The organism is Macrococcus capreoli (genome assembly GCF_025628935.1).
Taxonomy (GTDB): Bacteria; Bacillota; Bacilli; order Staphylococcales; family Staphylococcaceae; genus Macrococcoides; species Macrococcoides capreoli.
Genome location: NZ_JAOTIS010000002.1, coordinates 115344 through 173014, shown reverse-complemented (window position 1 = coordinate 173014; position 57671 = coordinate 115344). Strand labels below are relative to the sequence as shown.

The following is a 57671-nucleotide window of genomic DNA, read 5'->3' as shown; positions in this document are numbered from 1 at the left end:
GATTTAGATGAAGAAGATCCAAAAGAAATCGAAGCTTCAAAATATGATTTATCCTATATTGCATTAGATGGTAATATCGGATGCATGGTCAACGGTGCTGGTCTTGCAATGGCAACAATGGATACAATTAACCATTTCGGCGGCAATCCGGCGAACTTCCTTGATGTAGGGGGCGGCGCTACGAAAGAGAAAGTAACTGAAGCATTCAAAATCATCTTAGGTGATGAAAAAGTTGAAGGTATTTTCGTCAATATTTTCGGTGGTATTATGAAGTGTGACGTTATCGCTGAAGGTGTTGTAGCAGCAGCGAAAGAATTAGCATTAACAATTCCATTAGTTGTACGTTTAGAAGGTACAAACGTAGACCAAGGTAAAGCAATATTAAACAATTCAGGATTAGCTATTACGCCAGCAAGTACAATGGCTGAAGGTGCACAAAAAATCGTTGAATTAGTAAAAGAAGCTAAATAGGAAGCGGGGATAATCGTGGGAGTATTTATTGATAAAGATACGAAAGTAATCGTACAAGGTATTACAGGATCAACAGCATTATTTCATACAAAACAAATGATTGAATATGGTACAAAAATCGTTGCTGGGGTTACCCCTGGTAAAGGTGGTATGGAAGTTGAAGGCGTACCAGTATTCAATACAGTAGAAGAAGCTGTAAAAGCAACTGGTGCGACAGTTTCAGTCATTTACGTACCAGCACCATTCGCAGCGGATGCCATCGTTGAATGTGTAGATGCGGAGTTAGATTTAGCAATTTGTATTACTGAACATATTCCAGTATTAGATATGGTGAAAGTGAAGCGTTATATGGAAGGTAAGAAAACACGCTTAGTTGGACCAAACTGTCCTGGTGTGATTACAGCTGACGAATGTAAAATCGGTATCATGCCTGGATACATTCACAAAAAAGGTCACGTTGGTGTTGTGAGCCGTTCTGGTACATTAACTTACGAAGCAGTACATCAATTAACACAAGCGGGTATCGGTCAAACGACAGCAGTTGGTATTGGTGGAGACCCGGTTAACGGAACAAACTTTATCGATGCGCTTGAAGCATTTAATAACGACCCTGAAACTTTAGCAGTTGTTATGATTGGTGAAATTGGCGGAACAGCTGAAGAAGAAGCAGCAGAATGGGTTAAAGCAAACATGACGAAACCTGTTGTAGGATTCATCGGTGGTCAAACAGCACCTCCAGGAAAACGTATGGGACATGCGGGTGCAATCATTTCTGGTGGTAAAGGTACAGCAGCAGAAAAGATTAAAACGATGAATGCTTGTGGTATTAAAACTGCAGCAACACCATCAGAAATTGGTTCAACTTTAATTGCACGTATTAAAGAAGAAGATGGTTTATATGAAAAGTGTTTAACAGTTAAGTAATAATGATGAAATGCCGGGACACAAATTGTGTCTCGGTTTTATTATTAAATTTTATGTTGCGCAACGTTCGACGCATCCATTTACCAATTTTTATGAAGGCTTCGCTTGAATAAATTTATCCACTCAAAAAATCACACAAATCTCAACAATTTCACGAATTAAATTTACATTCACTTAACATCCATCCCCTATGTTATTCACAGAGGTGATCAAAATGAAATATTCACACGACGAGCAACTCATCTTAAGGCTTGTTGCATCTGGCTTTACTACACAGCAACTACATAAAATAAAACAACATTATAATACATTGGACATTCCGTATTCACGTATGTATTCAGTGTTAAAAAATTTACTTAATAGGGATAATAAATTAGATTTAAAAATACAACACTTCCAAACACTTGATATAAATGCTGTACATTCAGCATTAGATATGCGACAAATATCGCCTGTATTTTCTCATTCAGACGAATATCCTTTTTTATTGAAACAAATTTATGATTTTCCTTTTGTGTTATTCTGTAAAGGTGATGTTTCCATATTATCACACCAATATTTTTTGGCAATTGTCGGGAGTAGAAATCGAACAGGTTACACTTCAGAAGTAATCGAACAATTTATGCCACACTTTGTGGCAAATCAAATTGCGATTGTAAGTGGTCTAGCGAAAGGTGCTGATAGCGATGCGCATCTCGCTGCCAATTATCATGGAGGCAAGACGATTGGCGTACTTGGATTTGGACATGATTACTATTATCCTGAAGAAGTAACGATACTGCGTCGCAATATGGAACGACATCATTTAGTTGTCAGTGAGTATTATCCGACAACTCAAATTGCGAAATTTCAGTTTCCGGAGCGCAATCGGATTATCAGTGGACTATCCCAAGGGGTTCTCATTACTGAAGCAAAGCTTAGGAGTGGTAGTTTAATAACGTGTGACCAGGCATTAGATCAGGGTCGCAATGTATATTGTATGCCTGGTCACATTACATCGCCATATTCACAAGGTTGTAATCAAAAGATTGCAGAAGGCGCAAAAATTGTTGTACGTGTTGAAGATATATTAGAAGATTACTGATTGAATAACATCGATAGAAGTTTATTGACGATGTTTCTTCTATAATAATAGGTTCAATCGTGATGAAATATTCAATGAATGTTTATTGAATTTGTCTGGATTTACAAATAACGTTTGACAATGTTGATTTGAAACGTATATCATTTATCATTGAAAAGCAAAACTGTTTTCATTAAAAGGGGGATATCAAAATGGCAGAGAATCTCGTCATAGTAGAATCGCCTGCAAAAGCAAAAACCATTGAGAAATATTTAGGAAAGAAATTTAAAGTGGTCGCATCTATGGGACATGTTAGGGATTTACCTAGAAGTCAAATGGGTGTAGATGCAGATAATAATTTTGAACCAAGATATATCACGATACGCGGAAAAGGGCCGGTTGTACAAGACTTAAAGAAGCATGCGAAAAAAGCGAAAAACGTTTATCTCGCAAGTGACCCGGACCGCGAAGGTGAAGCGATTGCCTGGCACTTAGCACATATATTAGATATTGATCAAACAGCGAAATCTCGTGTTGTATTTAATGAAATTACGAAAGATGCTGTAAAAGAAAGCTTTAAACATCCTCGTGAGATTAAACACGAACTGGTTGATGCGCAACAAGCGCGTCGTGTACTAGACCGTTTAGTGGGCTACAATATTTCTCCTGTATTATGGAAGAAAGTTAAGAAGGGCCTATCTGCTGGTCGTGTTCAATCTGTTGCTTTAAAATTGATTATTGATCGTGAAGAAGAAATTAATGCATTTAAGCCTGAAGAATACTGGACAATCGATGGCTTGTTCTCATATAACAATAAAACATTTAAAGCGAAATTTTTACACGAATCAAATAAACCGAAAAAATTAAAGAATGATAAAGATGTAAAAGCAATCGTAGGGCAATTGAAATCTGATTTATTTGATGTTACTGACGTTACAAAGAAAGAAAAATTAAGAAATCCTGCCTTACCGTTTACGACGAGTTCTTTACAACAAGAGGCTGCACGTAAATTGAATTTCAAAGCGCGTAAAACGATGATGCTTGCACAACAATTATATGAGGGTATCGATTTAAAGAAACAAGGGACTGTTGGACTAATTACTTATATGCGTACTGATTCAACACGTATTTCTGACACAGCTAAAGCAGAAGCTGCTGGCTATATCGAAGAAAATTTTGGTAAAGCCTATCTTTCTAAACGTAAAGTTGCAGCGAAAGGTGGTGCTCAGGATGCCCATGAAGCAGTACGTCCAACATCGGCATTACGTACACCGACAGAAATGAAAGCATATTTAACGCGTGATCAATTGCGATTGTATAAATTGATCTGGGAACGATTTTTGGCAAGTCAAATGGCACCGGCTGTTATCGATACGGTGAGTGTCGATTTAGTACAGGAACAAATTAAATTCCGTGCAAATGGTCAAACGGTTAAATTTAAAGGCTTTATGAGTGTATACGTTGAAGGTAATGACGAAGAAACAGAAGAAGGTGAGAATCGCTTACCTGAACTGAATGTCGGTGATAAAGTGAAAGCCGTTAATATTGAAGAGAACCAGCACTTTACCCAACCACCGCCACGTTATACAGAAGCGCGCTTAGTGAAGACACTTGAAGAAAAAGGGATTGGCCGTCCATCTACTTATGCGCCAACGATTGATACGATTCAAAAACGTAACTACGTAAAGGTCGATCAGAAGAAATTTTATCCGACTGAATTAGGCCAAATTGTTCATGAATCGGTTAAAGAATATTTCCCTGAGATTATCGATATCGATTTTACGGTGAATATGGAGACGTTATTAGATAAAGTTGCAAATGGCGAAATGGACTGGAAGAAAGTTATTTCTACTTTTTATGGTGATTTTAAAACACACGTTGAACGTGCTGAACAGGAAATGGAAAAAATCGAAATTAAAGATGAGCCAGCTGGTGAAGATTGCGAAAAATGTGGTTCCCCAATGGTTTATAAGATGGGTCGCTATGGCAAATTTATGGCATGTTCAAACTTCCCGGATTGTAGAAACACGAAAGCGATTGTGAAGACAATTGGTGTGCCGTGTCCAAAATGTAGTAATGGAGAAGTTGTTGAACGTAAATCTAAGAAAAATCGAATTTTCTATGGTTGTAACAATTTCCCGGAATGTGATTATTTATCATGGGATAAACCAATTGCACGTAAGTGTCCGAAATGTGACACACAACTTGTTGAACGCAAAAAAGGAAAACAAACGCAAGTCGTTTGTACAAATTGTGACTACGACGAAAAACCACAATAAAGAAAAAATGTACACATCCAATAAACAGATGTGTACATTTTTTTATCTTTGTAAACTTTTTATTAAGAATTGTCATCATTTATAATAAATTCAGATAAATCTCTTTTTAAATAACGCAAAATGTATTACAATCGGATAGGACTTAGAGGAGGAATATTATGACGACAGTAAATATTATAGGTGCAGGATTAGCTGGATCAGAAGCAGCATATCAGTTAGCGAAGCGCGATGTAAAAGTTAAATTATTCGAAATGAGACCGGTGAAACAAACACCTGCTCATCATACAGATAAATTTGCAGAACTTGTTTGTTCAAATTCATTACGAGGCAATGCGTTAACAAATGCTGTTGGAGTATTGAAAGAAGAAATGAGAAGATTAGATTCCTTAATTATTCAGGCAGCAGATAAAGCTTCTGTACCTGCTGGTGGAGCACTGGCTGTGGATCGCCATGAATTTAGCGGCTACGTGACAGATACTTTAAGAAATCATTTAAATATCGAAGTCATTAATGAGGAGATTACAAGCATTCCGGATGGTCCGACAATTATTGCGACGGGTCCATTAACGACAGAAAGTTTAAGTAAAGATATTCAACGTTTAACCGGCCAGGATCATCTCTATTTTTATGATGCGGCAGCGCCAATCATTGAAAAAGACTCAATTGATATGAACAAAGTGTATTTAAAATCACGTTATGATAAAGGTGAAGCGGCTTATTTAAACTGCCCTATGACTGAAGAAGAATTCAATCGTTTTTATGATGCGATTCTTGCAGCTGAAGTGGTGCCGTTAAAAGAATTCGAGAAGGAAATATACTTTGAAGGATGTATGCCGTTTGAAGAAATGGCGAAACGAGGTCGCAAAACATTATTATTTGGACCGATGAAACCTGTTGGACTTGAAGATCCTAAAACTGGTAAACGACCATACGCCGTGGTTCAGTTACGTCAAGACGATGCAGCGGGCACACTTTATAATATTGTTGGGTTCCAAACCCACTTAAAATGGGGTGCGCAAAAAGAAATTCTACAGTTAATTCCTGGTTTGGAAAATGTGGAAATTGTAAGGTATGGTGTGATGCACAGAAATACATTTATTAATTCACCTACAAATTTACAACAGACGTATCAATTTAAAGGGAACAACGATTTATTTTTAGCGGGACAAATGACTGGTGTTGAAGGTTATGTAGAATCAGCTGCTAGTGGATTAGTAGCCGGTATTAATATGGCGAAACATGTCACTGGACAATCACCAGTGTTATTCCCTGAAAAGACAGTTATCGGATCTATGGCGTATTATATTACGCATACAAACAGTAAAAACTTCCAGCCAATGAATGCGAATTTCGGCTTGTTACCGAATTTAGAAACACGTATTAAAGATAAGAAGGAACGCTATGAAGCGTTGGCAAATCGTGCATTAACAACTTTAGAACATTTTAAAGTGACACTTTAATAAAGCGATGGATTTCATTGTAATTTCAAAATAAATTGTGTTACAATTCAGATAAATAGGGGTGAAAGTATGATGAATACTGAAATGAAAGCTTTTCTTAAATATATAGCACAGGAAAGAAATTTTTCAGAACATACGATTACTGCCTATGAAAAAGATTTAAAAGATTTTTATTTGTTTTTACAAAAAGAAAATTTAACGATAACCATTTTTGAATATCGAGATGCGAGAAATTATTTAGTCGGTATGTATGACAAAGGATTGAAACGAACGACGGTGTCGAGACATATTTCGACTTTACGTTCATTTTATAAATTTTTATATCAGGATACGGATAAAACGAATCCATTTCATCAGCTCGTACATCCGAAGCAGGATAAATATTTACCACAATTCTTTTATGAAGAAGAAATGTCTCAATTATTTGAAGCCGTCGATACATCTAAACCATTGTATTCAAGAGACCGACTTATTCTGGAACTTTTATATGCGACAGGGATACGCGCCTCTGAATTAACGCACTTAAAATTAAGTGATATTGATCAGTCGATGATGATGTTAAAAGTACTGGGTAAAGGTAATAAAGTACGAATCGTACCATACGGTGCATTCGCACAGTCTGCTTTGGAAGACTATCTGGAATTTCGAGCATCACGTAAGATTGACCATGACTTTTTATTAGTAAATTATAGAAATGCCCCATTATCTGAACGGGGCGTTCGTTATGTTTTAGACCAAATCGTTAATAACGCAACGATTTCAACTAATATTCACCCCCATAAATTGCGCCATACTTTTGCAACGCATTTGTTGAATAATGGTGCTGATTTAAGAACAGTGCAAGATTTATTAGGGCATGTCAATTTATCTACAACTGGTAAATACACGCATGTCACGAAAGCGCATTTAAGACAATCGTATTTAAATGCACATCCTAGAGCTTAAGGAGTTGATATTTTGAATAATCAAATACATGCAACAACGATTTTTGCGATTCGTCACAATAATCAATGTGCGATGAGTGGAGATGGACAGGTAACACTGGGTCAACAAGTGATTATGAAACAAACAGCACGTAAAGTTCGACGACTGTTTAACGATGAAGTTGTTGCTGGCTTTGCAGGGAGTGTTGCAGATGCCTTTACTTTGTTTGAGAAGTTTGAGATGAAGTTACATGAATATAACGGGAATTTATCACGTGCTGCGGTAGAACTTGCTAAAGAGTGGCGTGGCGACAAAATGTTACGTCAACTTGAGGCGATGCTCATCGTCATGAATAAAAGTGAACTGCTCGTTGTGAGTGGAACGGGCGAAGTCATTCAACCGGACGATGATATAATTGCAATTGGCTCCGGTGGCAATTATGCGTTGAGTGCAGGTCGTGCTTTAAAAAAACACGCGAGCCATTTAACTGCAAAAGAAATTGCACTTGCTTCTCTGGAAACAGCAGCTGATATTTGTGTGTTTACCAATCATAATATCATTGTTGAAGAATTATAGTTGGAGGGTTTGAATTGGACAAAAATAATTTAACACCGAAGGCCATTGTGGCAAGTCTTGATGAACATATCATTGGACAAGCAGATGCAAAGCGTAAAGTGGCAATCAGCTTACGAAACCGTTATCGCAGAATGGCACTCGATGATGCTATGCAAAAAGAGATCATCCCTAAAAATATATTAATGATCGGACCAACGGGTGTCGGTAAAACAGAAATTGCACGTCGAATGGCATCATTAGTTGGGGCACCCTTTGTAAAAGTAGAAGCGACAAAATATACAGAAGTCGGTTATGTTGGTCGCGACGTTGAAAGTATGATTCGTGACTTAGCGGAAAATGGAGTGCGACTCATTAAACAACGTATGAAACAAGAAGTACGTGCAGAAGCAGAAAAAAATGCGACTGAAAGATTAATTAAATTATTAGCGCCAGCGATGAAGAAAAAAGAAAAACAAAGCAACAATCCATTTGAAATGTTCTTCACACAAACGATGCAACAAGATGACGATATAGAAGATGCACCTGATGAAAACGTCAAGTTAAAACGTAAAGATATACGAGAGAAATTGATCGCAGGACATCTTGAAAATGAAAATGTTAAGTTGAAAGTTGAACAGGAATTTAAAGGGCTCGGTATGTTAGGCATGAATGGAATGCAGGATAATATGCAGGATATGTTCAGTCAAATGATGCCGAAGAAAAAAGTTGAACGCACATTAACAGTGGCGCGTGCAAGAGAAATATTAATTGATGAAGAAGCGGCAAAGTTAATCGATGATGAGTCTGTCAATGATGAAGCGATTCAACTCGTTGAATCGATGGGCATTGTCTTCATTGATGAAATTGATAAAATAGCGGGCGGTAATCAAGGCGCAGATGTTTCACGTCAAGGTGTGCAACGTGATATTTTACCGATCGTTGAAGGAAGCGTCGTACAAACAAAATACGGAGCAGTCAATACTGAACATATATTGTTTATTGGTGCGGGTGCATTCCACGTATCCAAACCAAGCGATTTAATTCCTGAATTACAAGGTCGTTTTCCGATTCGTGTTGAACTTGATAAGTTATCGGTGGATGATTTCATCAAAATATTAACTGAACCGAAAACGTCATTGTTAAAACAATATGAACAATTATTAGCGACAGAACAAGTTACAATTAACTTTACAGATGAAGCGATTGAAAAATTAGCGCAAATTGCGTATGACGTCAATCAGGAAACTGATAATATTGGCGCAAGACGTTTGCATACAATATTAGAAAAAATGCTCGAAGATTTATCATATGAAGCACCGGATATGCCAAATGCACATGTTGAAATTACTGCACAATATGTTGAATCGAAACTTGGAACGATTGCAAAAAATAAAGATTTAAGTGAATTTATATTATAAATTATAAGGAGAGTTATCATGTCATTATTAAAACGTACACGAGAAATTAATCAGTTATTACAAGAACATACAGGTTTGGCCGTAGACTTTAAAGAAATGGCTGACCAATTAGGTTCAACGATGCAATCAAATGTATTTATTTTATCACGTCGTGGGAAATTATTAGGTTTCGGTGTTAACGAATTATTGAAAAATGAACGCATTATTAAAATGCTCGAAGAACGTCAATTTCCGAAAGAATATGTAGAATTATTACTTGAAGTGGAAGAAACAAAAAGCAATATTCCGTTAGAAAACAAATTAACGGTATTCCCACACGAAAGTGCAGACTTATTTAGTAAATCGAATACGGTTATTATTCCGATTAAAGGGAATGGTTCACGTTTAGGTACGTTAGTATTAGGTCGTGTGGACAAAGATTATGACGACAATGATTTAGTATTAGGTGAATATGCAGCAACAGTTGTTGGTATGGAAATATTGCGTGAGAAACACGCGGATATCGAAAAAATTGCACGTGATAAAGCTGCGATTAATATGGCCATCAGCTCATTATCTTATTCTGAAAAAGAAGCGATTGAACATATCTTTGAAGAATTAGGTGCGAACGAAGGTTTACTAGTTGCCTCTAAAGTAGCTGATCGAGTTGGTATTACACGTTCTGTAATTGTTAACGCATTACGAAAATTAGAGTCAGCAGGTGTCATTGAATCGCGTTCATTAGGTATGAAAGGTACATTCATTAAGATTAAGAAAGAAAAGTTTTTAGAAGAATTAGCAAATGCACATTAATGTTTGTAATGATTAATTGAAAATAAAAGGGCGTTGATCACTCATTTTATAATAAAAATGGTGTTGATTAGCGCCTTTGTTTATGGTATATTAGTTTATGGCTTAAAAAAGCCAAATTCACACACTATAGATGAATATTTTGGAGGGTGCAACGTCAGTTGTTTCCGAAATTGCCTGTAGTGGCGGAATATAACCAATTAGGAGGAAAATAAAATGGCAGTAATCTCAATGAAACAATTGTTAGAAGCTGGTGTTCACTTCGGTCACCAAACACGTCGCTGGAACCCAAAAATGAAGAAATACATCTTCACAGAAAGAAACGGTATTTACATTATCGATTTACAAAAAACAGTTAAGAAAGTTGAAGAAGCATACAACTTCATGAAATCTGTTTCTGAAGAAGGCGGTACTGTATTATTCGTTGGTACTAAAAAACAAGCACAAGATGCAATTAAAGATGAAGCAATCCGTTCAGGTCAATTCTTCATTAATGAACGTTGGTTAGGTGGAACTTTAACAAACTACAAAACAATCAACAAACGTGTTAAACGTATTTCTGAAATCGAAAAAATGGAAGAAGACGGTACATTCGACGTACTTCCTAAAAAAGAAGTTGTAGAACTTAAAAAAGAATATGATCGTTTAATCAAATTCTTAGGCGGAATTCGTGAAATGAAATCTATGCCATCAGCATTATTCGTTGTTGATCCTCGTAAAGAGCGTAACGCGATTGCTGAAGCGAAAAAATTACACATTCCAATCGTTGGTATCGTTGATACGAACTGTGATCCAGACGAAATCGATTATGTTATCCCAGCAAATGATGACGCAATCCGTGCCGTTAAATTATTAACTGGTAAAATGGCAGACGCTATCTTAGAAGGACGTCAAGGCGTTTCTAACGAAGAAGTGGCAGCTGAACAAAATATCGATTTAACTGAAACGACTGAAGATGTTGCTCCAGAAGCAACTGAAACTACAGAAGCGTAAGTTTTAAATGAAAGGTGATAAGTGTATAACATTTATCACTTTTTTTAAAAATGATTTATACTTTACTTTAGCGTTTTTCGTTATTGTTTAGTATTATTAATATTGTAAACACACAAATTCTTTGGAGGTATTATATAATGGCTATTACAGCACAATTAGTAAAACAATTACGTGAAAGAACTGGCGCAGGAATGATGGACTGCAAAAAAGCATTAACTGAAACAAACGGAGATATCGACGCAGCAGTTGATTACTTACGTGAAAAAGGTATTGCTAAAGCAGCTAAGAAAGCTGACCGTATCGCTGCTGAAGGAACAACTTATGTTGCTTCAAAAGGAAACGATGCAGTATTATTAGAATTAAACTCAGAAACAGACTTCGTTGCACGTAATGAAGGCTTCCAAGCTTTAGTTAAGGAAATCGCAGAACATATTTTAGCTTCTAAACCAGCTGATTTAGACGCTTTAATGGCATCTGAAATCGAAGCAGGTAAAACTGTTGAAGTTAAAATGAATGAAGCAATTTCTACAATCGGTGAAAAATTAACGTTACGTCGTTTCGTATTAGTAACAAAAACAGATGCAGATACTTTCGGTGAGTACTTACATATGGGTGGACGTATTGGTGTATTAGCATTAGTTGAAAACTCAACTGACGCTGAAGGTGCTAAAGACGTAGCAATGCATATTGCTGCATTAAATCCTAAATTCGTTTCTCGTGAGCAAGTTTCTGCTGAAGAATTAGAACACGAAAAAAATGTATTAAAACAACAAGCTTTAAATGAAGGTAAACCTGAAAATATCGTCGAAAAAATGGTTGAAGGCCGTTTACGTAAATATTTAGAAGAAATTTGTGCAGTTGACCAACCATTCGTTAAGAATCCAGATCAAACTGTAGCTGAATTCTTAAAATCAAAAGGTGGCACTTTAAAATCATTCGTTCGTTACGAAGTTGGAGAAGGTATCGAGAAACGTCAAGATAACTTTGCTGATGAAGTAATGGGTCAAATGGGTAAATAATATTGATTAAAGACACTTCGGTGTCTTTTTTTTACATAAAGAATAAATGTGAGGTTTATTCTATTATTCATTTCATTCATCAATATTTATTGTTATAATACTTATAGTTTTGTGTATCAGACGAAATATTTGTGTATAATAAAGATTAAGTGTGTATGCTTTAATATATGAACAAGCATTTGAAATAGTGTTTTAAACTAATGAAGGGCGGAATCAATTAATGAAAGATGTATCGAAATATAAACGTGTTGTATTAAAGTTAAGTGGAGAAGCTTTAGCTGGAGAAACGGGTTTTGGCATTAATCCATTTGTCATTAAAAGTATTGCTGAGCAAGTGGCAGAAGTGGCTAAGATGGACTGTGAAGTAGCTGTCATTGTGGGCGGAGGAAACATTTGGCGCGGTAAAACAGGTAGTGACTTAGGGATGGACCGTGGTACTGCCGATTATATGGGTATGTTAGCGACAGTTATGAATTCTTTAGCACTACAAGATTCTTTAGAGCAATTAGATTGTGATACACGCGTGTTAACATCGATTGAAATGAAACAAGTTGCAGAACCTTATATTCGTCGTCGAGCGATTCGTCACTTAGAAAAAGGGCGTGTTGTCATTTTTGCAGCGGGTATCGGAAACCCTTACTTCTCAACAGATACTACTGCAGCATTACGAGCTGCTGAAATGGAAGCAGACGTTATTTTAATGGGTAAAAATAATGTGGATGGCGTTTATTCAGCAGATCCAAAAGTTGATCCGAATGCTGTGAAATATGAAAAATTAACATATATTCAAATGCTACAAGAGGGATTACAAGTTATGGATTCTACAGCGAGCTCATTCTGTATGGATAACGATATTCCTTTAGTTGTCTTCTCAATTATGGAAGATGGTAATATTAAACGCGCAATTATGGGCGAAGAAATTGGTACAACAATTACAAAATAATTTGCTATAATAGTACTATATAATTAAGAATTTAAAGGAGATTTATCATGACGATTGAAATTTTAAATGATTTAAAAACAAAAATGCAAAAAAGTATTGAAAGCTTACAACGTGATTTCGCAGCGATTCGTGCTGGACATGCGAATGCAAATCTTTTAGAACGCGTATCTGTAAATTACTATGGAGCGGATACACCTGTACAACAACTTGCAGGAATTTCTGTACCTGAACCAAGAATGTTACTTGTAACACCATATGATAAATCATCAATTGATGATATTTTAAAAGCAATAAATATGGCTAACTTAGGCGTAAACCCAACTTCAGATGGTAATGTGATTCGTATTACTGTACCTGCTTTAACTGAAGAACGACGTAAAGAATTAGTGAAAGAAGCAAAGAAAGAAGCTGAGAATGCTAAAGTTGCAATTCGTAACATTCGTCGTGATGCTAACGATGCATTGAAGAAAGCAGAGAAAAACGGTGAATTAACAGAAGATGATTTAAAATCATTTACTGAAGATGTTCAAAAAGAAACAGATAATCACATCAAAAAAATTGATACATTAACGACTGAAAAAGAAAACAGCATCTTAGAAGTTTAAAATGATGTAAGACTGAGGTATACATTTATATCTCAGTCTTTTTTTGTGCTTTTTTCTGTATATCCATGCTACACGGTACTTTTTGTGATAGAATATATAAATAATGTTTTGAGTATTGGAGGATATCATGTTTCCTTTTTTAAAAAAGAAAAAAAATAGTAATGCGCTACTGACGAACGACACGCAAGTGCCGGAACATATTGCGATAATAATGGACGGAAATGGACGTTGGGCGAAACAACGTAAAATGCCGAGAATAAAAGGACATTACGAAGCCATGCAGACAGTAAAAGCTATTACACGTCATGCTAGTGATATCGGTGTAAAATATTTAACTTTGTATGCATTTTCAACTGAAAACTGGTCAAGACCTAAAGATGAAGTGAATTATTTGATGAAGTTACCAGGTGACTTTTTATCAACATTTTTGCCAGAGTTAATTGAGAAAAATGTTAAAGTGCAGACAATTGGCTTTATCGATCAGTTGCCCGAGCATACCCGACTGGCAGTATTAGAAGCGATTGAACAAACAAAGCATAATACAGGATTAACGTTAGTATTTGCACTCAATTATGGTGGAAGAAAAGAAATTGTTTCAGCAGTACAAATGATTGCTGCGCAATATAAAGAAAATGCGATTGATTTAAGTGAAATCAATGAAGAGAACTTTTCTCAATATTTGTTTACAAAAGATATTCCGGATCCTGAGCTGTTAATACGAACATCAGGCGAAGAAAGATTGAGTAACTTTTTAATTTGGCAATCTTCATATAGTGAGTTTGTGTTTGTAGATACATTATGGCCGGATTTTGATGCGCATGCGCTAGATGAATGTATAGAAATTTACCATAACCGACATAGACGATTCGGTGGATTATAAGGAGTAAATCATGAAAACAAGAACAATCACAGCGATAATCGCAATGGCAGTCTTTTTACCAGTTGTTATATATGGCCAGTTGCCCTTGCTCGTTATGGCGTATTTATTAGCAATTGTTGCTTTAAAAGAAGTATTAAATATGAAGAACATTAAATTGTATTCATTACCTGGTATCTTTAGTGTAATAGCATTATGTTTGATTATGTCACCACAAAAGAGTGAGTTGGTGTCACTGGATTATCAAGTACCATTTTTAATATTGATGAGTTTAATCATGTTGAGCTACACTGTGATGTCAAAAAATAAATTTAATTTCGTAGATGCATCATTTTGTATGCTCGCTGTTGCTTATGTGGGTATTGGATTTATGTATTTTTATGAAACGCGTGCAGCACAGAACGGATTAGTATTTATTTTATTTGCATTACTTGTCGTTTGGGTAACTGACACAGGAGCCTATATATTTGGACGTTTATTTGGTAAAAATAAATTATGGCCAGAAATTAGTCCGAATAAGACGATTGAAGGGTTTGTAGGCGGGATTGCGTGTAGTACGATTATCGCAATTATCTTTAGCATTAACTATAATATGCCATTGTCAATTATTCCTTTAATCCTTGTTACGTGGCTGTTTAGTATGTTTGGACAGTTAGGTGATTTAGTCGAATCAGCTTTGAAGCGTCATTTCGATGTGAAAGATTCGGGGAATCTATTGCCTGGCCATGGTGGGATTTTAGATAGATTTGATTCATTTATTTTTGTATTACCATTGATGAATATTTTTCTTATTAATTTTCAGTAAGAGGCTGTCGACAAAGCGTTTAGTCGCTGAAAAACTGGAGAAAACCCATCAGAAATTGCGCTTTAATTTCAGATGGGTTTTTGAAGTTTTCGAGTCGACTGCTTTGGAGACGCCGTTTTAATGAAAGGCTGACGACAAAGGTTTAGGTCCGAACAAATTGAAGGCTATAGCAGATTTATTTGCTATAGCCTTCTTTTTTATGTTCTAAAGTAGGAGTTAAAAATAATTTATGATAAAATTAAAATAATACATTTTAGAATAGGTGAAGTTATGAAACATATTGGAATATTAGGTGCAAGTGGCTCTGTTGGAATGCAAGGTTTAGATATTATTCGTGAGCATGCAGAAAGTTTTAAGCTTGTGAGTTTCGCGGTAGGTCAATCAGTCGATGTTGCGCAGGCAATTATCGATGAGTTTAATCCTGAAATTTGCTGTGTTCAAAATGAAGCGGATATAGCTAATTTAAATTTAGATGGTAAACAAACAAAAGTTGTGTTTGGTGATAAGGGATTATTAGAAGTGGCAGGCTATGAGAAAAATGATATTTTACTTAATTCAATATTAGGTAGTGTTGGGTTACGTCCAACATTACATGCAATTGATCAGGGAATCGATATTGCTTTAGCGAATAAAGAAACGCTTGTTGTTGCTGGTGAAATTGTTATGCAACGCGCAAAAGAGAAAGGCGTAAACATATTGCCGGTTGACTCTGAACATTCAGCGATTTTCCAATGTTTAAACGGTGAGGATAGCAAAAATATTGAAAAGCTTATCATTACAGCGAGTGGCGGATCATTTAGAGATTTATCGCGAGAGCAGTTAAAGGATGTTACGCTTGAAGATGCATTAAATCATCCGAACTGGTCAATGGGTAAGAAAATTACGATTGATAGTGCGACAATGATGAATAAAGGTTTAGAAGTAATTGAAGCAAAATGGTTATTTGATTTACCGATTGAACGCATCGAAACGATATTACATAAACAAAGTATCATTCATTCGATGGTGGAATTTAATGATACGAGTGTTATTGCGCAACTTGGTACACCGGACATGCGAATGCCGATTCTTTATGCGTTTAGTTATCCAGATCGTATGCCAAGAAACGCTGAACGTTTAAATTTAGCAGACGTTGCAACATTAGACTTTAAAGCAATGGATTTAGAGCGCTATAAATGTTTAGCGCTTGCTTATAGAGCGATTGAAGTTGGTGGGACATTACCTGTTGTGATGAATGCGGTTAATGAAGTAGCAGTCGACATGTTTCTAAATGGCAAAATAAGCTTCTTAGATATAGAGACATTAATTGAACGTGAAATGGATGCACATGATGTGATTCAAGACCCTGACTTAGATACAATATTGGCAGTTGATGCAGACTATAAATCAAGGAATTACGAGGTGTAACATGGGAATTATCGCTTTTATCATTATCTTTGGTCTTTTAGTAACCGTTCATGAATATGGACATTTATTATTTGCGAAACGTGCAGGGATTATGTGTCCGGAATTTGCAATCGGTATGGGACCGAAAATCTTCTCATATAAGAAAGATGAAACGTTATATACGATACGATTATTGCCGGTTGGTGGTTATGTGATGATGGCTGGAAGTGGTATGGAACAAAATCCTATCACTGAAGGAATGACAGTGAGTATTAAACGTAACGAAACTGGTGAAGTAACGCATGTATTATTAGACGATCAACATCAGTTTCAGCAAATTGAGCAAATTGAAGTATCGGCTTCTGATTTTGAGGATGAATTATTTATTGAAGGAATCAATCAGTATACTAATGAATCTGTACGTTATCCAATTGCCCATGAAGCTTATTTTGTACGTGAAGGTGATTTAATACAAATCGCACCACGTGATCGTCAGTTTAAAAATAAGAAACCATGGCCGAAATTTTTATCATTATTCGCTGGACCGTTGTTTAACTTTATATTAGCTTTCGTGTTGTTTATCGGGTTAGCATTTATGGTTGGTGCGCCAACAACTACGATAAAAGATGTTGCTAAAGATAGTCCAGCGCAGGAAATTGGACTCAAAAATGGAGACGTTATTAAAAAACTAAATAATGAAGAAGTAAAAAACTTTAAACAAATTCGCAGCTTTTTAAATGAAAATGGCGGAGAGACAGTTAAAATTACGGTAGAAAGAAATGGTTCAGAAAAAGTATTTAATTTAAAACCAAAATTAACGGAACAAAAATTAAGTAATGGAAAAACAAACAAACTATATACGATTGGATTTTATCCACAATCGGGTGGCAGTATCATTGATAAGACGATGTATGGTATTACATTAACGATTGATGGTGCAACTAAAATATTTACTTTATTAGGCATAATGATTGCTTCAATATTTAATGGTTCATTCTCATTTGATATGTTAAATGGTCCTGTTGGTATATATAAAAATACCGAACAAGTCGCAAGCATGGGAATTGAGACATTAATTGGCTATACAGCAATGCTTTCTGTTAACTTAGGTATTATGAACTTATTACCGATTCCAGCGCTTGACGGTGGCAGAATATTATTTGTTATTTATGAAGCGATATTTAGACGTCCGGTCAATAAAAAGGCTGAGATGTACATTATCGGTGCAGGTGCTGTATTTCTTTTCTTTGTTATGATTATGGTAACTTGGAATGATATCTCGCGTTATTTCTTAAAATAATATTAGTGTGAAGTTATGAAGACCTTAAGTTGAAACATACAGCTTTAGGTCTTCAATTTTTATGTGTAAAATTTTAAATCCCTTTGTTTTAAATAATTGTATTATGTAAACTATATTTTTGTTTATCATTTTAGAAATTTATTATATGATATAAGTATTATCGAAAATTACAGGAGGTTGCTATGAAACAGAGTAAAATGTTTATTCCAACATTAAGAGAAGTACCAAATGATGCAGACTCAAAAAGTCATCAATTGTTACTTAAAGCAGGTATGATCAAACAAGTTGCAAGTGGGGTTTATAGTTACCTTCCGATTGCAAAGCGTGTATTAAATAAAATCGAAGCGATCGTACGTGACGAGATGGAAGCGATTGATGGCGTTGAAATTTTAATGCCAGCATTACAGCCTTCTGAATTATGGTCAGAATCTGGTCGATGGCAAAGTTATGGTGCTGAACTGATGCGTATGACTGATCGTCATGGACGTGAGTTCGCTTTAGGACCAACACACGAAGAGATTATTACTTCTTTAGTACGTGACGAATTAAAGTCTTATAAGAAATTGCCTGTGACATTATTCCAGATCCAAAATAAATTCCGTGATGAGAAGCGTCCACGTTTCGGTTTATTACGCGGTCGTGAATTTATTATGAAAGATGCATATAGCTTCCATGCGACTGAAGAAAGCTTAGACCAAACGTATCAGGATATGTATGATGCCTATTCAAGAATTTTTTCTCGTGTAAATCTAAACTTCCGTCCGGTTATCGCAGATAGTGGGGCAATTGGTGGTAGTCATACGCATGAATTTATGGCTTTAGCTGAAATCGGTGAAGATACAATTTGTTACACAGATGAAAGTGATTATGCAGCAAATATTGAAAAAGCTGAAGTAAAATATGTACCGAATGTTGAACATACGGAAGAGAAAGCTTTAGAAAAAGTGCATACACCAGGTGTTAAAACAGCACAGCAATTAGCAGATCTTTTAGGTAAACGATTAGATGAAATTGTAAAATCAATGATCGTTAAAGTTGATGATCAGTTTATCATGTTCTTAATTCGTGGACACCACGAATTAAATGATGTAAAAGTAAAATCATATTTTGGTACTGAAACAGTAGAAATGGCTACTGATGAAGAAATTCAGGCAATTTTAGGTGCTACGCCAGGTTCACTCGGTCCAGTCGGTGTAGATAAGATTGAAATTTATGCAGATAATAGCGTTCAGGATTTAAACAATTTAGCAGTAGGTGCGAATGAAACAGATTATCATTATATTAATGCAAATCTTGGTCGCGACTTTAATGTGAAAGCATTTGATGACTTCAGATTTATATTAGAAGGCGAAATGGCTGCTGACGGTAGCGGTCCGATTAAATTTGCTGAAGGTATTGAAGTCGGACAAGTCTTTAAATTAGGTACGAAGTATTCTGAATCAATGAACGCAACATTCTTAAATGATCAAGGTCGTGCTGAACCGATGATTATGGGTTGTTATGGTATCGGTGTATCTCGTACATTATCTGCAGTAATTGAACAACATCATGATGATAAAGGGATTATCTGGCCAACTTCAATTACGCCATTTGAAATTCATATCATTACTGCAAATGCGAAGCAGGATGTGCAACGTGAACTTGCAGATCAATTATATGATGCTTATAAACGTGATTATGAAGTGTTATATGATGATCGTATCGAGCGTGCAGGCGTAAAATTTAACGATGCTGATTTAATTGGTGTGCCAGTTCGTGTCGTAGTTGGTAAACAGGCAGCAGAAGGTATTGTCGAAGTGAAGAACCGCAGAACAGGTGAGTCTTTTGAAGTGCCTGTAGCTGATCTAGATGAAAAAATAAAAGCAATCTATGCCTCATTTGAGGGATAATTTTGGTATAATAGAATGATTAATAAGTGTGAGACTTTTGTCTCACGCTTTTCATTTTGATAAGGTGGGTACTCATGACGTTAACACATAATGAAAAAATAAAAGTTTTATTTACGCAGCTGGGTATAACTGACTTATTTGAAGCGGAAATGATTGAAGGTGCTGCACTTAAGCGAATCGATATATCTAAAGCTGAACGAAAATGGCATTTGTATTTAGAGTTTCAGGAACATTTACCTTATCAGCTTTATAATGTATTGAATAGCAAGATGAAAGAACATTTTGCGCATATTGCAGATGTTAGTTTTGATATTCAAGTTAAAGATGATAGTAGATTAATAGAGCGTATCGTGGAATATATTCCGTACGCAATCGATCAAACAACAATGAGTCCGAGCTTAAAAGGACAACTTAAAAATAAAAAGTTTTCCTTCTCAGGTGATGTACTGAAGTTTCAAGTTGTAAATGAAATTGAGCAACGTCATTTTGAGAAATCATGTAATGGTAAATTACTTGCTGCGTTTAAACAAGCTGGATTTAACTTGCAGCAAATTGTTTTTGAGACGAGTGATGATGATCATTTACGTGAACTTGCCTCACTTGAAGCACATATTCAGGAAGAAGAAGCGCAACAAAGTGTAATCTTACGAGAGAAAATGGTAGAACGTGAAAAGCAAAAGGCAGAAAGTGTATCTGAAGAAATCACGCATTGTGCTATTGGTAAGAAAATCCAGGTAGAAACGATTAAACCGATTGAAACGATTATTGAAGAAGAGTTTAAAGTGGCGATTGAAGGTGTTATTTTTGATATTGAAATAAAAGCACTGAAAAGTGGTCGACATATCGTTCAGTTAAAAATAACGGATTATACTGATTCGTTAATATTAAAAATGTTCACGCGTAAAGGTAAGAATGATTTAGATCATTTATCTTCATTAAAAGTCGGAGATTGGGTGCGCGCACAAGGTCGTATTGAGCAAGATACATTTATTCGGGACTTAGTCATGATGATCAGTGACATTGAGAAAATAAAAAAAGCTGAAAAACAGGATAAATCTGAAAATAAACGTGTCGAGTTTCATCTACATACGGCCATGAGTCAAATGGATGGCATTACGCACATTGGTCGTTATGTTGAACAAGCTGCAAAGTGGGGACATAAAGCGATAGCGATAACGGACCATAACGGTTGTCAAGGTTTCCCTGATGCGCACGCTGCTGCGAGTAAAGCAGGCATTAAGATGATTTATGGTATAGAAGGGATGCTCGTTGATGATGGTGTGGCCATCGCTTATAAGCCTCAAGATATCGATTTGAAGACTGCAACGTATGTCGTATTTGACGTTGAGACGACAGGTTTAAGTTCTCAATACGATAAGATTATCGAATTAGCTGCAGTTAAAGTAAAAGACGGAGAAATCATTGATAAATTTGAACGATTTAGCAATCCTGGTGAACGATTAAATGAAACGATTAAAAATTTAACGGGTATAACAGATGATATGTTAGTAGATGCACCGCCAATTGAAGAAGTGTTAAGTGACTTCAGAGATTTTGTAGGGGACGCCATTTATATTGCTCATAATGCAAGTTTCGATATGGGCTTTATCGATACTGGATTTGAACGTTTAGGATTCGGTGCGACAACGAATGGCGTGATTGATACGCTTGAATTATCACGTACGATAAACACGGAGATGGGTAAGCACGGACTTAACTTCTTAGCTAAGAAATATGGTGTGGAACTGACGCAACACCATAGAGCGATTTATGATGCTGAGACAACAGCACATATTTTTGTGAAGATGTTAAAGCAAATTGAGCAACTTGGCGTTATGAATCATAATGAGATTGATGCGAAGTTAAGCAATCAGGATGCGTATAAACGTGCACGTCCAATGCATGTGACTTTAATCGTTCAAAATCAAACGGGACTGAAAAATTTATTTAGAATTGTCAGTGAATCTATGGTGCATTATTTCTATCGTACACCGCGTATACCAAGATCGTTACTTATGGAGAATCGTGAAGGATTACTTGTAGGTAGTGCATGTGATAACGGGGAAGTATTTACTGCTGTCATGCAAAAAGATCAGGAAGAAGTCGAACGTATTGCACAGTTCTATGACTTTTTAGAAGTGCAACCGAAAGCGCTATATCAACATTTATTAGAACGTGATTTAATTCGTGACAATGAAACGATGGAAGAGATTTATGACCGCATTATACGTGTTGGAGAAAAGCTCGATATTCCGGTCATTGCAACCGGGAATGCACATTATTTACATGAGCATGAGAAACCTGCACGTGAAATACTGATTGCCTCAAACCCAGGTAATCCTTTAAACAGGCAGACTTTACCAGATGCACATTTTAGAACGACTGATGAAATGTTAGATGCGTTTCATTTCCTTGGGGAAGAAAAAGCGTTTGAAATTGTAGTAACGAACACTAACACATTAGCAGATTCAATTGATACGGTAATCCCGATACGTGATGCACTGTATACGCCGACGATTGATGGGGCGAACGAAGAGATTCGTGAAATGAGTTATAATCGTGCGAGAAGTATTTATGGCGAGGATCTGCCAGAAATCGTTGTCGCACGTCTTGAAAAAGAGCTCGATAGTATTATCGGAAATGGTTTCGCCGTAATCTATTTAATTTCTCAAAAACTCGTTAAAAAGTCATTAGATGATGGCTATCTTGTTGGTAGTCGTGGTTCTGTTGGATCAAGTTTTGTTGCAACGATGACAGAAATTACAGAAGTAAATCCTTTGCCGCCTCATTATATTTGTCCGAAATGTAAATCAAGTCATTTCTTTGAAGACGGTAGTGTGGCAAGTGGATTTGACTTACCAGATAAAAATTGTCCGACGTGTGATGTGCCTTATATTAAAGAGGGACAGGATATTCCGTTTGAAACATTTTTAGGATTTAAAGGAGATAAAGTGCCTGATATCGATTTAAACTTTAGTGGTGAATATCAACCTGTTGCGCATAACTATACGAAAGTATTATTTGGTGAAGACAAAGTATTCCGTGCAGGAACGATTGGTACCGTTGCCGAAAAAACTGCATTCGGTTATGTTAAAGGGTATTTAAATGATGCTGGTATTCATAAACGCGGTGCAGAAATAGACCGTTTAGTAAAAGCATGTACTGGTGTGAAACGTACGACCGGACAGCACCCGGGAGGTATTATCGTCGTGCCTGGTGATATGGATATTTATGACTTTACGCCGATACAATATCCTGCCGATCAACAAGATTCAGCATGGCGCACGACGCACTTTGACTTCCACTCTATACATGATAACTTATTGAAACTAGATATTCTCGGACACGATGATCCAACGATGATTCGTATGTTACAAGATTTATCAGGTATGGATCCAAAAACAATACCTGTCGATGATAAAGAAACGATGAAAATATTTTCAAGTCCGGAATCTTTAGGTGTTACTGAAGACGATATATTATGTAAGACAGGAACGCTCGGTGTACCTGAATTCGGTACTGGTTTCGTGCGCCAAATGTTAGAAGATACGAAACCGTCAAGCTTCAGTGAACTTGTTCAAATTTCTGGACTTTCACATGGTACCGACGTTTGGCTCGGTAATGCACAAGAACTTATTAAATCAGGTACATGTGATTTATCAAGTGTCATCGGCTGTCGTGATGATATTATGGTGTATTTAATGTATGCCGGTCTTGAACCGTCACTTGCCTTTAAGATTATGGAATCCGTACGTAAAGGGAAAGGATTATCTGAAGAATTCGAAGCGGCAATGCGTGAAAATAATGTACCGGAATGGTATTTAGATTCATGTAAAAAAATTAAATACATGTTCCCGAAAGCTCATGCAGCAGCTTATGTATTAATGGCTGTGCGTATTGCCTATTTCAAAGTACACCACCCGTTATTCTATTATGCAAGTTATTTTACCGTACGTGCTTCAGACTTTGACTTACTGACAATGGTGAAAGATAAACATACGATAAAAGCAACAGTAAAAGATTATTACGCGCGCTATCATGATTTAGGTAAGAAAGATAAAGACGTGCTGACAGTTTTAGAAATAACGAACGAAATGGCACAACGCGGTTTTAAAGTCCAACCTATTTCATTAGAGAAGAGTTCAGCGTTTGATTTCATTATTGAAGGGGATACATTAATCCCTCCATTTATTGCAGTACCCGGTCTAGGTGAGAACGTTGCAAAACGTATCGTTGCCGCGCGAGACGAAGGGCCATTTCTATCGAAAGAGGAACTGAACAAAAAAGCAGGTGTCTCTCAAAAAATTATTGATTATTTAGACGAACTCGGTACATTGAGAGATATGCCTGATAAAGCACAGCTCTCAATATTCGATTTATAATCATTTGAGTTGTAAGTTTATTTATGTTATCATTAAGTTGTTAAAGAAAATACTCTACAAGCGAAAAGAGTGGGATATCCCGCTCTTTTCTTAAGTTTTGTGAGGAGGATCATATGTCAAAAATTACTGAACGTGTTGAAACGATTGTTACCCCGATTATTGAAACGCTTGGATTTGAATTGGTTGATGTTGAATACGTTAAAGAAGGACCTGATTATTATTTACGTATAGCCATTGATAAACCCGGTGGAATTGATATTGCGGATTGTGCACTTGCCAGTGAAAAGATAAGTGAAGTGATGGATCAGGAAGACCCAATTTCAGAGCCTTATTTCATGGATGTTTCATCACCAGGTGCAGAACGCCCATTAAAGAAAGAAAAAGATTATCAGGATGCAATTGGTAATAATATTTATGTGAAATTGTATGAGCCGATTGAAGGCGATAAAGAATGGATTGGCATTTTAGAAAGTGTAAATGAAGATTTCATTACTATCAATGCAAAAATAAAAACACGTACGAAAGCAATTGAGATTGATCGTAAAAAGATTGCAAAAATACGTCGTGCAGTTGTTTTATAATCTGGAGGACACTATGAAAAAAAATAACGAATTATTAAATGCAATTGATTTTCTTGAAAAAGAAAAGTCAATTCCAAGAGAAGTATTAATTGAAACGATTGAAGCAGCACTTATTACAGCTTATAAGAAAAATTACAATTCAGCTAACAATGTCCGTGTAGAACTCAATATGGATAATGGCGTGTATCGTGTGTTTTCACGAAAAGACGTCGTTGAAGAAGTAATGAATCCACGCGAAGAAGTCAGTCTTGAAACAGCGCTACAATCAAATCCGGCGTATGAAATTGGCGATATTTATGAAGAAGATGTAACGCCTAAAGATTTCGGTCGCGTATCAGCACAAGCAGCGAAACAAGCTGTAATGCAGCGTTTACGTGATGCTGAACGTGGTATTTTATATAATGAATTCATCGATAAAGAAGATGACATTATGACTGGTATTATCGATCGTGTCGATCACCGTTATGTCTATGTAACGCTAGGGAAAACTGAAGCAGTATTATCTGAAGCAGAGCGTAGCCCAAATGAGGAATATCGTCCAACTGAACGTATTAAAGTTTATGTAAATAAAGTTGAACAAACGACGAAAGGTCCTCAAATCTTCGTTTCACGTAGTCATCCAAGCCTACTGAAACGTTTATTTGAACAGGAAGTACCTGAAATTTTCGATGGTACAGTTATCGTGAAATCTGTGGCACGTGAAGCGGGCGACCGTTCTAAAATCAGTGTTTGTTCTGAAAACCCAGATATCGATGCAGTCGGCGCATGTGTTGGTGCAAAAGGTGCACGTGTAGAAGCTGTTGTTGAAGAATTAGGTGGCGAGAAGATTGATATTGTTGAATGGAGCGCAGATACGAAGACGTTTGTTAAGAATGCGTTAAGTCCATCACAAGTCGTTGATGTGTTAGTTGACGAAGCAAACCAGTCAACAACAGTCATCGTACCGGACTACCAATTATCATTAGCAATCGGTAAAAAAGGTCAAAATGCGAGACTTGCTGCAAAATTAACAGGCTGGAAAATTGATATTAAATCTGAGACAGATGCAAAAGAAGCAGGCATTTATCCAGTAGAATAGAGGTGTTTTTATGAAACAAAAGAAAATACCTATGCGCAAATGTATATTAAGCAATGAAATGAAACCTAAAAAAGAAATGTTACGTGTCGTAAAGACTAAAGAAGGTGACATTTTTGTTGACCCAACCGGAAAACAAAATGGTCGTGGTGCATATGTCACAATGGATCTTGCAATTGTTGAAACAGCACGAAAAAAGAAAAAATTAGAACAATTTTTTGAGATTGACAGTGAGATTATCAGCCCGATCTATGACGAAATTATTCGTTTAATCTATAGAGAAATGATACCGAAACGATGAACAAAGAAGATAAATTATTTAATTTATTAGGCCTTGCGATGCGTGCAAGAAAACTCGCAACAGGTGAAGAACTCGTCATTAACGAAGTAAGAAGTAAGCGATGTAAATTAGTAATCCTAGCGTCGGACGCTGGACCCAATACAATGAAAACTGTTACGAATAAATGTCATTCATTTAACGTTCCATTAGTACAGTATGGAACACGATTTGAATTAGGGTATGCAATCGGTAAAGCAGAACGTGTAACGATTGGTATTCTTGATGCTGGATTTGCGAAGTCAATCCAGGCACTTATCCGTGACATCAATGAGGAGAGAACCTATGAGTAAAAAAAGAATATATGAATATGCAAAAGAAGTTAAATTAAAAAGTAAAGATATCATTGATGAACTGAATAAAATGAATATTGAAGTTTCGAGTCATATGCAAGTGATTGAAGATAAAGAAATTACAGCATTAGATAAAATCTTCAAAAAAGATCAGGTAAAAACTGAAGCAAAAGCAGAAACAAAAGCTGATACAAAGCAGGAAGTGAAAAAAGAGCAACCGAAACAAGAAGCTAAACCTGCAAATAAACCAGCTCAAAAACCGCGTCATAACAATAATCACCGCCCAGGTAGCAACAACAAACCAGGCACTGGTGGCGGCAACCGTAACAAAAAAGGTAAAGGTAAAGGCAATCAGAAACCAGAACCAGTTGTTCAAGTACCTGTCGTGAAAGAAACACCTTCTAAAATTACATATGAAGAAGGCATTACAGTTGGAGAATTAGCTGAGAAATTAAATAAAGATGCATCTGAAATCGTTAAAAACTTATTCATGGTCGGTATTATGGCAAATATTAACCAACCACTAAATCAAGATGCAATTGAATTAATTTGTTCTGAATATGATGTTGAAGCTGAATTAGAAGTTGTTGTTGATGCGACTGATTTAGAAACGTATTTCGAAGACGTTGATGCTAATCCTGAAGATATTATCGAACGTCCTTCAGTTGTTACAATTATGGGTCACGTCGACCACGGGAAAACTACGCTTTTAGACTCGATTCGTAATACACGTGTAACTGCTGGTGAAGCTGGTGGTATCACACAACATATTGGTGCTTATCAAATTGAAAATGAAGGCAAAAAGATTACGTTCCTTGATACACCAGGACATGCTGCATTTACGACAATGCGTGCACGTGGTGCGCAAGTAACAGATATTACAATTTTAGTTGTAGCAGCAGATGACGGTGTGATGCCTCAAACGATTGAAGCGATCAACCACGCAAAAGCTGCTGAAGTTCCAATTATCGTTGCAGTCAACAAAATTGATAAACCAACTGCTAACCCTGACCGTGTAATGCAGGAGCTTGGTGAGCATGGCTTATACCCTGAAGCATGGGGTGGCGACACAATCTTCGTTCAATTATCAGCAATCAAAGGCGACGGAATCGATGAATTATTAGAAATGATATTACTTGTTTCTGAAGTTGCTGAATTAAAAGCAAATCCTAAACGTACAGCAATTGGTACAGTTATTGAAGCGGAATTAGATAAATCTCGTGGACCGGCAGCATCTTTATTAGTTCAAGATGGTACGCTTGAAGTCGGAGATTCAATCGTAGTTGGTAACACGTTCGGTCGTGTTCGTGCGATGGTTAACGATTTAGGAAAACGTATTAAAACTGCAGGACCGTCTACACCAGTTGAAATTACTGGTTTACAGGATGTACCTTTAGCTGGTGACCGTTTCGTTGTATTCAAAGATGAGAAACGTGCACGCCGTATTGGTGAAGCTCGTCAACAACAAAACATCTTAGCCCAACGTCAGGAAAGTCAAAAAGTTTCACTTGATAATTTATTCGAACAAATTAAACAAGGTGAAATGAAAGACTTAAACGTAATTATTAAAGGTGATGTTCAAGGTTCAGTAGAAGCTTTAGCAGCATCATTAATGAAGATTGATGTTGAAGGCGTTAACGTACGTATTATCCATACAGCTGTTGGTGCGATTAACGAATCAGATGTTACTTTAGCATCAGCATCAAACGGTATCATTATCGGATTCAACGTACGTCCTGACACGAATGCAAAACGTGCAGCAGAAGCTGAAGGCGTTGATATGCGTTTACACCGTATCATCTATAAAGTTATCGAAGAAATTGAACAAGCGATGATCGGTATGTTAGATCCTGAATTCGAAGAGAAAGTGATAGGACAAGCTGAAGTACGTCAAACAATCAACATCTCTAAAGTCGGAACAGTTGCTGGTTCGTACGTAACTGACGGTAAGATTACGCGTGATTCACAAGTTCGTATCATCCGTGACGGCATTGTCGTATACGAAGGTCAAGTTGACGCATTAAAACGTTTCAAAGACGATGTGCGTGAAGTAGCGCAAGGTTATGAATGCGGAATCACCATTGAAAACTTCAACGATGTTAAGGAAGGCGACATTTTTGAGGCATTCGTGATGGAGCAGGTAGAACGCAAGAAATAATGCCATTTAGCGTTTTGAAGTTCTACGGAGATACCAACATAAGTTAGCGCAATTTTTACGAAATTATACCGTTTTCCCTAATCGGAGATATAAACGCATAGTTTCGTGAAAGAGCGCATACATGGTGCAGCCCGCAGTAATACCGACATATCGTCTTATGCCCGATTCTAAACGAATAAGGAGGGCGATGTGTTATGAAAAGGAAACTTACGAAAGTAAACCGAAATCCCTCGCTAGATGTTAGCGGGGGTTTTTCTGCGATTAATGACATCGTTATTGAGCGCAAAGAAATGATGAATTTGTCGCATAATACGCTAAAAGGGTACGGGCGTGTGTTCACGTCATTATACGAATACTTTGGCGATAGACCCGATGCAATGTATATTACGCATGAAGAGGCGCGCAGCTTTATACGCTGGTTACAAACGGATAAGGTACATTATAAAGACCGATTTCATAACGAAGGCATACAACGTGGCATCAAGCCGTCTACGATTAATACGTATCTAAAGCTATGCAAGACGATCTATAACGAACTTGTACTCGCAGGGTATATCGAAATCAATCCGTTCGAGGGCATACCTTGTATGAAGCGAGACAAAGAAAAAATTAAAACGATTCCGAAAGAAGATTTACGATTATTAATCGAAAGTTTAAACACGGCATACTATACGGAGTTTCGTCTTTATGTCGCAATACACGTATTGTTGGATACATTCGGTCGTATAGACGAAGTATTATCAATTAAAAAGACGGATATTGATTTCGATAAAAAGACGATTTATTTCTCGAAGACAAAAACGAATGATCCACGATACGTCGGATTTAGCAATCGCACAAAAAAGCTAATACTCGAATTAATCGAAGAGTGTCGCGAGTTTAATACCGTTTATTTATTCGTTGGGGTTAACGGTGAAAAGTTCCAACCCGAAGCATTTAGAGCGAATCTAAAGCGTTATAGCAATTATTACGGCATTAAGACGCATATAACGCCGCACATGTTCAGACACACGGCGGCCATGCTATTCCTCGAGAATGGCGGTAATATGCGCGTATTACAGAAGATACTCGGGCATAGAAAGATAGCTACAACGGAGATATATGCGCATGTAAGCGAAAACTTGCAGATGTTGCAGCAGGAATCGTATAGTCCGCTAGACCAAGTGCTGAAAGGCGAAAAGAAATACAATAAAGCGAGAAACCGACGAATTAGATAACGAATTATTAACGCCTATGACTGCGATGTTGTAGGCGTTTTTATTATGCGGTGTAAAACTTCTCTAAACTTTTTTAACGCAAAGTGTGCGAAAATACGAAGTCATTTCGTTATAGAAGTAAGGAGGCGAATAAATATGTCAGTTAAAGACGAAAGACAACCGTTCATAATGCTATCGAAGAAACTAGCGATGGACGAACGATTATCTGCTTCGGATAAAAGCGTTGCAGTGGCATTAGCAAGTTACGTTGATAATACGAAAACGGATCGCGATGCTTGGCCGGCACGTAAATCTATCGCAGCAAGAGCGAGAGTTAGCAATAATACTCTAACTAAATCGTTTAAAACGTTGGTCGAGTACGGGTACTTAGAAATCGTTGAGCGGTATAAATCGGACGAAGACGGTCGGCCGACTAAAGAGCGCGACACCAACATTTATATACTCAAAAACGTATAGTACTCGCTAATTTACGTGGAGGGGTACTACCAATTATTGTGGGGAGGCCTCACTTCAAAATAGCGACAGTAATAAGAATTATTATAACAAGAATTAACGTAACAAGAATTAATATATGCAACACTTGCTAAAGCAAGCGTATGCGCGTATCAAAACCATATTGCAATAAAGATATTATATGCCGGTTTTAATACGTATAAGAACGATATTACTAACGCATATATACGTATATGTATGCTATAGAAATAATAAACGAATTATAAACGAAAAGGAGACGGTAATATGGAACGTAATTTAGAAGCGATTAAAGAGGCGTTGTATTTGCGAAGAGTAGTCGAATGGGACGAGAATAAACTCGTATTAGACAACGGACAAGTGGTATCGATTATATGTTCGGAACAGGATTGTTGCGCATGGGCGGGAGGATCGTTCGATAAAGTAAAACTAGACGCAGTTATAACCGATGTAGAATTCGAGGTTCTTCGCGATAGCGAACATGACGGAGATACGTATGTAAGCGAAGGATCTATTAAGCTATTCCATAACCGAAATGAAATAGCGCAAGGCCTCGTATATGCTGACGCAGGTAACGGTGGCTATTATTATAGCGTAGCAGCTATTCAGATCGGATTAGATAGTTTTGACGTTTTAGACGCATAAAGGAGAAGGAGACGGTATTATGACGAAATTATATCAACCACATTACGATAACGGAGAAGCATGGTCGGATCATTACGAATGGACGAGTGACTACGTTTATGCAACAGAAGAAGAAGCCGTTGCAGAAATACTATCTCGCGGCTACTTAGACTTAGGCGTTACAGGATGGAAAGGCGAGAAATGGTATTCATTCGATAATGGCGATTGTGAATACGGACAAGAACGTTTAGGCATTGCGTATGTGAGAGAGATAACGTTAGGAGGCGCTGACAATGGTAATGGCCGATGAATATTACGGTAAAGCGGCTAGGCTTTTAGAGGCGGATAAAGCGCTACATGACGACGTAACTACGCAAGTGCTTGCTATTTATGACGTGCGTAACACGATCTTAGCCGATGACGAATTCGATAGAGCAACCGTGCATAAAGACTTGACTGCGATTGCCTCGGATATTTTAAACGCTTTAATTAAGCACTCGCAAGCAAGCAAGGAAAGGAGACGATAAACATGGCGATTCATTATTCGGATAAACCCGTTGAAAAATGGAACGTACGTAACTTAACCGATTATCTTTGCGACGAACATCGTAATAGATTCGGCATTGATTACGCACCATTCGGGTCATGGCAAGCAGAACGAGGTACTATCGGTAGGGTATTCGGTACTGCACGTAAGGAAGGAACGCATAATAAGCGATTAATTAAGGAATGGATTGATTACGTATTTGAAACGTATAAACCTTCGCAGCAGTACCCCGGCATATCATTCGGCTTTGCGTGGAAGTATCGACAGTCCGATTTACAAGTCGTACAGAAACGATTATTAGACGAAGATAAGGCGGCTGAAATCGAAGCCCAGCCGCTAGACGATGTTGCCGAATGGTTTAAGGCGTAAAGGAGTGAACCGATGATAGATTTCGATACTAAAGTTAAGACTGCAGAAGACGCACGTAAATTAACCGTCGATGGAAAACGTAAAATGGGTATTGCGAGAGACGTATCCGCAAAGTATACGGAGTCTTTGATTATGCAGCGTATTCAGTCAGAAGCCGAGCGAGGTAATTACTGTACGTTTATAAAGCGCACTTGGGGCAATGGCGTAGAAGGAAGACGCGGTAATTTTACGGTAGATACGGAAACTGAAAAATGTGTGCCGATATTACCGTATAGACTTACGGAGGATTGTGCGGTAACTAAAAGCCTAGTAGAGTGTGGATTTACGCTTGACTACGAAGAAGACCCGTTTGGGATAGAAGTTTTAATATCTTGGCGATAGAATACCCGTATAAGACGTTTAGAGCGACGTAGAGAGCGTTTAACGAATTAGACGATAAATACTACTCGAGAACTTTATCGTCGCTTATAAACGATATATGAACGAATAATAAACGAATGGAGACGATAAAATGAAAGTTATCAATTACGGAAGCACATACGAGATTTACGAAAACGAGTTAAAGACTTTTGACGCATTGCCTGCACAAACGTATCTAGTGAAGTTTCACCCTATGGCGGGATTCTCGCTTAAACAAGTTACTGACTTCGTACAAAAAGAGGAGAAACTATACGGAACACACGAAGTTAAAATCGAGAAGGTATTGTCTGCGTTTGAAAAGCAGAATAGATCGTTAGGCGTAATCCTTAGCGGAGATAAAGGGATAGGTAAGTCGTTATTTACGCAGTTACTAGCAGAAAAGGTGATTGAAAAAGGGTTGCCGGTAATCCTAGTAACGGATAATTATCCGAATGTAGCGGAGTTTATCGAAAAGATTACGCAAGAATGCTTAGTGCTATTCGACGAATTTGAGAAAGTGTTCCCGTATAAATATAATGACGAAGGTTCTACGCAGGATTCGATGCTAGGCCTATTCGACGGAACATCGCAACAGAAACGCCTATATGCGATTACTGTGAACGATTTACACAAGGTTAGTCCGTTTCTGATTAATAGACCGGGACGATTTCACTATCATATCCGTTTTGCATATCCTACACCTTCCGAAATACGTGAATATTTAACGGACAAAGTGTCCGAAGAGTATCATAGCGAGATTAAAGCGGTTGAGTTGTTTAGTAGCAACGTAAAACTGAACTTCGATTGTTTACGTGCTATTGCATTTGAATTAGATAACGGCACTTCGTTTACAGAAGCGATTCAAGATTTAAATATTTTAAGTACGGAAGCGCAAAGATATAACGTTTTGGTGACATTTCAAACCGCAGAAGGAAAAGAAATTGAAACGCCTATATCGAACGAACAGTTAGACCTATTTAGTGCAAACGAACGACTTGAATATTACTCCGATTCAGATTGTTTTACTATCGCTATTGACGGTACTGCTGCGGTAGAGTCGGATGGTGGACTGTTTATTAGTGGCGGAGATTGCGAAGTACTATACTTATCTGACGGTAATGATCGAATTAAGCCGGGATCAACGATTAAGAACGTAGTGTTAATGCAACAAGCGCAGCCAATGCTTCATTACGTAATATAAGTCGAATTGCTAGGCCGCGCCACAACTGCTGAAACGAGAGTTATCGGCTAATGTGGAATTGAACTCCATATTTGACGGACTTTTTGCAATTCTACTCCATATTAGCCGAAGTTTTAGCGGTAAATGTCGATATAAAATAAAAGTTTTATTTAGGAGGAAAAGAATGGAACGAAAAGTGATAGAGACGATAGAAATTAGTAGTGTTTTATATACAGTAAAATTTATCGAAATGAGACATAGTGGTAACAGAGAATGGGAGTCCGAATGTTATTGGAACTCATATAATAAGCTAGTAAAACATTTACAGTCGCAAGGTTTTAAAGAACGAGATGAAATGGAATTTATGAAAGAAACGAATATTTCTCATATCCATGCAATTATTAGAACTGTGTATTAATCAAATAAAATTAAACATTTATCGCATAATTACGATTATGTTAATTACGATTATGCGAATAAAATAACTAGGAGGCGTTGATACTGTGTATGATAACGAAGATATGTTTTTAGTGTATTTCATACTAATTTATATTATTTGTGCTATAACGCTTTTAATATCGCTGCTAATTTAAACGAAATAAAAACGAAAGGGGAACGCTATGGCAACTAAGTATCGAATCTCAAAAATTATGTGGGGATACGACGAAGAGGTAAACACGAATTGGATTACGGGAGAGAGCGAATGTATCAACGAGTATTACGTAGTAACCGTAGTAAATGTAGACAATCCGTTTCTAAGACGCTCTATACGTGTAGAAAAATCGCAATTCAATCCGGACGAGTTTCATATAGGACGAATTATATCGATGTAAAATCAACGAAAGGAGAACGCTATGACAAACGAAGACATCTGCGCATTAGCGCCATTCTGCAAACATGCGGGCAGCACAAGGTGTAACGATCAATGCGCACCATTTATATCGGTTAATGCACGTTATGACAACGCAGACATACCGATTGATTACGCAGGCGTAACGCTAGACACAAGTCCTGCGAAAGACGAGCAATCCGAAATTTATACGGTATTGCAATCGTATGTAGAAACGTTTAGTACGGACGTTCGCATAAAGAACTTATACTTGTATTCGAAGTCGCCGGGAACGGGAAAGACAACGACTGCAATAGCGTTATTAAACGAATATATTCGCAGACGCTTCTTATATTACGCTAAAGAACGTAGAACTATCCCCGAAGCATTAGGCGCATTTTTAGACGTTAATGAATTACAAACGAAATACAATCTCGCGTCAATGTCGAAGGACGACGAGGATATGGACGCAATTAAAGACGCAATCGTGCATTATTCAAACGTAGAGTATCTTGTAATCGATGATGTCGGCGTTAGAAGCGCTACTGAATCGTTTAGAGCGATGGTACATTCGATTGTGAATGCTCGAGTAACAAACGGCAGGCCAACCGTATTTACGTCAAACGTAGAAATAGGCGGCTTGACTAGCGTATTCGATTCGAGGTTACAGGATAGGATTGCGGATCAGACGCTTATGTTGGCGTTTAAAGGCGAAAGTAAAAGGGGGCGACGATGATGGAACACTTAACGTTACAAGAACTTAGCGATTATTGGTATGAGCGCGCTAATAAAACGTATGAAGAAGACGAAGACGATTTCGCTTATAGATACGAGTTTAGAGAAGCGTGGGCTACGTATATGTTTTATAGAGAAATGGCAGGCAGGTACGAATTAGACACGCTTGCAGAATTAGAACATCGAAAGGAGGCGGCAGCCGTTGAGTGCAAACGCGGGGCTTTTATTCATCAATAAAGCGATCCAAGCCGAATCATTTAGCGTGTTTGCTAAGTATGGCATACGTGAAGATTCGTTCGTATCTGCTAGCGAGCGCAAGTTCTATCGCTTTATAGAAGACTATCACGATAAGCAAGGACAGATGCCGTCGTATGCATTAATGGCGGACACATTCGATGACTTCGTATATGTACCTGATATAACGGATAGATTCGAACCTTTAGCAGAAGGAATCGCAAACCGTAAGTTAGCCGTAGAGTTTAACCGATTCTTTGAACGTGATTTTGAGTCGATTAAAGAGGCTACAAACGGAGATACATCTGCGCTTATTTCGCAGTTGACAGAATCATTAAACGATATTAGACTTAAATATACGAACACCAGTTCCCCATTGACAAGTATTAAAACGTCTGCTTCGGATTATATCAACGAATACAAACGTCGCCAACTCGGGGGTTCGTTCGATACGTGGGAATCATTCTTGCCATTCTTAAACGAAGAGTTGGGCGGTTATACATCGGGCAACTTATACGTTTGGTATGGACGTTCGGGGCGAGGTAAATCTGCTATCGTTTTACGTGAGGCGTTAGAAATCGCTCAACAAGGCGCAACTGTATTAATATGGTCGCTAGAGATGTCGACTTATGACGTACTTACACGTTTATATACGATGTTATCTGCGAAGTTAGAAAAGACTACGGTTACTATTGACGGGGAAAAACGCAAGGCAGGGTTCGACTCGAGGGATTTACGAAACGGCCATCTTTCTGCGGATTTCGAACGCGTATTCACCGAGATGCTAGAAACGATAAACGAGCATGTCGAAGGCAATATCGTTATCCGTGCCGTTGATGATCTCGACTTTAATACGAGAAATGTAGCGCAATTACATTCGGACATTGAATCGACTAATGCAGATGTTGCGATAATCGATCCGATGTATTACATGGATTACGAAACTAATACGTCTAAGACTGCGGGTGGAGATGCTGCTGAAACGTCTAAGCGATTAAGACGCTTAGCAGGCGCATTGAATGTCGTATTAATGACGATGACACAGGCAGAAGAGGACGAGAAAGAGTCGAAAGAGAATGCAGTTAGAACGCTTAAACTACCGAAACGAAGCGAAGTTAAGAAGACTAAGGCGTTACTAGAAGATGCTTCGGCATTGATTGCGATTGATACGGACTACACGCAAAGCCGTGGTATTGTCGGAATTAATAAAGGACGTAATGGAGGCGAAGGAACGTCGTGTGAATTAACGTTTCTGCCGAATTACGGAATAATAGAGCAGTTATTAATCGATGGCGATATGTTCGATTTTTAAACGGAGGTGCTTTATGGGCGGATTAGATACGAAAGTGTATTTTGAATTAGAGGACGGGACAGAATACGTTGCCGTGTTCTCGGATAAGCGTTATATACCCGAAGGACTTTGCGAGTTATGGATTGCTAGCCATACTGACGGTGTTTTGGCGCACCATAAAGGCGTTAAAGCACGGACAGTATTATACGAAGACAAAGTAAAATTACCGTAGAAAGACGAAAGGAGTCGTATAAAGCGTGGCAACGATTAAAGTATTAGGACGCAGTATAGACGTAGATGTACGCGAAGAAATCGAGGAGTACGAATGGCATAACGCTAAATGGACGGAGGACAAGATGGTCGCATCGAGTCCTTTTCGTGCAGGAGATCGTAAACCTTCGTTTTGGGTTAATTTTACGGGGGAATATTCCGGCGTTTTCGGCGATAGTGCGTATGAAGACGATTATTATAAGTCGGGTACATTGCCGAAGTTACTCGCATTCCTGCGCGATGAATCATACGAAGAAACATGCGCATACTTGCTCGAAAAGTACGATTACGATTATACCGATCAAGACATCGAAGTAAGCGTAGGGAATATCGCATTAACCGAAAATAAGTCCATGATTTTATCTCCGGCCATTTATGATAAGCCGATAGACACGGACTATCTCGTAAAAAGATGTATTCATCCGAAAGTAATCGAAATGAATGGCGTATTTGACAACGGTGATAATGTAGGAATACCGTGGCGTGACGTTAATGGCAATGTAGCAGCGATTAAATATCGGCATAAACGTAGTAAGTATTTTTGGTACGAAGATGGCGGGACTGCCTTGTCAAGGCTTATTTACGGGTTGGATGTCGTCATTAAGCGTAAAATTCAACGCGCCGTTATATGCGAGGCAGAAATCGATGCAATGACGTGGCAAAGTATCGGTATATTCGCCATCGCTATTGGCGGCGCTAGGCTTAACGAGTATCAAGCCGATTTAATTGTAATGTCGGGTTTAACCGAAGTAATACTTGCAGGCGATAATGACGTTCAAGGACAGAAATTTAATCGTATCGTAGAAGAATTCTTGCGCAATAAGATAACGTTGAATAGAATTAACTATAGCGATATGGACGGGTGCAAAGACGTTAATGAACTCGGATTAGATCGCTTAAAGACGGTACGCATAGTGCCAATTAAAGAGAAGGAGATACGGATATGAAACGTTTAATAATCGGATTAACAACGGCAGCAATTCTTTTAACGGGATGTGGCGCGCAAAGTAAGTATAAGAGTGAAGACGCGAAATTAGAAGTGTATACGGTTAATACTGCGAAGGCTATTCGCGAAAATCTTAACGAAGCAGGCGGAGTAAAAGCAGGCGAGGAGTTGAATCCGTATCATGCTGACGCTAAGAAGTTCCGAGAAGCTATTCCGTATATTGAGGCGTTTAAGAAGGATATAAAGGCGGATAAGTTATCGAATGATAAGCGAGCATTATATGAAGATTTATTAACGGCTTTACGTCCATACGATAAATTTGCAGAATTAGCGAAAGAGGATAACGACGCAGCATTTGCGTGGGAGTTTAAATCGTTACCTAAAAACGAGTTTCTGCATGTTGCCGAGTATTATACGGATAGTTATCGTGATGGTGAGTATAAGCCGTTAAAGGATATTCGCGATTAATCGTTTTCTATGACCGGGAATATTGTGATGGCTTTATCATTAGCTTTTAATTCTATATCGAATTCTGACGAATCTAAATCCATTATATACTTTAATAGCGTAAGTTTATCCATTCGTAAGTCAGGTGTGTATCTATCGGTACTTTTACGTTTATTGTCTGCTAACAGTAAATACGCCGCTAATCTCGCAGATGGCGGTAACTCTGTTTTAGGGTTTAGCGTTTTACGTACCGCTCCCTCTGATATTCCTAATAGATCTGCTAACGTGCTATTATTATGCGGCGAGTCGTTCATTGACTTAATTAATATGTTTTTATACTCGTCATTATCGTATTCAAGTTCGAGTCTATTTAATAAGTCTAAGTACACGTCATCAAAGGATTTATCATTATTTTTATCCATGAATATGCCTCCTTGTAATATTTCTGTAACTTTATTGTAATCGTACTGTTATTGTATTCGTATTATAATACGAGTAATATTAGTTTTGTAAGTTGCGCTAACAACTTGCGAAAATAAAAATAAAAAAAAATATTAACGAATGTGTGCGAAAACGTGATTTCATTTCGTTAGTATAATAGGAGGACGATTAAGTGAGAAACGCCATAATTAAATACGTAACCTCTAAAGGTATTTCGGATAGACACGTTGCTGAAACGATAGCAAACGATGTTCTGATGAAAGCCTCTGCGAAAGGTAAAGAATTTGCAGAAGCGAGATACCGAACGCTTGACTACTTACGTAAAGCGAAGATTGAGCGAGAACGCTTTATCTCGTTAGACGAACCGAGCGCTAACTCGGATGACACGTCTACTACGCTATATGACATCATAGCAAGCGATGAATCGAATGAAAAGGAAAGCCGCCTACAAGACCACCAACGCGAATTGATTTACAGTCTTGCAAACGGCTCGGACGAAAGAACTACGCTAATAGTTCAAACGTTCTTGGACTCTGATAAACCTACGGTCACAAACGTCGCTAAACGTTTAGGCCTGCATCACATGGAAGTTAAGCGAGCGCTAACTCGTTTATCTTCGAAATATGATGAAAGTTTATACGGTGATTTAAACGGCTATTTTGTCGCTTAAACGTCCTAACCGATTCTAACATATATTATAAGTTATTTCAATCGGAGTTATTCCGGTTGTCTATGGTGTAATTGTACAACGAATTTAAACGAAAAACAACCGAACATTAAACGAACACTTTTTGAACGCTTATCATACGAAAAAACAAGGAAGGACGGTACAGAACGATGTTAGATTTATTCGATTTAATTGACGAAAGATTCGGCGACATTATCTACAACGGAGGTATCGACGCCAACGAAGATATTGCTGATTATATTACGTTGCAGGAGGTAGTAGCGCATGCCTAATGTAGAATACGAAGTAAGTAAGCACGCAATCCAACGCTACAAAGAACGATGTGGCGGCCGTGGAAAAGGCGATGTATTAGCGTTTAATGCGAAAAAATGGTGTAACGAGTACATTCCGCAATCAGAATGCTTAGGCGTTTACGAAGACGGGCATACGCACTATCGATTCAAGCAGATGGAGATTGTTGTTTCGAAAGAAAACGTAGTAATAACGATTAGCTTCTATACAGGCGTAACCCAAACGCTAGTAGAAGAAGTGTCAGACGCAGTAAAGACGAAGATTATGCGACTACTAAAGCCGTATAAGAAAGCGTATAAAGAGTTGCAGATCGAAATGCATGAGGCGGAGATTAGACGCTTAAAAGCGCGTAATCCAAAGGTACAAGAACGTATTGCAGAAGTGATTACGGATATTAACCGTGAAATTATAACGGTTAGCAATCATATACACGACTTAGAAACGCTAGCAAAAACATATAACGTGGAGGTATAAACAAATGAAAGAAGAAACAATGAAGTATATCGATCAGTTAGCAAAATCATTAAACGTAGCAAGTGAACACGTTTATGAAGCGTTACTAAAGCAGGCAGTAGTAAGCGGGATTATGTCGATAGTGTGTGCTATAGTCATGCTAATCGTAACGATTGCGTTAGTGTTGGTTATCCGTAAAGCGTGGATTAAGGCGGAATACGACCCTTATTTCGATAGTGGAGACGCTGCTATGTGTACATTTGTTGTAGGAATCGTATTATTCATAGTCGTTTGTGTAGGCATATGCGCGGCTGAAAACGGAGTTACCGCTTTAGTTAATCCCGAGTATTGGGCGATTAAAGAAGTACTAAACGCAATTAAGTCGTAGAAAGAGTTAAACGTTGATAATGCGGGTTAGCAATCGTTAGCCCGTATCAATGAACGTTTAATATAGCGCTTAAAGACGTTCAATGTCGTTAATGGAGACGTCCATAAATGACGAAATTTAAACGAATGGAGACGGTAACATGAATGTAACAAGTGGATTAGATGCATTAAATTTACTCAACGAAGTAGAAACGGCAGGACACGAAAATAAGTTCTCGAAGCTTGGCAGCGGAGAAAAGCGTACAGTTAAAGTGCTAAACTTCGGAGACTTTATCGGAGTTCAAACGTATTCAATCTTTAAAAAGGTTAACACGTTCGTGCCCGAGAATCCGCCTAAGCTATCTGCGAAAGGATTCCCGGTTGACGCTTTAACTCCGTTTGATAAGGCGTGGCAATATTGGCAAGATAAGAGCGAAAAGTTCGGAGACGAGGCGTCACAAGAAGCCGGTCAGTTCCGTATTAAACCTCGCTTTGCTATCGGATTCTACGACTTAGATGCGAAGGAATGTATCGTTATTGATTTCTCGAAAAATCAAGCGAAAGACGTTATCGGTATCATTCAACGTAATGATAAGAAACTAGGCAAGAAAGCGTTCGAATTAGAGAAGAGCGGTACGGGTACGTCAACGAAAGTCGTATTAACTCCGCTAGACTTAGAAGATTTGACGCAAGAACAAGAAGCAGCGTTTAATGAAGCGCCTGCATCGTTCGATAAAACGTTATTCGAAAATCTTTATTTCGTTCAAAACGAAGAGCAGATGATTGAATCGTTAAAAGCGACAGGGTTCGACGTATCATTAATCGGACTTGAAGGCGGTACACCCGTTGTTGAAACGGTAAATGCAGAAGACGACCCGACTGCAAACTTTTAATCGAAGGGAATGACGTACATGGCGCACGAATCAACGCTAACAGGTGGCGTAAGCGAACACTTAGCGACGGCCATGCTCTTGTCAAACGGGTTCTCCGTATTTCATGCGGCAGTTCCCGAAGTCTACGATTTGATTGTTGTCGGAAAGGATGACGATGGCGATAACGTAGTATTCACCGTGCAGGTTAAAACGGTAAAGATACGAAGTGATCGCGAAGGTCAAGTCGTTATCAAAGGCGCTAATAGTAATGGCGTACCTTATTCGAGAAAAGACGTCGATTATATATTCGGCGTCCACCTCGATAGTAATACCGGGTACCTAATACCTAATAACGAGCAATCGGAATATTGGGCGATGGACTTTGAGACGGCAAGAACGAAATGGACGGAGTATTCGCTTTAAACGCTATTTCATCGGAATATGTCCGGTGAATGATGCGCATAAATATTGCGATTGGATTACCGATCGTAACGAAAAATAAACGAAACGCGAAAGCGAAAAAAGGAGACGATTATATTATGGCGATTAAATTAGAGGCGAACGGTACAACTTTCACATTCGATACTATGGAAGAGTACGAGGCGTTTGCGAAAATTCACGCAGAAAATGGCGATGTAGATGCGCAAAAAGATGTGCCGCAAGGGTATGCGAAAGTATCGTATGAAGGCGCAAAAGATGGCGACTATTTTTTAGCGAAGGAATACGGTTCAGACATTACACCGGGGACTAAATACCTTATCGAGCGAGACGTTTGTGACGATTTAATCTTTTACGATGACGAGAATGATGCACGAGACTTAGCTTGCCATTACGAAAACGGACTTATCCTACGCAAGATTGATGCGGAGTCAACTACAGATAATGAGGACGAAATCAAAGTCGGAGATAAGGTAGAAATTATCGGAAACGGTGGCAGTATTCGACACTATTATGAAATCGGAGTTGTAGGCGTAGTACTAGGCGTTGACGAGAATTCTTACCGCATAAAAGTCGATAAGTTAGAGCAGCATGTATATAAGACTGACGTTAAGAAAGCCGGAGTAGTTGCGGAAGAAGAGCCGAAGGAAGAGACGTTCTATATGATTAAGAGCGAATATGTCGATACTGACGAAGTAAAGAGTGAAGAGTTTGGAGTAGGCGCAGACCGTATGCTTCTTACTAAGACAGGCGAAGAGGTTAAGGGGTTCATAGCGTTGATGTATGACATAGAATTAAAAGTCGTAGATGCTTACGGAGAACACAAAGAAGGTGATATAGTTGGCGGATTAGTCGCAGTTAACGAATATCATATATACGAAGTTACTCGCGAAGAGTTCGAAGCTAAGAAGAAAGCGTATTTAGCGGAGAAAGATGCGCCGTTTAAAGTGGGAGATATTGTAACGTGTATTGACGGAGATGCATACGCATGGACTACGGATGAAGCATTGATGAAAGTTGTTGAATTACTCGAAGAAGATAACGAAATAACAGTAGAAGTACTAAAACACGTTAAATACGAGCATTGTTTACACGGTGAATATCCGGTAGATCCACAATACTTCGTTAAAACTACGGAAGAGGAGTTCAACGCTAAACACGGTATCACAACGAAGGAAGAGCCGAATAAAAACGTTCCCGAAGGATACGAAAAAGTATCGTTTGAAGACGCAAAAGAAGGCGATTATTTCTTAGCGTTAGAAGACGTTACAGACATCGAAGAAGGCGAGAAATACGAACTATACGAAGATAGTTGGGACGGTTTATCATTCGAAGATGAAGACGGAGACGAGCGTGAGTTAATCGACTTTGACGAAAATGAAGAAGGTATCGTTATCCGTAAAGTAAGCGAAGCTAAGTCGGATAAATCAAAGTTTAAAGTAGGCGATAAAGTACGCGTTAAAGCAGCGGTTTACCATAACTTTCCGGAAGGTACGATCGGCACAGTCGAGAAGCATTCGCATAACAAAAGTTGGGTCGTTAAAACCGACGAAGCTTCGTTGCAGCGTTTCGACTGTATGTTTGGCGGGAAGGGTACGCAATCTATATCGGAAGTCGATCTTGAACACGTAGTAGAAACGGTTAAAGATGAGCCGGTCAAACCCGCGATTAAAGTCGGCGACATCGTTAAAGTCCGCGCAAAAGGCTATCATTACTTGAAAGACGGTGTATTGGCGAAAGTAATTGCAACTGAAGGAAGTTTTGTTACCGAAGGAATTGACGTAGAAGTAGAACCGCTTGACGGAGATAATGCGTTCAGAAGTGCAGTGCATAATGAAACGCAATTCGTAGAAATTAAAGACTTAACGTTAGTTATCGAAGAAGAAACGTATAAGATCGAAATAGGCGACGTAGTTCGTACTAAGACGAATTATACGGATGGATATAACGACTCAATCAAGAAAGGCAGATTATCAATTGTAAAGGACGTTAGATCTAACGGAGTTGTCGTTGTTGAACAACGATTAGATAAAGAATACGTAATTGTAGAAGCAGAAGACGTAGAAAGCACGTTAGAACTCGTAGCAAAAGCGATTAAGTAGCGTAGAAAGAGGCGATGAAAGATGAACGTTAAAATCGAACTAAACGAATCATCGTCTAACCTTATTAACGCATCTAAAACGGCAATAGACGCAGGGGCAGGGGAAACGTTAGAAGAGGCGTTTTCCCGTATCCTTAGCGCTAAAACCGTATCAGATACGGACAGAAAGCGTATATTAGCGGTTAAAGAGGCGTTAGAAGAAGGCGAAATAACACGAGAACAAAAAGCGTATGAAAAAGGACGCAAACTAAGTAAAGCCGAAGTATTACGTTTATACAAAATCGTTGAAGAGCGCTCACAGGAACGTATCTTAAACGAAATGAAAGAAAGTATGCCATGTAATTATCGATTAATAACCGACGAAAAATCGTTATTATACATGGTTGCCGAGTTAAACAACGAAGAAACAATCGTTTTCGACGTTGAAACGACAGGAACGGATATATGGTCGGATTATATCGTAGGACACGTATTGTCTGCGGTTAAAGCCGATAGGCATTATTATATACCGACTAAGCATGATACGCATGAAACGCAGCTAGACCATGATTACGTATTAAGCGTATTAAAAACGATTTATGAAGACGAAACCGTAATGAAGATTGCGCATAATGCCGGCTTTGATATTCACATGTTACGTAACGAAGGGATTACCGTTCGCGGCGAGTTGTGGGATACGCAAGAAGCAATGCGCTTATTAAACGAGAACGAACCGTCGTATGCGCTAAAGACGTTAGTATCGAAATTTCTAAAGATTCCGTCGCTTACTTACGGACAATTATTCGGTAAGAAAGGTTTCAACGAAGTATCGGATTTACTAATTGCAACGGCATACGCCGCGAAAGATGGAGATGTAACGTATAAATTATACGAATTCCAACGCAAGATTTTATCAGAACGTTTTCCAACGATTTATCAATACGCAAAAGAGATTGAAATGCCGTTGTTATACGCAGTAGTCGAGATGGAACGCACAGGATTCGTTATCGATGAAGAATATGCGAAAGAGTACGGAGAAAGATTAACGCAAGAGATCGCAGATACGGAACATCGCATAAAGAAGGTATTCGGCGATATAAACCTTAATAGTCCTGCGCAGGTTAAACCGGCAATAGAGGCGCATATAGGACGTGAGATACCGAATACAGACGCTAAAAGAACGCTTAAACCTTTAGCGAAAGATTACGTAGTAGTCGAAGATTTACTGCATTATAAAGAGTTAACGAAGTTATACGGCACATACGTTGATAAGTTACCGCAGTTTATCCGTGAAAAAACGGGCAAGTTAATGGCGAACTATAATACGAATGGTGCGAAGACAGGACGCTTTAGTTCGGGCGGTGGATCGGTCAACCTGCAAAATCAACCGTACGAAGCACGTAAGCTATTCGTTGCTCCGAAAGGATACGTAATGCTAGGCGGAGACTTTAGTCAACAGGAGTATCGAGCATTAGCGGCATATAGTGGCGAAGAGAAGTTAAAAGAGAATTATCGTAATGGCACGGATTTATATTCAACGGTAGCAAGCGAAATCTTTAATAAACCTTTAAGCGAGTGCGGAGACGGTTCTATATATCGTAAGCAAACGAAGGTAATCTTACTTGCGATTGCATACGGTACAGGTGCTAGAACGTTATCAATGCAGCTTGGAAAAACGGTTAAAGAGGCACAGGCAATACTAGACGACTTTAAAGCGAAGTATACGACATTAGGCGCATGGATCGAGCATAACCGTGAATACGTGCAGAAGCATGGGTTCGTATGGTTAGGCGATAAATGTCGTAAGCGTAGATTACCCGATGCATTAAATCCAGATAGCGATTATTGGTATTCGGCAGTAATGACACAATCAACTAACGCAATTATTCAAGGCAGCGCGGCTATTCAAACGAAAGCGACATTAATTGCGTTGCAACAGTTTTGTGAACGAAAAACAAACGAAGGTAAAGGGGAATGGCGATTGTGGTGCGTAGTCCATGATGAAGCGATTCTGCTAGTTCCCGACACATTAACGCAAGAAGACGTAGACGAGTTTAGACGCGTGATGGTGGAAACGTATCAATTCGGAGATGTACCGAATAAGACCGACATTGAACTTAGTTTACGTTGGGGCGAAGGTATGACGGTAGAAGATTGGTTTAAACGAAAGGAGTCGGAATAATGGACGGATTATACGTAACAATCCCGCAAGTAGAGTACGATCAACTGTTGGAAGACCAAGCGTTTCTATACGCCTTAGAAACAGCAGGCGTTGATAATTGGAATGGATACGCAATGACTCATGAGATATACGAAGAGGGGGACGAATAAATGGCGAAAGTAATAGTCGAAATATATTTTACTTACGGTAAGCAAGACGGAGAAGAGTTACACGACAGTTACGTAACAGAAGATTCGGCAAGTATGCGTAACGATTTATTCGATTATTGGACGGAGTATGCTGCACATACGGAAGGCGATAGAGATGATTTTGTGGCCGGGTATATAGACGATGTATTTATCGAAAGAGGCGGCGGAGATTGGGACGATCCGACAGGCTGCGCAATTGTTATTACGACATATGAGCAAAAGAAAGCCGCTATTGAGCGTCAATATAAACGAGAATTAGCGCGATTAAACGAGCAATTCGGATTGGAGGACGAATAAATGGTGAAATTTAAAGTAGGCGATAAGGTACGCGTTATTAAGGAATTAAACGGACATCACTTTGAACTCGGAGAAATAGTTACGATTACTGAAGTCGATTTAGACGACCCTATTTGCCCGTACGAAGCAAACGACACATTGTGGGTTGGTGACGATGAAATCGAAGCAGTCGAAGAAATCACGTATAAAGCTAACGGAATCTTAAACGTAGAAGTAAACGTAGACGCATTACACACGACACCAAACGTTTATCCGGGACAAGTACGTATGTCAACGGACGGTTTCGTGATACTAGTTATTCACGCAATCCACGGATTAGACGACGGGGAAACGGAAGGGTACTATAACTCGATTATCCTACGCGATCCGTTAGACAACGAATTAGACTTCGAATGCAATCTGCCCGTACGTAATCAATCAGGTGATAATATAGCCGAAGAGTATCCTATCATAGTAGATGCGAAATTAACAATCGATAAAGTAAGCGGAGGTGCTGCGTAATGTTTAATATCGGAGATAAGGTTAAAACGTTAGATGGCGTTATAGGAACAATCGATTCTTATTACGGAGACAAGGAGGTTGCGACCGTTATCGTCAGCGGAAATGCTTACGATTTAGATGAGGTAATGCCTTTAGACGATTATGGTATTCATGCGCCTGCTAGCGAACTGTATGACGCATCCAAAGATGATCGCGATTTAGTCGTGGGTAACGCTTCAAGAATATATAAAGCGGTAGAGCATTTAAATGAAGCCGCAGATTTATTACTTCGAGTTGCGGAAGATTTAGATGAGTAATAAGACGTATATAACGCTATTAACACTAAGCGTTATACTGACGGTTATTTTAATCGTAAAGAATGCGATTATATTCTCGGATAACGCTTTGAGTACGTTAATAGGACTGTTATTTTTCGAATTAATGCTTGTCTACGATTACTATTACGCAAAAAGGAGGCGTTAATTATGACGTATAAATTTAGCGTTTGGGAAGTATACGACGAAAGAAGACGCCGCGTTGGCGTTTATACAACGAAAGAATACGCAGAAAAAGCGTTATTGGACTTGCAGGCGCAGAAGGAACTTGACTATGGCGCATTCTGCGGGATTAACGAAATTAAAGTAAACGGAGGTAAAACGGATGGAATTTAATTATGATTTATTAGATGATTTATTAACGGTACAACGTGAATTTGACGCAAGAATTACGACTAAGCGCTTAGGTGATACTACGCTTGCTTATTTCGTAGAATTATTCGAATGGCTTAACTCGAAAGAATTGTTTAAGAATTGGAAAGCGTCACCGGGAAAAGGCTTAGACGTTGAGTTAGACGAATTAGCTGACGTATTAGCGTTTGCATTATCGTTAATCGGGCAAGGCTTAGATGCGATTGAAGATGAAGAAGAAGTAGCGCTTGAATACATTGTTGCCGAAGTAAACGAAGGGTTAGCGAAGATTACAGACGGATTCACGTTAGATAAGTCGGAGATAACATTATACTACATTCGTTTATTATTAAACGCGGTATTTGAAGACGAGCAGCCTTCATTAACGCTAGACTCCTTAGCGTTTCTATTAGCGCAGCCGTTCGTTATTGCAGAAGTTTATTATAATACAGACGCGTTAATTGAGGCGTATAAAGCGAAGATGGCGCGTAATCACGCGAGACAAGACGGTACGGCTGACGAAGATAGAGGATATGTTTAAACGAATATTGCGCCTTATGGCGCTTTATCGCTCTTTTAACGGATTTATACCAAAGAAAGATGGAGGCGAATGTGAATGACGAGTGATTATAGAGGCGCACCGTTATCGAGCCATACGGTTAGGCTGCGCTGCACAGTCAATTTCGACATAATAGAAGACGTATTAGCCCATACCGAGCAAGATGCGTTGGATACCATCGACGAGTGTATGGTTAGAGCGAATCTTATACGTGAGTACGACGAGTTATTCTCGGACATCGTATCTTTTGGCGTAATAGAGGCGACTATCGCAGAAAGAAACGAAGATTAAACGAAAGAAGGACGATATATGCAAGAATTAGCGAAAGAACTTATGAAGCAACTTGACGAATTCCATACGTATCCGCAACCGTATGATGACGCGTTAGAACAATGGCTACATCAATCGTATGCAGACGTATATAAAGCGGGTAAAAAGGTTAATTGGGGCGTAGTTTACTTTAGCCCGTCAAGTGCAAACGCTTGCCCTCGCGCATTATACGAAAAGGCGAAGAAAGCAAGACGCGATAAGAAAGAATGGCCTCCGCATCAAAGACGATGGTTAGCGTTAGGAACGATGGTGGGCGATATGTTGCAGCATGAAATGCTACTATGTGAACGCCATTACGAAAAGTTTACGGGCAAGAAACCGCGATTTACGATGGGAATGGTTAATGGCGGTAAATGGCCTGCGTTTGAAGACTTCATTTATACGCAGCATAAAGTCGAACATAACGGTGAAACGTTCTATTTAATGGGTACTTCGGACGGCATTATGATCGATAACGAAACAGGCAAGAAAGTCGGTTTAGAGATTAAATCGAAGCAGCAGACGCCATCAATGACGTCGATTAGAGCGATGACTGCGCCTAAGGAAGACCATGTTAAACAATGCGTATGCTATTCGATTATGTACGATGTCGATAAGTACATTATTGCGTATTACAATACGGCCAAAAAAGGTTGGTATTTAACGGAAGACGAATACGCTAAGACGCCCGATTTACGATTATTCGACGTAGATGTAACGCAAGAAGCGAAAGAAGACGTGTTAGACTATTTCGCTGACATCACACGTAGAGTACGCGAAAACGATCCACCGTTGCCGGACTTATCGAAATGGAAGTTTAACGATTATAAGGACGCAATTAGCGCTTCTATTACGGCAGAAGAGCTTGCGACGTTAGAAACCGTTGCAGAATTCTTAGTCGAGGATATGGCGGCTTGGGAACGTAAAAGCGTTTATGAATCATTGGACGATATTAAACGAAGATTTGACGAAAGACAGGCGGTATAATTTTACGATTTGTGTGCGAAATAGCGATGTAGATTCGTTAAATAAGTAGGAGGCGATATTATGACGAAGGAATTTAAGATGACGAAGTATTACGTAAGATACCCGAGTATTGACGGCGTACTAAACTGCTCTATCGGTTATATCAATTACGATACCGAATTAGACCGCTATATAATAGACGACTATGCCGAGGAGTTTGGCGAATACGTAACGCAGTTTACATCGGCTGACATCGTTAAGTTTCCGAAAGCAATTTTAGACGCTATCGGTAAAGGCGTTCTAGTATTGGAGGCGGTCGAGTGAGCGAAACATATCTCGGGCTAGACTTGTCGTACAGTAAATCGGGATGGTGCGTTATCGAAGTTAAAGACGGTGTACCATCGATAAAAGCAGCGGGCTTAATCAAGTCTGATACGAATAAACCGAGCGAACGGCGTATTGACGACACAGTAACCGAAATTAAGTACATCGCAAGTAAGACGAATCCGAAGGCGCTAATCAAAGAAGCGTCAATCATTCGTCAAGTATCGTCTGCAACACCGGTTATTAAGACACACGCCGTATATGAACACGAATTAGCAGCGTATTATCCGTTACATGACGTAAGCAACTCGACTGTTAAGGCGTGGGCTAGAACGGTATTAGGCGCAGATGGAACACGTAAGGATAAGGCGATGATCGCTGAAGCCGTAGAAAGGTATTATGAACGAAAAATAAACGAAATATGGACGCCTAGAGGCAAGTTATTAGACGATGTAGCCGATGCAATAGCGTTGGCAACGTTATGGCTTGAACGTGAAGGCGTTATTCAGACGAAGTATAAACGAAATTAAGTGGAGGTATGGCGATGAAAGAGATTTTTGCTTACGGATTTATTCTAGCGGCTAGCTTCGTGCTGCCGTTCATATTCGCTTTAGTTGTTGGTGGTATTGCTGACGTATTCTTTGTCGTGGATGTACTGCATAATGCGTTAATTTACGCAGAATATACGCTAATGTTCGTTGCTATTCTGTTAGCGTTAGACTACGTACAGGTGCATACGAATGAAGAAGATTAAGATTGTGTACTATAGTCGCACAGGTAACGTTAAAGCGTTTGTTGAACGTTATTTAAACGAGTATGAAACGGTAGACATTAGCGAAGTAAAGGCGATAAATACGCCATACGTTCTTATTACGCCAACATACGATTTCGGACAAGTACCCGAAGTTGTGACGAAGTGGCTACGTAAGAATAACGGATGTATGGTCGGAGTAATAGCGTCGGGCAATATGGCGTGGGGAAAGTTATACGGTCATGCAGGCGATGTTTTATCCGATATGTACGATGTGCCACTATTAGCGAAGTTTGAACTACGAGGCAATGTAGCAGATGGAATGCGAATTGAGTACGAATTAGAACGATTATTAGACGAAAAGGGGAAGATATTATGAGCGGTATTACTAAATTAAATGAGGCGTACGAAGAAGTATCTGCGTTGGTGACGAAAGACGATGCTGAAAGCGTGGCGTTAGTTTTAGCGAGCGCAGGCGACGAAGCTACGATTAATTTTAAAGGATCGGTGCTAGCTTTAGCGTTTATGCTTACTAAGAGCGAAGAGTTAGCCGGAGACTTATATCAAGCGGCGCAGATGGCGCTATCATATTTAGCTGACGAAGACTAATCGAAAAGGAGACGATATTATGATCGAAATTAAAGCAGGACAGGTGTGGCGTACTGAAAACGGTACAGACGTTTTAGTCGTAAAAGATGGAATGCTTTTTAATGCTGAAAGACCGAAATATAACGCTATTACACTAGAGGGAAACATCATACCTGCGTTTAATCCGTTATTAATCAACCCCGTACCTTTGCATGAATTCAGGAAAGATGCGAAATTATCGCATAAAATAGCGAATACATTACGTGGTTATTATGAGTAATTATACGGATAACTACGGCATATTTAAACTTATTGATGGCGGTTGGGCGCTTCTTTCAACGCACGAGACGTTGGATGAGGCGTTAGACACCGCAGCCCATTTAAACGAAACAAACGAAGAAATGTACGCAGTCGATTATATTGACGGCGCAGAAAGAGGTGTATCGAATGATATACGGAGTATTCGAAGTAATTAACGAGGGTACTAGCGACGAGATACTCGTTTTAGTTAAGGCGTTTGCTCACGAATTCGACGCAATAAAATTCGCAAACGTTAGTTATTACGTAGTTAAGCCTATTATTATCGAAGGGTATTATCACATCTACGGAGATGAAAACGAATTTTAAACGAATAAATAGCGCAGAAAGATGCGTAGAAAGAAGGCGGTATTTTTGACGAAGAAAAAGACAGCAATAGAATTAAATAACGAAGTTATGGAACGTGATGCAAACGGTAATCTTGCATTCAATCCGCAAAAAGATGCCGAAGCAGTAAAGGCGTACTTTATCGATCATGTCAACGTCAACATGCGATGGTTTCACGACTTAGCCGAGAAGATCGAATATTTAACCGATAATAACTATTGGGATGCGGAGTTGTTGGCGCAATATTCGTATGAAGAAATTAAATCCGTATTTAAAGCAGCTTATGCGAAGAAGTTTCGATTCCCTTCGTATATGAGCGCATTTAAGTTTTATAACAATTACGCATTAAAATCAGACGATAAGAAGACGTATTTAGAACGATACGAAGACCGTGTGTCGATTGTTGCGTTGTTTTTCGGTAAAGGTAGCGTAGATACTGCGCTAGACTTCGTAGAACTGTTAATAACGCAGCAATACCAGCCCGCGACGCCCACCTTCAATTTATAGGAGGCTTTATAAGGAAACTTATATCGAAAACCCGTCTAATCAAAGGACGTCTCATGGAGATAACTATTGAGCTAAATCTACTTACATACCTCGTCTATTATTATAGGAGGGGTTGAATGTATACATTATATCGAATAAGCAATTTAGTAAATGATAAGGTTTATTTCGGAATATCTTCGCAAGTAGAGAAAAGATTCGGTCATCATAGAAGAACACTTAGTTATGGAACTCACGGGAACAAAGAAATGCAAAAAGATTATGATGACGGAGTAGAGTTTATTTTCGAAATAATTAAAGAGGGACTAAGCGAAGAAGAGGCAGCAGCTTTAGAAAAGAGTTATATTTCTCTGCACAGGGATAGAGTGTATAACTTTGCTTATAGTGGGAAGCCAAAAGAACATACAGTCGAAACTAAACGAAAAATATCCGAAAGTAAACGAGGAAAAACGACAGGCAAGGATAACCATTTTTATGGCAAGACTCATACCCCGGACTCTATAGCTAAAATGAAAGAATCGCTAAGCCGCATAGACAGATCGGGCGGTAATAACCCGTTTTCAAAAAAAGTTATAGTGAATGGAGTCGTTTATGGTTCTGTAAAAGAGGGGATGGCTGCCTCGGGGTTAAAGAAGTTTAGGTTTTATAAAGCACTTAGAGACGATACAAATGACGATATAAGGTATGTAAGTTAGTAAATGCGCAACGACTATCGAAAGCACACTTTTGTGTAAGCGAGTAGAGTACATTCAAGCGAATGGAAACGGCGGGAATCCTTCGGGATTATGACATAGTCTACTCTTTGCAGCGATGTAAAGCAGTTCATAAGAGAACGGGCAACGCTTAGCGAACGTTGTCGAATATTTGGCTTAAATGTAGGGAAAGCACGTGGAGGCGAATTCATTTCGTGTTTCTTGCTCGAATGTGGCGACTCTTTAAACGACATTAACATGATGAACTCGACTGCGCGACAGTTATCGAAGATTGGTGGAGGCGTTTCGGCTAATTTAACTAAGACTAGGGCGAAAGGCGAAACGATTAAAGGTGTAGAAAACGTATCTTCGGGCGTTGTACCGATTATGAAAAACTTAGACCAATCGTTTAGGCACATCAATCAGACGGGCGCAAGAACGGGATCATGCTCGGTATACCTAAACGTATTCCACGCGGACATCTACGACTTTTTAGCGACTAAGCGTATTAGCGCAGACGACGATGTACGTTGTCCTACGTTAAATCTAGGAGTGGTTATTCCCGACAAGATGATTGAACTCGCTAGAAATAACGAGCCTATGTACGTATTCTATCCGAAGAACTTCTACGACGTTACAGGCGAACATCTTGACGAAGTAGACTTGACGGCTAGATACGACGAGTTCGTTGCCAATCCCGAAATCAGACGAGATAAAATCGATCCTAGAGCGTTATTAGAACGTATTGCTATTACGCAGATTGAGTCAGGGTATCCGTATATATTATTCGAGGATACTGCGAATAGAGCGCATGCGTTGGATAATCTCGGCAAGGTAAAGTTTTCCAACTTATGCTCGGAGATACTCCAATACAGCGAGTTATCCGAGTTTGGCGACTACGGTAAAGGCGAAGATAAAATCGGTTTAGACATTTCGTGTAACTTAGGCTCGCTAAACATTGCTAACGTAATGAAATCGGGAGACATCGGCAAAGCCGTAGTACAAGCGGTTGATGCGTTAAATACAGTATCCCGCAGTAGTGACGTACAGAATGCGCCTGCCGTTAATAAGGCGAATAAAGAGATGCGTTCTATTGGGTTAAAAATCGCCTAGCCCAATTAAAAGTCTGCTATATGCTGGAAAGCCTTAAAGATTGATGGTACTTGAATCTTACCAATTCGTTAAAGTGAAAATCCATCAATATGTAAATAGGTAATCAGCAGGGAAGTCGTGGTTGACCCCTCAGAGGCTATACGCAGACTAACTTAACTATTAAAAGAAAGGGGGATTCTGATGGAGATTTGGAAGGATATAGAAGGCTACGATCCTAAGTATCAAGTAAGTTCTCAAGGTAGAGTAAGAATTAAAGAGAATACGACTTTTAGATTTAATATGGGGAAACTTAGACCTTATACTCAAAAGGAAAAGATAGTTAAGCAGTCGGATAACGGGTGCGGATACTTGAAAGTAGGGTTAACCGATACGCATGGAAACAGAAAGAATGCTTACGTTCATAGATTAGTAGCTATTGAATTTTTAAGTAACCCTAACCAACTTCCTCAAGTAAACCACATTGACGGAGATACTTACAACAATTCTTTAGATAACTTAGAGTGGGTTGATAGAAGAGATAACATGCTACACGCTATTGATGTTTTAAACTTCATGCCTAACACAGACGGAATAAACGACCCTAGACCTGTGCAGCAGTTAGATCGACATTCAAAACAAGTAATTGCCGAATATAGTTCCATTTCAGATGCTCAAAAGGACACAGGTGTACGGCATATATCTAGTGTTTGTAGAGGGTGTAGAAAATCTGCCGGAGGATTCCTTTGGAGATACAAAGAAAGTAGTTAAGTGAATGATATAGTCCAACCCCCTAATAAATATCGGGAAACCGAGGGTATTACATTGTAGGCGCAATGAATTTGCACGGATACCTAGCAAGCGTAGGCATTCCGTATGAATCAGAAGAAGCGATTGAGTTCGCAGATACATTCTTTATGACGGTTAACTATTGGTCGCTTGTTGCATCGAATATCGAAGCACAGAAGACGGGCGAATCATTCTACGGTTTCGAAGGCAGTAAGTACGCAACAGGCGAATATTTTGACGAATATATCCCGAAACTTCCCGAATTGAAGTCGGATAAAGTTAAAGCGTTATTCGAAGGAATGCACGTTCCTAGCGAATTAGATTGGCGTCGCCTAGCAGACGATGTTAAAGCGTACGGACTGTATAATTCTTACAGATTAGCAATCGCACCAAATGGCTCAATATCGTATGTACAGTCGGCTACTGCGTCAGTTATGCCGATTATGGAACGTATTGAAGACCGTACTTATGGCGACAGTAAAACGTACTATCCGATGCCGGGATTAAGTCCGCAGACGTGGTTTATGTATAAAGAAGCGTATGATATGTCGATGTTTAAAGTAATCGATTTAATTGCAACTATTCAACGCCATGTCGATCAAGGAATATCGTTTACTGTATTCGTTAAAGATTCGATTACAACACGAGAATTAACACGCATTCAACTATATGCGCACTATAAAGGCATTAAAACGTTGTATTACGTAAGACAAAAGAGCGTAGGACAGGAGGAGTGCTTGAGTTGCAGCGTTTAAGCGTGAGAGACATTAAATGTGGAGATGTATTTGAGTCTAATAAATGTGGCAAGTATAAAGTATTGAGAGTCGAGTCTTCGGTTAAAGTTTATATAGAATTTTTAGAAACCGGGTTCAAACGGTATGTTTCTATAAGCAGTATGACAAGCGGAAGTATTAGAGACGGGTTTGTTAGGACTGTTTGCGGAGTTGGGTATTTAGGGTACGCAAAGTCAACAGACGACTTAAATCTGTATAGTGTGTGGAAAAGTATGATTGAGCGATGTTATCGTAAAACACATGTACATTATAAAAATTACGGAGGCAAAGATGTTAGCGTTTGTGATAGATGGCACAGTTTCGAGAACTTCTTGACAGACGCTAAAGAGTTAGAGGGGTATAAGGAAAAGTCTAATAGCGACTATAAATATGAATTAGACAAGGATCATAAGTGTTTGAACGGCGACAAGATATATTCCCCTACAACATGTATGTGGTTACGTGCTGACTTAAATAACGCGAATAGAACAAATAACGCTCACATACTAGCCTCACACCCTATATACGGAGATATAGAATTTAGGAACATCAGAAGATGGTGTAGGCATACGGGTCACATCGTTCAACGGATAACTCACATATTAAAATACGGCGGAACACACTACGGATGGACTTTTAAACGTATTGAGCACTAGAAAGGACGGATTAAATGGCAATTATTACGGCAGAAAAATTAAAAGAACGCTATACCGCAGGGAATTGGTCGGTGGCAGACGATTCTTTCTCGAAGATGTTCTTATTGCAGAATTTAAAGCAGTTTTGGCTTCCCGAAGAAGTAGCACTAGCAAACGACCTATTAACGTGGAAGTCGCTAACACCCGAAGAGCAATTCGTTTATAAATCAGTATTAGGTGGCTTAACGCTGCTTGATACGATACAGGGTGACATTGGAATGCCTTCGATTATGGACGCAGTAGAATCGCATCAACAGAAAGCCGTGCTATCGTTCATGGGCGCAATGGAGAACGCAGTTCATGCACGAAGCTATTCGAATATATTCATGACGTTAGCGCCACAGAAAGAGATTGACGAGGTATTCGAGTGGATAGAAAATAACGAATACTTGCAACGTAAAGCAGAAATTATCGTTGACTACTACGAACAAGCAGACGTAGACACGTATTCTGCTATGGTTGCGAGTGTAGCGCTAGAATCGTTCCTATTCTATTCGGGATTCTTTTACCCGTTATATCTCGCAGGACAAGGTAAATTACGTGCAAGTGGCGATATTATATCGTTAATTATTCGAGATGAGGCTATCCACGGCGTATATGTCGGGCTACTTTCACAGAAAAAGATAGAATCGTTTGAAAACGAACATAAGGAGAACATTACCGAAACTGTATTCGAATTATTCGATCGTTTGCTTGAAAACGAAATAGCATATACGCGCTCACTGTATGACGGAATCGGATTAACGTTAGAAGTTATCGATTTCTTAAAGTATAACGCCAATAAAGCGCTTATGAATTTAGGATACGAGGCAAGATACGAACATGACCCCGTTAATCCAATCGTAATGAACGGATTAGTGACAGATACAACCGCCATTGACTTCTTTAGCGAAAAAGGGACGATGTATAAGAAGGCTACGGTAGAAGCGATTAGAGACGAAGATTTCGTATTTGACAATGTAAACGATTTTCAAACGAATTAGAAACGTAGAAAGATACGCAGAAAGAGGGCGATATATTGGACGCTAATCCAACGTATTATATTCAGATATTCTTAAAGAGCGGTCATGAGTTGTTTGCGTATGTATGGCGTGATGATTACGAGCGTTTAATGACCGCCTTTAATTCGCCATTAAGACGGTTTATACGAACACCTATCGTATTGCCGTCAATAGATGGCGGCGAGATAGCGTTTAGAGTTTCGGACATAAACTTCGTTATTAAATCGAAGGACGAACCGGAAGACATAAACACGGAGGACGAATTATATGACGAATAAACTGCACGGAAACGTATTATTATACGGTCTACGTGAACGAATGACAGACGAGCAAGAAGCGATGGTTCAATCGATACTAACGAATAGGTTGACGATTGTGAACGCCGCGGCAGGAACAGGTAAGACGACTATTGCCGTTGCTATGGCGAAGTATTTATACG

68 protein-coding genes and 2 pseudogenes (2 of these 70 cut by a window edge) are annotated in these 57671 nt (G+C 38.7%); 69 read left to right on the top strand and 1 reads right to left on the bottom strand.

Annotation, left to right across the window (positions count from 1 at the left end):
* The 39 genes from sucC to OCL94_RS02390 form a co-directional block, all read left to right on the top strand.
* Positions 1-471 carry the 3' portion of an ADP-forming succinate--CoA ligase subunit beta gene (sucC, locus tag OCL94_RS02580; RefSeq protein WP_262994247.1) on the top strand. The gene continues 699 nt to the left of window position 1, outside the view, so the window shows 471 of its 1170 coding nt (coding positions 700-1170); its start codon lies beyond the left edge, outside the window; its stop codon occupies positions 469-471.
* 15 nt (positions 472-486) lie between these two features.
* A complete protein-coding gene (gene sucD, locus OCL94_RS02575; protein WP_262994246.1) occupies positions 487-1395 on the top strand; it encodes a succinate--CoA ligase subunit alpha in 909 nt (302 codons plus the stop codon).
* 214 nt (positions 1396-1609) lie between these two features.
* Positions 1610-2479, top strand: coding sequence for a DNA-processing protein DprA (gene dprA, locus OCL94_RS02570; RefSeq protein WP_262994244.1), 870 nt, complete (start codon positions 1610-1612; stop codon positions 2477-2479).
* Positions 2480-2664: 185 nt separating this feature from the next.
* Positions 2665-4737, top strand: a complete 2073-nt coding sequence (gene topA, locus OCL94_RS02565; protein WP_262994370.1) for a type I DNA topoisomerase — start codon at positions 2665-2667, stop codon at positions 4735-4737.
* 155 nt (positions 4738-4892) lie between these two features.
* Entirely contained in the window at positions 4893-6197 is a 1305-nt protein-coding gene (trmFO, locus tag OCL94_RS02560; protein ID WP_262994368.1) for an FADH(2)-oxidizing methylenetetrahydrofolate--tRNA-(uracil(54)-C(5))-methyltransferase TrmFO, read from the top strand.
* Positions 6198-6269: 72 nt separating this feature from the next.
* Positions 6270-7142, top strand: a complete 873-nt coding sequence (gene xerA, locus OCL94_RS02555) for a site-specific tyrosine recombinase/integron integrase (RefSeq protein WP_262994365.1) — start codon at positions 6270-6272, stop codon at positions 7140-7142.
* Positions 7143-7154: 12 nt separating this feature from the next.
* On the top strand, positions 7155-7697 hold the full coding sequence (gene hslV / locus OCL94_RS02550; RefSeq protein ID WP_411268463.1) for an ATP-dependent protease subunit HslV: 543 nt from the start codon (positions 7155-7157) through the stop codon (positions 7695-7697).
* Positions 7698-7711: 14 nt separating this feature from the next.
* Complete coding sequence (hslU, locus tag OCL94_RS02545) at positions 7712-9094, top strand: ATP-dependent protease ATPase subunit HslU (protein WP_262994241.1); 1383 nt, start codon at positions 7712-7714, stop codon at positions 9092-9094.
* A gap of 18 nt (positions 9095-9112) precedes the next feature.
* Complete coding sequence (gene codY, locus OCL94_RS02540) at positions 9113-9886, top strand: GTP-sensing pleiotropic transcriptional regulator CodY (protein WP_262994239.1); 774 nt, start codon at positions 9113-9115, stop codon at positions 9884-9886.
* 213 nt (positions 9887-10099) lie between these two features.
* Positions 10100-10876, top strand: coding sequence for a 30S ribosomal protein S2 (rpsB, locus tag OCL94_RS02535; protein ID WP_262994237.1), 777 nt, complete (start codon positions 10100-10102; stop codon positions 10874-10876).
* A gap of 137 nt (positions 10877-11013) precedes the next feature.
* Entirely contained in the window at positions 11014-11895 is an 882-nt protein-coding gene (gene tsf, locus OCL94_RS02530) for a translation elongation factor Ts (RefSeq protein ID WP_262994235.1), read from the top strand.
* Between the two features lie 220 nt (positions 11896-12115).
* Positions 12116-12838, top strand: coding sequence for a UMP kinase (gene pyrH / locus OCL94_RS02525; protein WP_262994233.1), 723 nt, complete (start codon positions 12116-12118; stop codon positions 12836-12838).
* 47 nt (positions 12839-12885) lie between these two features.
* On the top strand, positions 12886-13443 hold the full coding sequence (gene frr / locus OCL94_RS02520) for a ribosome recycling factor (RefSeq protein WP_262994231.1): 558 nt from the start codon (positions 12886-12888) through the stop codon (positions 13441-13443).
* Positions 13444-13570: 127 nt separating this feature from the next.
* On the top strand, positions 13571-14323 hold the full coding sequence (locus OCL94_RS02515) for an isoprenyl transferase (RefSeq protein ID WP_262994229.1): 753 nt from the start codon (positions 13571-13573) through the stop codon (positions 14321-14323).
* A gap of 10 nt (positions 14324-14333) precedes the next feature.
* Positions 14334-15125 carry a phosphatidate cytidylyltransferase gene (locus OCL94_RS02510; RefSeq protein WP_262994227.1) on the top strand — a complete coding sequence of 264 codons (792 nt, stop codon included), beginning with the start codon at positions 14334-14336 and terminating at the stop codon, positions 15123-15125.
* A 270-nt stretch (positions 15126-15395) separates the two neighbouring features.
* Entirely contained in the window at positions 15396-16532 is a 1137-nt protein-coding gene (locus tag OCL94_RS02505; protein WP_262994225.1) for a 1-deoxy-D-xylulose-5-phosphate reductoisomerase, read from the top strand.
* 1 nt (position 16533) lies between these two features.
* On the top strand, positions 16534-17811 hold the full coding sequence (rseP, locus tag OCL94_RS02500; protein WP_262994223.1) for an RIP metalloprotease RseP: 1278 nt from the start codon (positions 16534-16536) through the stop codon (positions 17809-17811).
* A gap of 182 nt (positions 17812-17993) precedes the next feature.
* A complete protein-coding gene (locus OCL94_RS02495; RefSeq protein WP_262994221.1) occupies positions 17994-19700 on the top strand; it encodes a proline--tRNA ligase in 1707 nt (568 codons plus the stop codon).
* Positions 19701-19774: 74 nt separating this feature from the next.
* Positions 19775-24082: a PolC-type DNA polymerase III gene (locus OCL94_RS02490; RefSeq protein WP_262994219.1), complete on the top strand. Its 4308-nt coding sequence runs from the start codon at positions 19775-19777 to the stop codon at positions 24080-24082.
* A 113-nt stretch (positions 24083-24195) separates the two neighbouring features.
* A complete protein-coding gene (rimP, locus tag OCL94_RS02485; protein ID WP_262994217.1) occupies positions 24196-24663 on the top strand; it encodes a ribosome maturation factor RimP in 468 nt (155 codons plus the stop codon).
* A gap of 13 nt (positions 24664-24676) precedes the next feature.
* A complete protein-coding gene (gene nusA / locus OCL94_RS02480) occupies positions 24677-25741 on the top strand; it encodes a transcription termination factor NusA (protein WP_262994214.1) in 1065 nt (354 codons plus the stop codon).
* Positions 25742-25751: 10 nt separating this feature from the next.
* Positions 25752-26039, top strand: a complete 288-nt coding sequence (gene rnpM, locus OCL94_RS02475) for an RNase P modulator RnpM (protein WP_262994212.1) — start codon at positions 25752-25754, stop codon at positions 26037-26039.
* A complete protein-coding gene (locus tag OCL94_RS02470) occupies positions 26036-26368 on the top strand; it encodes a L7Ae/L30e/S12e/Gadd45 family ribosomal protein (RefSeq protein WP_262994209.1) in 333 nt (110 codons plus the stop codon). The genes rnpM and OCL94_RS02470 overlap by 4 nt, the downstream gene beginning before the upstream one ends.
* Complete coding sequence (infB, locus tag OCL94_RS02465; RefSeq protein WP_262994207.1) at positions 26361-28526, top strand: translation initiation factor IF-2; 2166 nt, start codon at positions 26361-26363, stop codon at positions 28524-28526. The genes OCL94_RS02470 and infB overlap by 8 nt, the downstream gene beginning before the upstream one ends.
* Positions 28527-28720: 194 nt before the next feature.
* Complete coding sequence (locus tag OCL94_RS02460) at positions 28721-29743, top strand: tyrosine-type recombinase/integrase (protein WP_262994205.1); 1023 nt, start codon at positions 28721-28723, stop codon at positions 29741-29743.
* Positions 29744-29788: 45 nt separating this feature from the next.
* Positions 29789-30199: a helix-turn-helix domain-containing protein gene (locus tag OCL94_RS02455; protein WP_262994203.1), complete on the top strand. Its 411-nt coding sequence runs from the start codon at positions 29789-29791 to the stop codon at positions 30197-30199.
* A 282-nt stretch (positions 30200-30481) separates the two neighbouring features.
* A complete protein-coding gene (locus OCL94_RS02450) occupies positions 30482-30859 on the top strand; it encodes a DUF7448 domain-containing protein (RefSeq protein ID WP_262994201.1) in 378 nt (125 codons plus the stop codon).
* Positions 30860-30878: 19 nt separating this feature from the next.
* Positions 30879-31148 carry a hypothetical protein gene (locus tag OCL94_RS02445; RefSeq protein ID WP_262994199.1) on the top strand — a complete coding sequence of 90 codons (270 nt, stop codon included), beginning with the start codon at positions 30879-30881 and terminating at the stop codon, positions 31146-31148.
* On the top strand, positions 31132-31365 hold the full coding sequence (locus OCL94_RS02440) for a hypothetical protein (RefSeq protein WP_262994197.1): 234 nt from the start codon (positions 31132-31134) through the stop codon (positions 31363-31365). The genes OCL94_RS02445 and OCL94_RS02440 overlap by 17 nt, the downstream gene beginning before the upstream one ends.
* Positions 31366-31367: 2 nt before the next feature.
* Positions 31368-31754, top strand: coding sequence for a hypothetical protein (locus tag OCL94_RS02435; protein WP_262994194.1), 387 nt, complete (start codon positions 31368-31370; stop codon positions 31752-31754).
* Positions 31755-31766: 12 nt separating this feature from the next.
* A complete protein-coding gene (locus tag OCL94_RS02430) occupies positions 31767-32135 on the top strand; it encodes a hypothetical protein (RefSeq protein ID WP_262994193.1) in 369 nt (122 codons plus the stop codon).
* Positions 32136-32265: 130 nt separating this feature from the next.
* Positions 32266-33354, top strand: coding sequence for an ATP-binding protein (locus OCL94_RS02425; RefSeq protein WP_262994191.1), 1089 nt, complete (start codon positions 32266-32268; stop codon positions 33352-33354).
* A gap of 163 nt (positions 33355-33517) precedes the next feature.
* The gene (locus OCL94_RS02420) at positions 33518-33751 is read left to right on the top strand and encodes a hypothetical protein (protein ID WP_262994189.1); all 234 of its coding nucleotides are present in this window, start codon (positions 33518-33520) and stop codon (positions 33749-33751) included.
* Positions 33752-34187: 436 nt separating this feature from the next.
* Positions 34188-34898, top strand: coding sequence for an ATP-binding protein (locus tag OCL94_RS02415; RefSeq protein ID WP_262994187.1), 711 nt, complete (start codon positions 34188-34190; stop codon positions 34896-34898).
* On the top strand, positions 34895-35134 hold the full coding sequence (locus OCL94_RS02410) for a hypothetical protein (protein WP_262994186.1): 240 nt from the start codon (positions 34895-34897) through the stop codon (positions 35132-35134). The genes OCL94_RS02415 and OCL94_RS02410 overlap by 4 nt, the downstream gene beginning before the upstream one ends.
* Positions 35100-36443, top strand: coding sequence for a DnaB helicase C-terminal domain-containing protein (locus tag OCL94_RS02405; protein ID WP_262994184.1), 1344 nt, complete (start codon positions 35100-35102; stop codon positions 36441-36443). The genes OCL94_RS02410 and OCL94_RS02405 overlap by 35 nt, the downstream gene beginning before the upstream one ends.
* 13 nt (positions 36444-36456) lie before the next feature.
* Positions 36457-36654 carry a hypothetical protein gene (locus OCL94_RS02400; protein ID WP_262994182.1) on the top strand — a complete coding sequence of 66 codons (198 nt, stop codon included), beginning with the start codon at positions 36457-36459 and terminating at the stop codon, positions 36652-36654.
* A gap of 25 nt (positions 36655-36679) precedes the next feature.
* Positions 36680-37639 (top strand): toprim domain-containing protein, encoded by a 960-nt coding sequence (locus OCL94_RS02395; protein ID WP_262994180.1) that lies wholly within the window; start codon positions 36680-36682, stop codon positions 37637-37639.
* Positions 37636-38106: a hypothetical protein gene (locus OCL94_RS02390; protein ID WP_262994178.1), complete on the top strand. Its 471-nt coding sequence runs from the start codon at positions 37636-37638 to the stop codon at positions 38104-38106. The genes OCL94_RS02395 and OCL94_RS02390 overlap by 4 nt, the downstream gene beginning before the upstream one ends.
* Here the strand turns inward: OCL94_RS02390 and OCL94_RS02385 are convergent.
* Entirely contained in the window at positions 38103-38507 is a 405-nt protein-coding gene (locus tag OCL94_RS02385) for a hypothetical protein (protein ID WP_262994176.1), read from the bottom strand. The two genes, OCL94_RS02390 and OCL94_RS02385, sit on opposite strands and share 4 nt — an antisense overlap.
* A gap of 191 nt (positions 38508-38698) precedes the next feature.
* Between OCL94_RS02385 and OCL94_RS02380 the strand changes: the two genes are divergently transcribed.
* The 30 genes and pseudogenes from OCL94_RS02380 to OCL94_RS02235 form a co-directional block, all read left to right on the top strand.
* Positions 38699-39196 (top strand): hypothetical protein, encoded by a 498-nt coding sequence (locus OCL94_RS02380; RefSeq protein WP_262994174.1) that lies wholly within the window; start codon positions 38699-38701, stop codon positions 39194-39196.
* A 167-nt stretch (positions 39197-39363) separates the two neighbouring features.
* Complete coding sequence (locus OCL94_RS02375; RefSeq protein ID WP_262994172.1) at positions 39364-39486, top strand: hypothetical protein; 123 nt, start codon at positions 39364-39366, stop codon at positions 39484-39486.
* The gene (locus OCL94_RS02370; RefSeq protein WP_262994170.1) at positions 39479-39979 is read left to right on the top strand and encodes a hypothetical protein; all 501 of its coding nucleotides are present in this window, start codon (positions 39479-39481) and stop codon (positions 39977-39979) included. The genes OCL94_RS02375 and OCL94_RS02370 overlap by 8 nt, the downstream gene beginning before the upstream one ends.
* A 4-nt stretch (positions 39980-39983) precedes the next feature.
* A complete protein-coding gene (locus OCL94_RS02365) occupies positions 39984-40346 on the top strand; it encodes a hypothetical protein (RefSeq protein ID WP_262994168.1) in 363 nt (120 codons plus the stop codon).
* Between the two features lie 139 nt (positions 40347-40485).
* Positions 40486-41217: a vWA domain-containing protein gene (locus OCL94_RS02360; protein ID WP_262994166.1), complete on the top strand. Its 732-nt coding sequence runs from the start codon at positions 40486-40488 to the stop codon at positions 41215-41217.
* A gap of 18 nt (positions 41218-41235) precedes the next feature.
* On the top strand, positions 41236-41619 hold the full coding sequence (locus OCL94_RS02355) for a group I intron-associated PD-(D/E)XK endonuclease (protein ID WP_262994164.1): 384 nt from the start codon (positions 41236-41238) through the stop codon (positions 41617-41619).
* Between the two features lie 29 nt (positions 41620-41648).
* Positions 41649-43736, top strand: a complete 2088-nt coding sequence (locus OCL94_RS02350) for a hypothetical protein (RefSeq protein WP_262994162.1) — start codon at positions 41649-41651, stop codon at positions 43734-43736.
* A gap of 21 nt (positions 43737-43757) precedes the next feature.
* Positions 43758-45896 carry a DNA polymerase gene (locus tag OCL94_RS02345; RefSeq protein ID WP_262994159.1) on the top strand — a complete coding sequence of 713 codons (2139 nt, stop codon included), beginning with the start codon at positions 43758-43760 and terminating at the stop codon, positions 45894-45896.
* Complete coding sequence (locus OCL94_RS02340; protein ID WP_262994157.1) at positions 45896-46045, top strand: hypothetical protein; 150 nt, start codon at positions 45896-45898, stop codon at positions 46043-46045. The genes OCL94_RS02345 and OCL94_RS02340 overlap by 1 nt, the downstream gene beginning before the upstream one ends.
* Complete coding sequence (locus OCL94_RS02335; protein ID WP_262994155.1) at positions 46046-46381, top strand: hypothetical protein; 336 nt, start codon at positions 46046-46048, stop codon at positions 46379-46381.
* Positions 46382-46882 carry a hypothetical protein gene (locus tag OCL94_RS02330; protein WP_262994153.1) on the top strand — a complete coding sequence of 167 codons (501 nt, stop codon included), beginning with the start codon at positions 46382-46384 and terminating at the stop codon, positions 46880-46882.
* Positions 46882-47178, top strand: a complete 297-nt coding sequence (locus tag OCL94_RS02325) for a hypothetical protein (protein ID WP_262994151.1) — start codon at positions 46882-46884, stop codon at positions 47176-47178. Before OCL94_RS02330 ends, OCL94_RS02325 begins: the two co-directional genes overlap by 1 nt.
* Before the next feature lie 168 nt (positions 47179-47346).
* Positions 47347-47532, top strand: a complete 186-nt coding sequence (locus OCL94_RS02320; protein ID WP_262994149.1) for a hypothetical protein — start codon at positions 47347-47349, stop codon at positions 47530-47532.
* Positions 47522-48088 carry a dUTPase gene (locus tag OCL94_RS02315; protein ID WP_262994147.1) on the top strand — a complete coding sequence of 189 codons (567 nt, stop codon included), beginning with the start codon at positions 47522-47524 and terminating at the stop codon, positions 48086-48088. Before OCL94_RS02320 ends, OCL94_RS02315 begins: the two co-directional genes overlap by 11 nt.
* 327 nt (positions 48089-48415) lie before the next feature.
* Positions 48416-49402, top strand: a complete 987-nt coding sequence (locus OCL94_RS02310; protein WP_262994145.1) for a hypothetical protein — start codon at positions 48416-48418, stop codon at positions 49400-49402.
* A 60-nt stretch (positions 49403-49462) separates the two neighbouring features.
* Complete coding sequence (locus OCL94_RS02305) at positions 49463-49705, top strand: hypothetical protein (RefSeq protein ID WP_262994144.1); 243 nt, start codon at positions 49463-49465, stop codon at positions 49703-49705.
* On the top strand, positions 49702-50235 hold the full coding sequence (locus OCL94_RS02300) for a RuvC family protein (protein ID WP_262994142.1): 534 nt from the start codon (positions 49702-49704) through the stop codon (positions 50233-50235). The genes OCL94_RS02305 and OCL94_RS02300 overlap by 4 nt, the downstream gene beginning before the upstream one ends.
* 14 nt (positions 50236-50249) lie before the next feature.
* Positions 50250-50459 carry a hypothetical protein gene (locus tag OCL94_RS02295; RefSeq protein WP_262994140.1) on the top strand — a complete coding sequence of 70 codons (210 nt, stop codon included), beginning with the start codon at positions 50250-50252 and terminating at the stop codon, positions 50457-50459.
* Positions 50446-50835 (top strand): class Ib ribonucleoside-diphosphate reductase assembly flavoprotein NrdI, encoded by a 390-nt coding sequence (nrdI, locus tag OCL94_RS02290; protein WP_262994138.1) that lies wholly within the window; start codon positions 50446-50448, stop codon positions 50833-50835. Before OCL94_RS02295 ends, nrdI begins: the two co-directional genes overlap by 14 nt.
* Positions 50832-51065 (top strand): hypothetical protein, encoded by a 234-nt coding sequence (locus OCL94_RS02285; protein ID WP_262994136.1) that lies wholly within the window; start codon positions 50832-50834, stop codon positions 51063-51065. Before nrdI ends, OCL94_RS02285 begins: the two co-directional genes overlap by 4 nt.
* A gap of 19 nt (positions 51066-51084) precedes the next feature.
* Complete coding sequence (locus tag OCL94_RS02280) at positions 51085-51324, top strand: hypothetical protein (protein WP_262994134.1); 240 nt, start codon at positions 51085-51087, stop codon at positions 51322-51324.
* Positions 51317-51520, top strand: a complete 204-nt coding sequence (locus tag OCL94_RS02275; protein ID WP_262994132.1) for a hypothetical protein — start codon at positions 51317-51319, stop codon at positions 51518-51520. Before OCL94_RS02280 ends, OCL94_RS02275 begins: the two co-directional genes overlap by 8 nt.
* A gap of 172 nt (positions 51521-51692) precedes the next feature.
* A pseudogene (locus OCL94_RS02270) lies at positions 51693-52187 on the top strand (ribonucleotide reductase N-terminal alpha domain-containing protein); the annotation flags it as partial.
* 125 nt (positions 52188-52312) lie between these two features.
* Positions 52313-52888 carry an NUMOD3 domain-containing DNA-binding protein gene (locus tag OCL94_RS02265; RefSeq protein WP_262994130.1) on the top strand — a complete coding sequence of 192 codons (576 nt, stop codon included), beginning with the start codon at positions 52313-52315 and terminating at the stop codon, positions 52886-52888.
* 219 nt (positions 52889-53107) lie between these two features.
* Positions 53108-53998, top strand: a complete 891-nt coding sequence (locus OCL94_RS02260) for a hypothetical protein (protein WP_262994128.1) — start codon at positions 53108-53110, stop codon at positions 53996-53998.
* Positions 53999-54178: 180 nt separating this feature from the next.
* Positions 54179-54745: an NUMOD4 domain-containing protein gene (locus OCL94_RS13265; RefSeq protein WP_411268462.1), complete on the top strand. Its 567-nt coding sequence runs from the start codon at positions 54179-54181 to the stop codon at positions 54743-54745.
* A gap of 56 nt (positions 54746-54801) precedes the next feature.
* Positions 54802-55518: pseudogene (locus tag OCL94_RS02250) on the top strand (ribonucleoside-diphosphate reductase subunit alpha); the annotation flags it as partial.
* A gap of 688 nt (positions 55519-56206) precedes the next feature.
* Positions 56207-57214: a class 1b ribonucleoside-diphosphate reductase subunit beta gene (nrdF, locus tag OCL94_RS02245; protein WP_262994127.1), complete on the top strand. Its 1008-nt coding sequence runs from the start codon at positions 56207-56209 to the stop codon at positions 57212-57214.
* A 35-nt stretch (positions 57215-57249) separates the two neighbouring features.
* The gene (locus tag OCL94_RS02240) at positions 57250-57510 is read left to right on the top strand and encodes a hypothetical protein (protein ID WP_262994125.1); all 261 of its coding nucleotides are present in this window, start codon (positions 57250-57252) and stop codon (positions 57508-57510) included.
* Positions 57500-57671, top strand: the start of a protein-coding gene (locus tag OCL94_RS02235) for a PhoH family protein (protein WP_262994123.1). Its footprint extends 500 nt past the window's final position; 172 of the gene's 672 nt are visible here — the first part of the coding sequence; the start codon lies at positions 57500-57502; its stop codon lies off the right edge, out of view. The genes OCL94_RS02240 and OCL94_RS02235 overlap by 11 nt, the downstream gene beginning before the upstream one ends.

Coding starts and splice junctions, on each gene's coding strand:
- dprA (WP_262994244.1), top strand. CDS start 1,610: ATGAAATATTCACACGACGAGCAACTCATCTTAAGGCTTGTTGCATCT.
- xerA (WP_262994365.1), top strand. CDS start 6,270: ATGAATACTGAAATGAAAGCTTTTCTTAAATATATAGCACAGGAAAGA.
- codY (WP_262994239.1), top strand. CDS start 9,113: ATGTCATTATTAAAACGTACACGAGAAATTAATCAGTTATTACAAGAA.
- rpsB (WP_262994237.1), top strand. CDS start 10,100: ATGGCAGTAATCTCAATGAAACAATTGTTAGAAGCTGGTGTTCACTTC.
- tsf (WP_262994235.1), top strand. CDS start 11,014: ATGGCTATTACAGCACAATTAGTAAAACAATTACGTGAAAGAACTGGC.
- pyrH (WP_262994233.1), top strand. CDS start 12,116: ATGAAAGATGTATCGAAATATAAACGTGTTGTATTAAAGTTAAGTGGA.
- frr (WP_262994231.1), top strand. CDS start 12,886: ATGACGATTGAAATTTTAAATGATTTAAAAACAAAAATGCAAAAAAGT.
- OCL94_RS02515 (WP_262994229.1), top strand. CDS start 13,571: ATGTTTCCTTTTTTAAAAAAGAAAAAAAATAGTAATGCGCTACTGACG.
- OCL94_RS02510 (WP_262994227.1), top strand. CDS start 14,334: ATGAAAACAAGAACAATCACAGCGATAATCGCAATGGCAGTCTTTTTA.
- OCL94_RS02505 (WP_262994225.1), top strand. CDS start 15,396: ATGAAACATATTGGAATATTAGGTGCAAGTGGCTCTGTTGGAATGCAA.
- rseP (WP_262994223.1), top strand. CDS start 16,534: ATGGGAATTATCGCTTTTATCATTATCTTTGGTCTTTTAGTAACCGTT.
- OCL94_RS02495 (WP_262994221.1), top strand. CDS start 17,994: ATGAAACAGAGTAAAATGTTTATTCCAACATTAAGAGAAGTACCAAAT.
- OCL94_RS02490 (WP_262994219.1), top strand. CDS start 19,775: ATGACGTTAACACATAATGAAAAAATAAAAGTTTTATTTACGCAGCTG.
- rimP (WP_262994217.1), top strand. CDS start 24,196: ATGTCAAAAATTACTGAACGTGTTGAAACGATTGTTACCCCGATTATT.
- nusA (WP_262994214.1), top strand. CDS start 24,677: ATGAAAAAAAATAACGAATTATTAAATGCAATTGATTTTCTTGAAAAA.
- rnpM (WP_262994212.1), top strand. CDS start 25,752: ATGAAACAAAAGAAAATACCTATGCGCAAATGTATATTAAGCAATGAA.
- OCL94_RS02470 (WP_262994209.1), top strand. CDS start 26,036: ATGAACAAAGAAGATAAATTATTTAATTTATTAGGCCTTGCGATGCGT.
- infB (WP_262994207.1), top strand. CDS start 26,361: ATGAGTAAAAAAAGAATATATGAATATGCAAAAGAAGTTAAATTAAAA.
- OCL94_RS02460 (WP_262994205.1), top strand. CDS start 28,721: ATGAAAAGGAAACTTACGAAAGTAAACCGAAATCCCTCGCTAGATGTT.
- OCL94_RS02455 (WP_262994203.1), top strand. CDS start 29,789: ATGCGGTGTAAAACTTCTCTAAACTTTTTTAACGCAAAGTGTGCGAAA.
- OCL94_RS02450 (WP_262994201.1), top strand. CDS start 30,482: ATGGAACGTAATTTAGAAGCGATTAAAGAGGCGTTGTATTTGCGAAGA.
- OCL94_RS02445 (WP_262994199.1), top strand. CDS start 30,879: ATGACGAAATTATATCAACCACATTACGATAACGGAGAAGCATGGTCG.
- OCL94_RS02440 (WP_262994197.1), top strand. CDS start 31,132: ATGGTAATGGCCGATGAATATTACGGTAAAGCGGCTAGGCTTTTAGAG.
- OCL94_RS02435 (WP_262994194.1), top strand. CDS start 31,368: ATGGCGATTCATTATTCGGATAAACCCGTTGAAAAATGGAACGTACGT.
- OCL94_RS02430 (WP_262994193.1), top strand. CDS start 31,767: ATGATAGATTTCGATACTAAAGTTAAGACTGCAGAAGACGCACGTAAA.
- OCL94_RS02425 (WP_262994191.1), top strand. CDS start 32,266: ATGAAAGTTATCAATTACGGAAGCACATACGAGATTTACGAAAACGAG.
- OCL94_RS02420 (WP_262994189.1), top strand. CDS start 33,518: ATGGAACGAAAAGTGATAGAGACGATAGAAATTAGTAGTGTTTTATAT.
- OCL94_RS02415 (WP_262994187.1), top strand. CDS start 34,188: ATGACAAACGAAGACATCTGCGCATTAGCGCCATTCTGCAAACATGCG.
- OCL94_RS02410 (WP_262994186.1), top strand. CDS start 34,895: ATGATGGAACACTTAACGTTACAAGAACTTAGCGATTATTGGTATGAG.
- OCL94_RS02400 (WP_262994182.1), top strand. CDS start 36,457: ATGGGCGGATTAGATACGAAAGTGTATTTTGAATTAGAGGACGGGACA.
- OCL94_RS02390 (WP_262994178.1), top strand. CDS start 37,636: ATGAAACGTTTAATAATCGGATTAACAACGGCAGCAATTCTTTTAACG.
- OCL94_RS02385 (WP_262994176.1), bottom strand. CDS start 38,507: ATGGATAAAAATAATGATAAATCCTTTGATGACGTGTACTTAGACTTA.
- OCL94_RS02375 (WP_262994172.1), top strand. CDS start 39,364: ATGTTAGATTTATTCGATTTAATTGACGAAAGATTCGGCGACATTATC.
- OCL94_RS02370 (WP_262994170.1), top strand. CDS start 39,479: ATGCCTAATGTAGAATACGAAGTAAGTAAGCACGCAATCCAACGCTAC.
- OCL94_RS02365 (WP_262994168.1), top strand. CDS start 39,984: ATGAAAGAAGAAACAATGAAGTATATCGATCAGTTAGCAAAATCATTA.
- OCL94_RS02360 (WP_262994166.1), top strand. CDS start 40,486: ATGAATGTAACAAGTGGATTAGATGCATTAAATTTACTCAACGAAGTA.
- OCL94_RS02355 (WP_262994164.1), top strand. CDS start 41,236: ATGGCGCACGAATCAACGCTAACAGGTGGCGTAAGCGAACACTTAGCG.
- OCL94_RS02350 (WP_262994162.1), top strand. CDS start 41,649: ATGATGCGCATAAATATTGCGATTGGATTACCGATCGTAACGAAAAAT.
- OCL94_RS02345 (WP_262994159.1), top strand. CDS start 43,758: ATGAACGTTAAAATCGAACTAAACGAATCATCGTCTAACCTTATTAAC.
- OCL94_RS02340 (WP_262994157.1), top strand. CDS start 45,896: ATGGACGGATTATACGTAACAATCCCGCAAGTAGAGTACGATCAACTG.
- OCL94_RS02335 (WP_262994155.1), top strand. CDS start 46,046: ATGGCGAAAGTAATAGTCGAAATATATTTTACTTACGGTAAGCAAGAC.
- OCL94_RS02330 (WP_262994153.1), top strand. CDS start 46,382: ATGGTGAAATTTAAAGTAGGCGATAAGGTACGCGTTATTAAGGAATTA.
- OCL94_RS02325 (WP_262994151.1), top strand. CDS start 46,882: ATGTTTAATATCGGAGATAAGGTTAAAACGTTAGATGGCGTTATAGGA.
- OCL94_RS02320 (WP_262994149.1), top strand. CDS start 47,347: ATGACGTATAAATTTAGCGTTTGGGAAGTATACGACGAAAGAAGACGC.
- OCL94_RS02315 (WP_262994147.1), top strand. CDS start 47,522: ATGGAATTTAATTATGATTTATTAGATGATTTATTAACGGTACAACGT.
- OCL94_RS02310 (WP_262994145.1), top strand. CDS start 48,416: ATGCAAGAATTAGCGAAAGAACTTATGAAGCAACTTGACGAATTCCAT.
- OCL94_RS02305 (WP_262994144.1), top strand. CDS start 49,463: ATGACGAAGGAATTTAAGATGACGAAGTATTACGTAAGATACCCGAGT.
- OCL94_RS02295 (WP_262994140.1), top strand. CDS start 50,250: ATGAAAGAGATTTTTGCTTACGGATTTATTCTAGCGGCTAGCTTCGTG.
- nrdI (WP_262994138.1), top strand. CDS start 50,446: ATGAAGAAGATTAAGATTGTGTACTATAGTCGCACAGGTAACGTTAAA.
- OCL94_RS02285 (WP_262994136.1), top strand. CDS start 50,832: ATGAGCGGTATTACTAAATTAAATGAGGCGTACGAAGAAGTATCTGCG.
- OCL94_RS02280 (WP_262994134.1), top strand. CDS start 51,085: ATGATCGAAATTAAAGCAGGACAGGTGTGGCGTACTGAAAACGGTACA.
- OCL94_RS02275 (WP_262994132.1), top strand. CDS start 51,317: ATGAGTAATTATACGGATAACTACGGCATATTTAAACTTATTGATGGC.
- OCL94_RS02265 (WP_262994130.1), top strand. CDS start 52,313: ATGTATACATTATATCGAATAAGCAATTTAGTAAATGATAAGGTTTAT.
- OCL94_RS13265 (WP_411268462.1), top strand. CDS start 54,179: ATGGAGATTTGGAAGGATATAGAAGGCTACGATCCTAAGTATCAAGTA.
- nrdF (WP_262994127.1), top strand. CDS start 56,207: ATGGCAATTATTACGGCAGAAAAATTAAAAGAACGCTATACCGCAGGG.